This is a genomic window from Sphingobacterium sp. DR205, assembly GCF_011064245.1.
Classification (GTDB): domain Bacteria; phylum Bacteroidota; class Bacteroidia; order Sphingobacteriales; family Sphingobacteriaceae; genus Sphingobacterium; species Sphingobacterium athyrii.
This window is the reverse complement of sequence record NZ_CP049333.1, coordinates 2,998,914-3,056,584: the sequence shown is the minus strand read 5'-3', so window position 1 is coordinate 3,056,584 and position 57,671 is coordinate 2,998,914. Positions and strand designations below refer to the sequence as shown.

Here is a 57,671-nt window from a genome sequence, read left to right as displayed (position 1 = left end):
ATATTTCATCTGTTTCACCGGTACAATTTGCGTACAGCTTAAAATTGAAAAAATATTTGCTATATCACAGGCGATATCGTATCAATAAAAGATCAATTTGTATCTTTTTTCGGTTTTTACTTTTAGCCGATGTACTATTATACGCAGTATTTCTGTCGTAATTGCCAGTTATCCCAACATAAATCTATTGTTCGATAAAAGAACCACCGAGCATGGAAAATTAATTTAATATTCCATGCTCGAAGGCAAACTTGACCAAATGTGCGGTATTTTTCACGCCAGCTTTATCTATTAGATTTTGGCGGTGCCCCTCCACGGTACGTTTACTCAAAAAAATCTTATCTGCAATTTCAATATTGGTATAACCTTCTGCAATAAGTCCTAAGACTTCGAGCTCCCTTTCGGAAATCTCGAAATCAGTTCGTATTCCCATCGGATGCTGCGCATAGCGTTGACCGGAGCGTATCTGTTCAAGCAGTAACATTGAAATCTCCTCACTCATATATCTACCGCCAGCAGCAATGTGATTAAGTGCAAAAAGTAACTCGTTATAACCGACATTTTTTAGCAAATACCCTCTAAGACCATATTCAAATGCTTCAATGACATAATTAATTTGGTTCAGCATCGAGAGAATAACCACTTTTATATCTTTATGGTGTTGGTGCAACACTTGTAAAAGTGCAATCCCGTCCATTTCCTCCATGCTAATATCTGTCAATACAATATCGGGCAGACGATCTAGGTTCGAATCCAGATAATCCAGCGCTTCTTTACCATTGGACGCCTCGCCAACAACCTCAAAACTATCTTGGGACTCCAGAAGCAATTTTATACCATTACGTACCACCATATGGTCTTCTACCAATAGGATTTTTGTCATATCGTCTTTTTAAATCGTTAATTTAAGTGTCATACCTTTTTCAATGGTATCGTTAATAATTTTAGCACTGTATAACTCCATTACTTTCTTTAGTCGCATTGGGCTATCTGCACTTCTGGTTTTTTGTAGTATATTATCCGCTTTAAAATAAGGCAATACTTTTATAAATACAGCGAAATCAATGAGCTGTACAGATATTGAAATCGTCTGAATAGGCATCTCGTCTTTCAGATATTCAAATAGTGCGGTAAGCAATTTAAAAAGATGCACCTGAATATGATGATGAAGTTCCTTTAAATCTGGATCGAGGATAATATCTATATTAAAACCTAACTTTTGTTTATACGAGGCCACGACCTCATCAATTGCATGAAAAATTCCCAAATCATTCAAAATTGGATTGTAAAGCACAATGGCTTTGTTTCGCAATTCAATCACCAACGAAGTTAGAGAATCACGCAAACAACGTAGTTCTTCAAAGTCACCATGCCGATTTGTAAAATTCTGTAATGATATACGCATTCCATATAATTCCTGCGCGAGTTCATCTCTAAAATAACGCCCTATACGTCCTAAGTCTTCCTGTTGGTTCCGGATTATGGATTTGTAAAAATCTTCCTGACTTCCTCCCCAGATCTGATTTAGATCCTGCCCCCCATCATTTTCCTGTGATTGATCTATATATAAATTTTTGTCATCGTTCCCCATAGTATATTGCTTTTCGTAATATGACTAATAACCATTATCAAGCTTGAACAGTTTTTAAAATCTGATAACTCCGTTAAAGATTCCTGTATAGTTTATAGTACTGCGTATAAATACGTAGTACTACGGGATAAAGGATGGAACTTCACAAGGAAAACACTTGTTGTCAAAGTAAAAAACACCTTAATTTATCCTTAACTCCGAGAGCAGCCTTCAGCAACAGAACGAAAATAAAACACTGTAAAACAATAGATTAAATCAGAAACAAAATTACATATCTCGAATTTAAATTTAAAAAAAACAATTTTTACCTATTTTTTCTAGCACCCTAATTGCAGTAGTCTAGGCACTAATAAACACTTAAAATTGATAATATGGAAAATACAACAATTGATCAACTGTTTAAGGAAAAGAGACCTACATTAAAATATTTGGCAGCGCAATTTACAAGCGATCCAGATGAAAGAGAAGATTTAGTGCAGGAAACTATGGTTAGATCACTATCTTCCATAGAAAAGTTTTTAAAACACCCAAAGCTTATGTCCTGGTTATATATTATTATGAAGAATACGTATATTAATCAGTATACACGCAATAAACGGTTGGAAAATTACCGCAACGAATACATAAGTACAGGTTATATAAATGAGATCACAACAAATCGTGGTGAAAATAACTTTGTGGCATCAGACATACAGCATGCGCTCAATAAATTACCAAAAGATTATTACAATGCTTTTGCATTATTTTTAGAAGGCTTTAAATATTATGAAATTGCGGAGCACTTGCAAATCCCGGAAGGAACGGTAAAAACACGTATCCATATGGCTCGAAAGTCTTTACAGAAGCAACTAAAAACTTATGCTAAAAGTATTTATTAAAAACAGCAACTTTTAAAGAAAGCAGACGCAATTATCGTGTCTGCTTTTTTTATATATTTTTTTGTTTTATACTGCTCAGTCCCGCAGGTTCTGTCACCAATATTTAGTATATTAGAATAGTTACTTATAAAATCCAGCTTAATAGTCGTTACAATATGAGACATAAAATAAAGTTATTATCGCTAGTCGTCAGTAGTGGTTTATTATTGATGATATCCTGCCAATCTGCTTCCAGTGACAATAGAGACCGGATAAGGGTCAGCGGTGAGGGAAAGATTAGAATAATGCCTGATCAAGTTACACTTACCATCAATACAGCATTTACAAAACCGCGGATGGTAGATGCCGTACGGGAAACACAAAATACTGTTGACAGTGTCATCGCCATACTTGGAAAATATGGGAATAAAAAGGAGGACATCAAAACAAGTAGTGTTTCGGCAAACAAGGACTATCAATTTATCGGAAATACAAATAAATTTGTCGGTTATCAAGCGCAACAGACCATCGATTTTGTTTTACACGATCTATCCAAATTCACGGAATTAACGGGTAGATTACTCGAAACAAAAATCAGTGGAATTGGTTCCATTTCATTTGACCATTCAAAAGCCGATAGTATTCTTCGGGAAGCCGATCTCATCGCGTATGACGATGCACTAAAATCAGCCCAAAAGTTGGCTTCACGAGCAGATGTAAAGATTGGAAAATTGCTTTTTTTATCAAATGATGGTAGTGCGTCGAATGAGTCGACAGGGTATAGAACAGGAATGGCCTTGGAAACATTTAATAAAGCTTATGGTGGCGAGGGTTTTAAGATAGCTCCAGAGGTCCTTGAATTTAAAAGGACAATATATACCGAATTTGAAATAAAATAGCTTACCCACCGCAAAATACGATTGAACACGGGCATGTCTTTTGAAATCAGTGACCAATGATAGCGTAAAAAGATCTGCTTTCGAATAAGTCGGAAGCAGATCTTTTAGTTCAACTGCAATTAAGGAATAATGGTCAATACGGTATTTACACTACGCGCATGAATAGCGGGATCGTACATACATCCTATCGTAGTGATTCCCGAATTAAATATGCCCGGATTGTTGGCTTTAACCTCATACTCATAGGTGGATTTCCCCTTTGGCAGGCGATCCATAAAGTAATTTGTCGAAGCATCTTTCAAACTAAAGTAATACCCCTTACGCCATTGGTATCCAGAAGGGCTATACACAGGCTCTACACCAGCTGGGCGGCTATCTTTTAGATGAACATATTGAATGGGCTCATCATTGATCACTGTAATCCTAACTTTGATCCGTTCGCCCAATTTGGCCTCCTTGGATTCTACCCATTCCCCTTTTCGCTCCACCAGATATACTTTCTGAACCGAAAGCGCATTTGTACTGGATTTTACCTGATCAAGATCAGCAAAATACTGATGGACAATACTTCCAGAAATAACTCTGTCATTGTGGTTTTGTATTTGAATAGCCTTATCAGTTTGCAGTTCCGCTTGATCAAATTGCTTACTGACTTCTCCCAGAACATTGTTACTTAGGTCAGTCTCTTCCCTATTGATCAAAACACGCACGGTGTTGCCAGTAACAAAATCCTTCGGATTGTCCGCTAATAATAGCGCATATACGGCATCAACTGTCATCCAGGTGCTATACCAATGATTGACCTGTTTGTTATAATAGATCCATTGAGTAACTTGCTTAAGCTTCGCCGGGTTATTTAGTTTGTAAGCTTCGACGAGATAAGATTGTAAACTGATCTTATTGTATTGATTCAAATTACTTTTCCAGTACATCCCCTTTTGTGCATCGACAATAGCTTCTTGATCAAGTCTGTTTTTGATTTCCATACTTTGTTTACCTTGTCCAAAAAGCTGGTTAACAATCCATGCTTTAGCCGCCAGTCCCGCATTTCGACCGGCACTGCTTAAGGAAGAATTAAGCAATTTGCGCTGCACGGATCGGAGTGAATCTTGCGGGAAAGGATGGAATTCAGTCCAATATCGTCGCGCAAATAAATAGTCTATCCCGGCATCAACACTGGCTTTCGACGAAAATATGGCCGGATCGCGATCAAGGTATTGTGTAAGCTTTACTGCAAGGTCACGCATATCACTGTTGATTAAGGTTCTGTCCAAATAGAGTACCTTCCCGATAATTTCCAGCATACGGATGCTAATTTCGGTATTGGCTTGCCCCCCGTCAAACCAGGCAAACGAACCATCTTTAGATTGATTATTTTTTATCTTCTGTTCAACGGTACTGATTTCCGATTGTATATCAGCATTAAAAAACGCTGCAATTGCTTTCAACCGTTCCTTATCTCCCTGCATATCCCGTAGCCAGGGCATTTCTTCCATTTTGAATTCATCTAAACTGCTATTCTCTTCTAATCGTCCTTTTTTTGATCCGGCATCCAATTTTTTGAAATAGTCTGTCACTGCAGGATAATGTAGCTGTATGTATTGCGCCATCTTGAGACCAAACCACTTGCTGCTCAATTGTTCATTACATTCGTAGGGATAGTTTTTCAAATAGTCAAGTGCCGCAAGTATTTCCAGTATAGGATTGCTTTGCACTTGCACTCTTCCCATGAGGTTATCCTTAGTATTTCCTTTTAACGTATATGTTTTGGATTCTCCTGCTTTTAGGATAATTTTCTCGGAATCAGCAATCAGAATTTTATTTGGTAATACGGGAATTTCAATAATTTCACCGTCAGAAAACTCATTGCCAGCCGCAAGGATGCGAATCTGTATTGTTGGATATTCAGCGGGGATTTGCAAAGTCCATTCCACGGTTGTGTTATTGGATGCTGCCACACTAAAGTTTTTTAGCACGGAATCAACGCGAAAAGCTGCCGAAACGACCTGATTATTTCGTGGATCAATAAGTTCTATTTTCGTATTTCCCTGGATGCGCTCCTTAGTCAGGTTTTGAATTTGTGCCTTGATCGTTATCTGGTCATTGGTTCTAAAATAGCGTGGAATATTCGGGCGCACCATCAGCTGTTTTTGTGTTTGCGTAAAATAGGTACCTCCAGCTGATGCCAGTTCCTGTGTATGTGCAAAAAGTAACAATTTCCATTTTGTCAATGCTTCGGGACTGTCAAATTCGAAACTGATATTCCCCGCTTCATCGGTATATAAATTGGGATAGAAGAAAGCGGTTTCCTGAAGATTGGTTCGGGCTTTAATCTGCTTGAACTGATTATCTGCAGCGGCATCCATTTCAATAGCACCCATTCCAAATTCGGCAAGTTCCTCATTTACTGTAATCCCCATAACTGGCGGTTCATTCAACAACGCGGAAGCGGGTAAAGGCCGAGACTGCTTTGTTGCACGGGCAGCACCGCGGATGCGTATTGTGCCAACTTCAGCCCGCAGCGCGGGGTCCCGCAACTCGTCGTACATACTCCCGGTTGACATGTACGCTTGGTTATCTATTACTTCATACAAGGAGTCGTCCCGCTCCAGAACGCTTCCCCTATAGCCCCCGCGGTTCGATAACAAACCATAGTCATAAATCTGATCCCGTTGATTATCGGCATTGGGACCGTAGTAATAAGAGATAAACATGTCTCTCGAACTGATCTGTTGTCTAAAAGCATTGTTGATGTAGTAATAATTGGTCCTTGGATAATAAGGATAACGCAACTGAAAAGAACCGAAAGCATTACGGGCAAATGCGTCCAAGGAGGCGTCATACATCGTTGCCAACACTTCTGTCGCTATTGTTTTATCCTCCTGTTTTACCATAAAGCTCCATTTTTCTTTTTGACCGGGCATTATTTTATCCCGAAATGTCTTGGTTTGAATCGTTAATTCCTTATTCTGTTGAAAAATAGGAATCATAATTGGTGATAGTGTCAATTGATTATTGACAACAAAAAGTGCATTCAGCTGCAATTGGCCGGTGGCATCTTTTTCATCCAATACAAATTGATAGTCAATACGACCATTTTTCCAATTCAAGACTTTTGTATCTAATTTTTGCGAATTTCTTTCCCGCATTAACAACAGTTTTCTTGCATTTTTCACATCAGTCTGCAACATGATGGTGACCCGATCACCGATCTTATATTTGTCTTTGTCCAACCGGTAAGTGAAAAACTCCTGCTCATTTATTTTGCGATCTTTCGACCGGTATAAATTCGTATAGCCGACCGCGCGTACGGTATCACCTTCCTGTATGCTGATGGCTTCGATCTCGTATCTTCCCCAATTGAATTTTAATGAGTCCAAAATGATCTTACTCGTATCCGCGTTATCAAAATCATAACTGGCTATCTTGGTCTTTTTCTCTTCTTTTTGGAGCGAGACCGAATCAAAATAAAGTGGAAAATACTTACTATATAGCTCTTTTGAAAGCAGGTGATATTCTGCGCTTCCAAAACGTTCCCGGTATTCCGCTGTCAAAGGAATGCTGGCATCTTCCAACTTATAAATCGTGACCTTTCCGCCGAATTTCATTGGAAAACCATTTTGATTTTGTTTTAAGATCGTAATATCGCGCCATTTCTTTTCTTCCATAAGAGCAGGAACCTGGATCTGCAGCTGCCATGGACGGGACGAATAAACATAACTAGCGGAAACCGATTGCATCTCCCCTGTCTGATTAACCACCTCAGCCTGATATGTCAATACATAGTCTTTCAGTCCGGCAAACTGGCTATCCATCAAGGGTACCCGAATGGAAAAATTTCCTTTTTCATCAACTGTTGTTGTCGAATCGCTATAAACAATATTCTTTTCTTCCTTCGCATGATAAAATGATACTTTATACTTGACTGTGGCACCGACTAGCGATACGCCAGCCAAACTCTCTGCTTTGCCAACAAATACCGCAGTATCTTTTGCTGTATAAGTCAATTTATTTGGCTCAAAAATTACTTCAAATGTCGGTCGCTTATATTCTTCGACCCGGAAATAGTGTTGATCAAGCTGTTTTGAGTCATAAAATACCAAAAGGCTATAACTTCCATTCAGTGCCTTTGACGGCAACTGGAAACTTGCGTTGGCAGATCCAAACAGATTCGTTGTCAAGTTGATCGAGTCGATTTTCTGGCGATTGGCATCCTGCAGATAGATCTTAACACTTTGCTTTTCTAAAACCTTGCCCTGCTGTACATGATCATCGTAAAGAATTGTTTTAAAATAAATGATTTGCCCCGGTCGATAGATTGCCCTATCCAACAAGCTGAGTGCACGCATATTCCGCTTGTTATTGCTTTCGGCGGATTGGCGTAAGTTGTTTTGGTAATAGACTTGATTTTCATTATCCAAAGGAATTAATGTTTTTTCCCCAGATAGCAACAATGCATGATTGCTTAGGTAACCTTCATTTTTGGGCGAGTAGCTCGACTTAAAACTGAATTCGCCAACAGCATTGGTCTTCAATTGTGCGATCAATTTAGGAAGAGCATTGTCTACAAGCTGGTATAACGATGCGCTTTGATTGGCATAGGGTGCTCCGGTTTTTCTGTTCAATAACAAACCCGAATAGATAAACTCATCGGTAGATTTTACAGCTATATTTCCCGGCATAAAGACATCTGAAATGATAAGCTGAGATACAGCGACATCCTGCTCCTGCCCATTATCCTGAAACAACTTATTATTCCCGACCAAAATGGTATAAGTACCTGCTTTAAGGGGGTTAATTTTATAAATTGTATTGTGCGTCGTATAATCACCAAACTCTTTCAATGGCACTTGTTCCTCATAGACCAGCGCCGCATCTAGAGTCGTCCGATAACTGAGAGAATCATATTTTACCGTATAGTTCTTTGAACGCTTAGGCATCAGGCTTGTATTATACACCCTGATATAAAGGCTATCTACATTTGTGTGGTAGATTTGGACCGGTACGTATTCGTCAGTCGGTGCCGTTTTCTTGTAATTTAGGGTAATGGAAACCTTTTTTATTTCCTTCATTAAATTAACCGCATTCGAAATCCATGGCGATTTTGGGTACTCTTTTAAGGCTTTTTCAAGATAGGTAACTGCCGTAGGCTTCTTTCCGATATCATTGAAAGCCGTCGCTATCTGATACAATAAAAAAGCGTTATAGTCACTTTTATTACTTGCTATATTTTTCAGGTACTCGTCAACTCTTTCTTCGATATGATTCCATTTCCAATCTTTGGACATGATATAGCTACGCGCATCCAGATAATTATTTTCGGTACTGATCGTTAGCAATCTCTCTTTAAGTTTATCCTTATTAGCCCTGTCGACATCCTTTAATGTATTCAAAAAATTCAGGTACTGGTAGCTTAGAAAATGGTACAATGTAGGATTCAAACTGAGGTTCCGGGTTTCGACAAACAGACCTTTCCAGCGTGTTATGGGTTGGGTACTTAATCCGTTTGCATCCGAAATTGACAGGCGAAAAATAGAATCAATCATCTGTATTTTACCTTTTGCGTCTTTTGCCACAAATTTGTTCTGGCTTTTACTTGCATATTGGTTGATATTGGAAAATAGATAGCTTGCATAAAAATTTTGAAGGACCGCTTTTTCTACCTTTTCAGCTGTCCGGATATTGTCGTCAAAATGATTCTGAATACGCAGAAAAGAAGAATCCTCGGATTGGTTTACCTCCAATACTTTGCTCTCCGCCAAAAATGCCCGCATCCATTCAGCATGATCTTTGGAGCGTCTGGCTTCGGCTTTGATATCGGCTAATAAGGGTAAGGTCTGCGTATAGTTTTTTATGGAAATAAGCCTTTCGACTTCGTTCCACTTTGCCAACTGCTTGTGTGAACCAAGCTCCTGTGAAAATCCCAAGACCGGGATACATATCAACAATAACCAAATGTATTTTTTCATAAAATATGACGCTAAATATTTATTAAATATCCTTTTTTTTTTCGAAAGGATGCCATAAATTAGCATATTCCATAACTGTTTAAAAAAATACTTTCTCCCCGAGGGCACACATGCTGAGGAAAGGCTGGTACTGTACAGTTTGATTGTTAGGTACCACTAGATGATTAATCAATATTTTTTTATATATTTAATAAATAATTCATATCCAGTTAATATCAGTTTCGTTCCTTTATAATAGGATAATTAATGGAGTCAACACTTTAATGTATCAGTTATGAAAACGATCAACTATTTTTTCCAAAGGATTATATTTCGAATCTTTTTAGGTCGGTTCAGTTCATTCTATTCACCACTAAGATTCCATAAAAATTAATTCATATTCAGGTCGGTCGATATTACTGGCAACTATATTTCAATAAATGCGTTTAACCAAAGATGCCTTTGGCAAAGATTTTATATGGGGCGTGTCTACCGCTGCCTATCAAATCGAAGGGGCACATGATCATCAGGGCAAAGGTCCCTCCATCTGGGATATCTTTGTAAAAAAGAGAAACCGTATATTTCAGAATCAACATGGCGATCAGGCCTGTGATTTCTACAATCGCTACATACAGGACCTTGCTTTAATGCAGGAAATGCATATTCCAAATTATCGATTTTCCCTATCCTGGAGCCGCATCTTACCGGATGGAATCGGGCGATCCAATCCATTAGGCATGGATTTCTATGATCGGCTGATCGATCTTTCATTGGAATTGGGAATCAAGCCTTGGGTTACTTTATATCACTGGGATCTCCCACATGCCCTTGAAAAAAAAGGTGGTTGGGTAAACCGTGATGTCAAGGAATGGTTCGGCGAATTTGTTGGCACCTGTGTGGCACGTTATGGAGATCGCGTCAAAAACTGGATGGTACTCAATGAGCCCACCGTATTTACAGCTGCCGGTTACTTCTTTGGTGTGCACGCTCCGGAAAGAAAAGGTTTGGGCAACTTTCTTTCTGCCGCCCATCATGCCGCATTAGCACAGGCTCATGGTGCCAGAATTATAAAATCCTTACAACCAGACAGCCTGGTAGGAACCACTTTTTCCTGTTCCCACGTGGAGCCATTCACTTCAAGAGAAAAAGACGTTATTGCGGCAAAAAAAGCTGATGTATTGCTCAACAGATTGTTTATTGAACCGCTACTGGGTATGGGCTATCCAACGCAGGAAATCAAAATTCTCAATCGAATTGAAAAATACATGAAACCGGGCGACGAGAAAGAATTAAAATTTGACATGGACTTCATTGGTATTCAAAACTATACCCGTGAGATGATTCGTCATGCCATTTTTGTTCCTTACCTCCGGGCCAAAATCGTAACAGCCAAGGAACGTAAAGTCGAAATGACCGAAATGAACTGGGAAGTATATCCTAGCTCCATTTATCATATGTTAAAGAAATTCAGCAGCTACCCCAATATGCCGCCCCTCATTGTCACTGAAAATGGTGCAGCTTTTCAAGATCGAATGGAAAACGGACAGGTGCATGACCCCAAAAGAGTGGATTATCTACAGGAAGCAATACAAAATGTCCATAAGGCAAAAGAAGAAGGGATAAATGTGAAGGGCTATTTTGTCTGGACCTTTTTAGACAACTTTGAATGGGCCGAAGGATATCGCCCAAGATTCGGTTTGGTTTATGTCGATTTTCAAAACCAGCAACGCATCATAAAATCATCAGGACATTGGTATGCTAATTTCTTAAAATAAACATTACTTATTTAGTGAGCCCCGTTTCCATATATTGACAAATTTCAATAGCAAAGGTACCAATAAGATGGCCAGCAAAATGCTGATTGCGCTGACGGCTATATTTCGTCCATTATCGCCCAAGAAGTAAATTGAAAGGCCACCTAATGCACATGGAATACCAAAAACCAAAATCTTAACCCATGCCAGCTCCCCTTCTTCACGGTAAATATGTTGTGCAGGAATAGCCGCTATTAATTCAACGTGATTGGCATTGAAATAGGCTAAAATTTGTGCTACTTCAGATGCCGATAATTCCCGTGGCCGCAAAACCTCCCCTTTTACAACAATGAGCAATCCATTTCTGTCCTGCTGAATGGAATCAATATCTTTCGTCATAAAGTATTTTTTATACCCCATGGGGTTAAGTGCATAGCCTTTGTAATCATTGCTCCCGGGACAGAGACACGAAAAGTTGTCCGCATTCAATGAAAAAATAACATCGCGACGATCCCCCCCCGAGCTTCTTTACCGAGCTTATCACACCCAGGATACAAGTTAATGCCAGAAACTGTAAGATGAACATCCACAAGGACAACTGTATCCCCCAAGACAAGAGTAGCCCCACAAGAATCAAACCAACGAAAAACCATTTCAAATGTTCCAAGATTATTATCTTACGGTTCAGAAAATAGGTTATAATCACACAAACCACAGGTGCTAAACTCGATTTCCAATCCCAGAAAATTGAAAAGATCCCCAACAGAGAAATAACGCCGAACATAATCGCCGTGGCATAATCCCCTTTTTTGCCTAAATTCTTTCGCTCAATCTGAATACTATTTTTCAAGTGTGGGTACGTTAACAAGAAAGCGTACTTTCTCATGCATGTCTATATCATTAATTGGATAAATATAAATATCTTTATCCAATTAATGAATATTGAATAGGAACATAACATATCTAAATTCGCCTTATGAAGACTTTTCAGTTTAAATCACACAACGTTAAGAAAGGCTTAATCTTTGGATTTGCCTATCTGTTTATTGTTTTTATCATTTTCAGTATCATCTATGGCGGAATCAATGGAATGGCCGACGCTGTCAATAATTTCGGATCAGCCAAAGGACTTGGCTTTTTGGTTGCTATCATTGTAATAGGTCCATTTGTTATGCTATTGCAGATCATCAATCCAAAAATAGAAGTACTTATCGATCGCCAGCATATGATCATCAAACAACATAAAAAAACAGCTCTAGATATCCACTTAAATGATATTTATGAAATGAAAATAAACCATTCACTGGTAAATCAGCTTCAGATTTTTGGACAGCAGGCACAGTTGCTTGCAAAGATCCACCCGCAACACGACACACAGGTCATTTACAAGATCGCCGCTGAAATCGCACAATATGAAATCTTTTTACAGCAAAAGGGTCAGAAGAAGGTTTTTGGCAATCCAGTTGAAACGATATCCTACACAAGAAAATAGATGGCGCTAGCACATTGTTGAGTTACCCCGGATATAATCGAGATATGAAGGTATACTATCCCAATAATCAATGGACTTTTTATATGATAAGCCCCTTAATCATCTGCGGCGGGCTTTGTTATCTCCTATTTTTCGCTGATTATTTTTCTTGGCCTTTAATTGGATTCGCGTTATTTTGTTTCCTCTTTTTTTGCTATTGCCTTTACGAAAGATTCGCCACCAAATTAACGATTTATACAGATCGCCTGGAACTCCGTCAAAACTTTCAACAACCTCAATCATTTCATTATGCTGATCACGAATTTGTCATAGGCCCGACCTACGATACCTTCACTCAACGGATGTTTTCAAAAAAATACGCTGGTAGGGCGCGATTGTTCTTCATCTATCCATTGGATGAACACGGGAATCGAATAAAGATGCTTTCTACTGCGCTTGAACTGGATATTACAAAAGGCCATTATAAAAAAATCCAAAGAGATCTAGCAGAAGGCTTGAAAAAGCTCGATCTATCGGCCCATTTGTGTTACAATCATAATGATACCATTATAATTAGGAACAGGTGATTCAAATCGAGCAATATCAGCTCGCTAACTTACTTCAGTTCGAGCAGCTCCTTACCAAACTTTTTCTCAATAAACGGATTCAACTGTGGGATGCCAAATTTAGGGTTGTCCAGCCAAAATTTATTGGCATACCTACTTTTCAAATCCAGCCAAATACCTGACGTCAGCTCTTTCTTTACGGACTTGAATTCCTCTTTGGTAATGAATTTACGTTCCTGTGTATAAAATTCACTCAAAAAGTCAAAAGGGACAAATTCTGATTTACGTCCTCTTTTAATAGCCCCTACGTTCATCATCACCTTACTGACCAATTTACTTGGCTCGGGCTTATCAAGATTGGTCTCTGTATAATTTTCCATCGTCACGCCTGTGTATTGTTGGCCTTTAAGCTTGAAGAAACTGACTTCCTTTTGGCTATTGGGTGGAATGATATCAAAATAGACCTGCACGTCACCACGCGTTGTCTTTTGTATATATCCTGTATTCAGATTACCCGTTCTGATTAATTTCTTTTCCTTGTCCTGAACCAGCACAAATTTGGACGGGAGATCATTGACCACAGACTGTGCTTTCATCCGCATCACATGTGGATTCCAGCTCCAAAAATTGCCCATTACTTCCTTAAAATTCCTAGTTGTGAGGGAGTCCTCATAAATCCGATAATCCAAAACCCGATGGTAGACCTTTCCTTTTTTATCTTTCAATGGAATATAATACGCAATAATACCATCGTAAAAATAACGTGCTCGCTTGTTAAAAAAAGTTGTATTTCTAAAATAACCCTTTAAAATCAGATAATCATATTTGCTCTTATCCGCAATAGCGATCTCATCTATTTTAATACTTCGGGGGATCAATTTAACCAGCTTCTCTTTACGTAACGAACCAATTGTTTCCTGATAATTATTATAGGAAATATGCTGTAATATAAGTACCGAATTTGCATTTTTCCGGAGCGAATCCAGTGCGATCTCCCCTTTCGTATCTGCCACGCCCAATAATGTACCGTCTTCAGTGTAAATGTTCACTGAGGGCACAGGTTCACCACTCAGACTATCAATGATGCGGATTTGAGCAAATAGCATGTTGCAACTAAAAAAAAAGCTTAACAGAAATAATATTTTTGGCATAATTCAAATGATTACCCTAAAATATAAAATACTCATTACAATAAAATGCCAAAAATCGTTAAAATATAGTCTAGAACGATAATCCATTATAGCAAATATAGTCTACTAGCTACTTTTTATAAGTGTTTTTTTGCCCTATATCATCATTCTCTATAAACTTCTCTTTATATTTAGCCATAAATCTAGTGGTCTATTATGGATAAACGCATTTCAATAGAGGAGCTTGAAGGAAACGTATTCTTTTGGTATTATTATTTATGTTGGTTCCGTGGTTACGATGCTGAAAACGAATTAAATATTGATGAAGCACTGGAGGTTATGCAAATTGATACGGAAGATTTTGCAAATTGGGAACAATTTTTCTTCCCTCCTAAAACAGATGATGAAGTACTTCGATATATCACTGAAGACCTGACAGAAGAATTGTCCATTCATATCCAATTCCGTTCAAATGCAATTGTTTTCTTTCTCAATGATAACTACATCGGTAATCTAGGCGGTCATTTTGAGGCCTGGTTTTTTACCTTGGATGAACTAAAATCTTTTGCACGCTATCCGCTTCTCTTCTTGTTATTTATGCCTATGCTGGGTATTACAGCCGAGCAGAAACAGGAGACCCTTACCTTAGTAGCCAAACATTTGACCGCTATTCCAGTTTTTGCGGATCATGCTCTATACATTGCGAGCTGTATAACGAATGGATTAGTTATGACAAACGGATTTATACAGCATGATGCACTAGGTTTCATCAATGATCAAAATCATAGTGTTAGAAATATAAATCAATATCCAGCTGGAAAAGAAGATTTCACCGTATTGAATAGGATATTAAAACAGTTTGTCCAGGAGAATTAGTCGCGAAAAATAGCTATACAAAAAAAGAAATTACTTAGTCCCACAATAATGAACTTCACCAGAGGCCACTATTTGGCGTTAATAATCATTACAATAGTTATGGGATTACTTTCCCGCAAAATAACGGTTATCCCTCTCTATGTTGGGGATAGTTTATATGCCGTGATGACCTACTGGTTATGCAGGTTTATTTTTTTCCATCGATCGTTCAACTTTTGTTTTGTAAGTACCCTTGTATTTTGTTTCACAATCGAGTTTTTACGACTGGTACAACATCCGTTATTGATCAGTGTCCGCAGCCATCCGCTTCTGCGGCTACTATTTGGCCAAGGTTTTCTCTGGTCTGATCTGCTCGCTTATATCGCCGGTGCTTTTTTTGCTCTTCTATTGGACCGATCTATTCATTCAGCCCCTAAAAAGTGAAAAATACCTCGCTCTGGTGCGATGAAAATTACACTTTATGATAATAGCATCCCACTTAATTTTAAATAGCATTCAGGTAGTCGTTTAATGACAGCTCTGTTTCAACCTGTAACTTTTTGCGCAATCTATACCGATGGATTTCTACTCCCCTAACGGTAATATTCTGCAATTGTGCGATTTGTTTTGATGTGAAATGTAGCTTCAGATAAGCACATACTTTCAAGTCATTACGGGACAATCCGGGATGTTTTTCCTTTAATTTATTCAAAAAACCATCATTAAGCTCATCAAAATGACTAGCAAATTGATTCCAATTGGCACTATTTTTTTCAATGTCTTTCAATAGGTTGTTGATACGCCTTAGGTTTGAATCCTCATCCTCCCCCGTATCGAGCTTAGATAGTTCATCCCGTACTTTAATTAATGCCCCCGAATTTTCAAGCAACTGCATACTTGTACTTGCCAGTTCTTTAGTCTTTGCCATCACTTCGTGCGCTAACTTCTCATTATTCAGCTTCACAATTTCCTTTTCATTTTTCTCGATTTCCAGCTGATGGATATAGCGCAGTTGCGCCAATTGTTGTTCGTATTTCCGTTGTTGTTTGCGCTGTTCGATTTTCCGAAAACGAATCAGCCCCAATACGCCAAGCATACAGAGCAAAAAATAGAACGCTTTTGCCCATACCGTTTTATACCAAGGCGGCAGCACCACAAAGCTATATTCCTCCACATTGGATTCCTGGTTGAGGTTATTCCGTACCTTCACTAAGAACGTATATTGACCATTCTGCAAATTGGTGTATGACTTTTCTGACTGCTGGGTCCAAGAAGACCAATTCTCGTCATATCCCGACAGTTTATAACTAAACTCAAGATGTTGATGTATGCCATAACTTGGTGAGGAGAAGCTAAATCGGAAAGAATTGAAAACAGCGGGCAACTGTAGGACACTATCCTTTGCAGACGCTTGTCCCCGTTTTGAAGCATTTGAAAAAAAACCGCCAAAAATAAGGCTATCACCCTTCCCTGTTGCCACGATTCGCGATAGTATAACGACAGGTTTTACACTTTGTTTCAGGTATTTATCATAATTGATATGAAGCGCTCCTTTTTCTGCTCCTACATAGATATTATTTCGATCAAAACTATAGATATGTTCAAAGCCGGAGGTATTCATGCCTTCTATTTCTGGAAAATTAATCAGATGATAAGTTTCCTTTTTTGAATCAAATTGCCCCAGACCGACCGTTTTTTTTGTGCAAAACCAGACATTCCCATCTTGGTCATCCCTTAGATAGCGTATGGTCAGATCTTTAAAGGCAGCAAATTGCTTGCTTGGCACAAATCGCTTCCTAGCATAGTCATAATTGTAAAGCCCTTTTTCGGTCGCAAAGACCACCTGATTTTTTATTTTAAACACATAATTCTGATAATCCGCGGGGAGTCCCTGTTTTTGCGTGTAGAGTTGAGCCTGATATGACTTTCTATCCTGTGAAAGTGTTATGCGATAGATCCCTCTGTAGGGATGAGAAGCCCATATTGTTCCATGTTCATCCTGTTCAAGAAACCGAAAAGAATCCGAGGGCCCATTGAGCGGGCCTCTGGAAGAGAAAACGCCATTATGAAAATGCAATAGCTCCAATCCCTGATAGGTTCCGACCAAGGTCTCTTCAATCGGATAAACCATATTTAGCGGAAGCAATTTCCACGTTCCAATCCCCCGGCTTAATGGTCTGATGGAATGTCCCAGGATCTGAAATAACCCTTTATTGTGTCCAAGCAGCAATTGGCCATTAAGCTGTTCAAGGCGCCATGCCTCTCCGCCGTCGCTCCCCTGAAGAAGGGAGAATACTGACGGTGAGCGGCTTTGATCAAGCAGACCGTTTTTTATACCCGCATAATATACACCATTCGAGGAAGAGAGATAGAGTGTATGATTAAAGATCAGGGCAGAATATCCGGTCACATCATTCTCCATATTGGGTCTGAGATACCGAATGGCACTTCCATAACTTATCACAGAAATCACATTATCCGTACCGATCCATATATTCTTTTGTCGGTCCACGAAGACGGCGGTGACATTCTTATTTTGCAGACCTTCGCGGACACCGATCCGTTGTATGGTATTTCCAGCTAAGTTGCGTATGTGGCAACCTTCTTTTGCATTGCCGACAACAAAGGTTGAATCATCGATTTTCGCTAAGGACGGTGTGTAACTACCATCGCCATCTTGTGCATTCAATCGTGTCAATTTCATGTTTAATAACGCATATGTTTCGTTATTTAAGGTTGACAACAGCATACGATTTTTGCCAAAAGGCATCAATGAAGCGATTTTCACATTCTTAAAAGGCAAATCTTTTAGATAGGGAGTCCATTTATTATCACGAAACTCCAGCAAGCCATTCTTCTTATCCTGAGCATAGAGCATCCCCCCTGATTGCCCCATATAATACCATTCTACAGCCGCCGGGTGTACTTGAATCTTTTGTCCCTTTAATTCAAATATCACATTGGTCCCCCTAAAAAAGACCGATTGTCCTACACCAACCGTATTCCAGATGTCTGCAAAGTTCCAGTATTTTTCGGGAACTAAATCCTGCAATGACCGATAGACTAAACCCGATTGCGGTGAGCGTTCAAAATACCCAAAGTCACCTTGTCCACCAACATAAATTCGATCGTCGGCATCAATCCAGATCGAACGGATATTGGTGTGATTGGGCAGGGAAAATGTTTTCCAGTATCGTCCGTCAAAGGTCAGCAGCCCTTCGCTGTTACCAAAGTACATGATGCCATGACTATCCTGTTTGATATCCCAGGTACGGCTCCCTCCTTGGTATATGGATTTACTATAATTGTAGACCAAAGGCAAGCCAAGCAAATCCTGAGCAAGTAATGCATTTGAAAAAGCAGAAAATAGGATAAAAAAAAGGATGGCAAAACACTTCATAATAATTCCCTTCAATTGGCTGACGTAAACTTGACGTACCCCAAATATATTGAATTATAGCTGAAAAACCCAACATGAAGTAGTGTTGTAGTACCTTTAAAATTCATTTATCATATCTGTAAGGCTAATTTTGACTCTTGATAATTATAAACAATTCCTAAATTTCAATTCATTACACATGAAAAATAATATCAGTATTATTGCCGGTACTGTGCTGTTCTCCTGCCTAACGAATATGGTAAGTGCACAGAGCAGAACAATCAGTGGGCGGATTACAAACGAGCAGGGTAATCCTGTTGTCGCCAGTATCGTTGTACGGGGGAACTCCAAAATAGGTACAAGTAGCAATGAAAACGGGGAATTTACACTCGCCATTCCCGCCAACTTTAATGATGTCATCATCTCATCACTGGGATATGAAACGAAAATAGTACCAGTAAACGGAACTACGTTAACTATTCAACTCAAACAAAAAGGAGATTTCAATCTCGATGAAGTGGTTGTCGTGGGTTACGGTACGCAACGCAAGGGCGACCTAACTGCCCCTATTGGCACAGTAAATATGGAAGAAATGGTCAAACGTACCGTCTCCAATCCAATGGATGCGCTACAAGGTACAGTTGCGGGTGTGCAAATCGTAAGTTCGGGAGCACCGGGCTCATCACCCTCCGTTCGTGTCCGTGGGGTGGGTTCCTTTAACAATGAAACTCCGCTGTATGTTGTGGATGGAATGTTCATGGACAACATTGACTTTCTGAATCCAAATGATATCGCTGACATCTCTGTTTTAAAGGACGCTTCTGGTGCTGCAATTTATGGGGTACGTGCCGCAAATGGTGTCATTCTGGTAACCACAAAAAAAGGAAACCTAAATATGAAATCAAAAATTACATATAATGGTTTCGCTGGTTTCCAAACACCTACAAATGTCCTCAAAATGGCCAATGCACAGCAATATGCAGCCTATGCGACAGCCATTGGTAATGAAGCCTTCGTAAAAAGTTCGGTGCAAAAGTTTGGCGGGACCGAGACTAATCCTGCGATGGACACCGATTGGTTCAACGAACTCCTGCGCTCCAAAGCCCTGATCACCAACCATAACCTCGACATCATGGGCGGATCCGATAAAATCACCTATTCCATGGGACTTAATTACGTCAAACAGGATGGAATTATGGATGCCAGCAATATGAACCAAAAATACAATATCCGCATGCAGGCGGATGCCAAAGTAACAGACTGGTTAAAGGCGGGTTTTAGCGCGCATTTCAATAACTTCAAAACCTACTCACCGAATAATGCTGCTTTTAGACAAGCTTATTTCGCCTCTCCGCTCTATCCTGTCTATGATCCTTCCCTGGAACTCGCCAAACCAGAGAAATTCGGCTCGAGTACTGCAATCGGCATGCAATCTGGCTTTTGGTACAACAATCCCATCGCAACAGCCTTTTACAATACAAACCAAACAAAGGGTTTCCAGATCCTGCCTACCATCTATCTGGAAGCAACATTGTGGAAGGATAAGATCACTTTTCGTTCGCAGCTCAGCCAAAGGTATCAGTCCACACACAATATAAATTATAATCCGGTCTATTATATTGACAATGATCAGCGCAATGACCGCTCCTTTTTACGGTCAGCACAGGCTCGTAATACCAATTATATTTTGGATAACCTCCTAACGTATAAAGATCAGGCAGGTAAGCATCACTGGTCCCTGCTATTAGGCCAGTCTTCACGTGAGGAACGCTGGCGCGAAACCTGGGTCCAAGCCAATGATGTACCTGCATCCGAGGAGTTTTGGTATGTCGGCGTAGATGCCCAAGGTACTAGTTCAGCCACTGGTTATGGCGAAAAAGGATCTCGAAATGCAGGAATATCGTACTTTACCAGAGGTACTTATGACTATGACAACAAGTATTTGCTGACTGCAACATTCCGCGCGGACGGAAGTTCAAAATACCAAACGAAATGGGGTTATTTTCCATCAGTTGGTCTGGGCTGGGTATTGACACGCGAAAAGTTTATGGAAAACCAAAAGCTCTTCAATCAGTTAAAGCTCCGTGGAAGTTGGGGTAAATTGGGGAACGATGGTATCCAGCCCAATGCAGGTTATGCAACGATCTATTCCGGCAACAACTACTCGGGTATATTTGGCAGCGAAGGAGCAACAAATGGCATCCGAGTTCCCGGATACCGCGTCGGCCGCTTTTTTACCCAAGTCCGCTGGGAAGTTGTTGAAGAATGGGATGGCGGTCTGGATTTTGCTATGTTGAACAACCGTTTGACAGGGTCAGTAGATTATTACCACCGCACGACAAATGATCTTGCCTTTAGCCGGCCCATCCCCTTTTCTTGGGATCGTGTCTATGGCAACTGGGGCAGTGTGACAAACAGTGGCTGGGAGATTGGTTTGCAATGGAAAGACAAGGTCGGTGACTTCGGGTATGCAATAGGCGGAAACCTGACCACACTCAAAAATCGGGTAAAGAATCTTGGCGGACTGGAAAATATCATGAATGGTTATCCGGAATGGTCAGCGGAATTCCCGGCACGTATAGAGCTTAATCAGCCCATCAACTTCTATTATGGCTATGAAGTCGCAGGGGTCTACCAAAACCAGGCTCAGATTGATACGGATCCTATCGCAAAAAAATACAACCAACAAAATCCAAATACACCGATTTTACCCGGATATCTTCAGTACAAGGATCAGAACAACAATGGTGAACTTGATGAAAAAGACCGCGTCAACCTGGGCAATTACCTTCCGACCATTACTTATGGATTTAACTTAGCATTTGATTATAAAAAATTTGATTTAAGTGTTGCTTTTCAGGGTGTAGCCGGCAACAAGATCCATAATCTTAATCGCGCGATGCGCCGAAAATATAATCAGATGAACGCAGATGCCGCATTCATCGAAAACCTATGGACCGGAGAAGGAAGTAGTAATACACATCCCTCCGCAAAAGGTTCCGTTGCATCCTGGAATCTTCAAGCCAGTTCCTTTTTTGTTGAAAGTGGAGCCTATCTACGGATACAGAACATACAATTGGGCTATAACTTTGATCTGAACAAAATACCGGTACGTGTATTTGCAACAGCCGACCGGCCTTTTATTTTCACCAAATACAATGGATTTACGCCAGAAATATCCGGAATGGGATTCGATGCCAATGTGTATCCGATCGCCTCTACGTATAGTCTAGGTGTCAAAGTATCGTTCTAACTATTAACCCTTTAATTTAAACTGCATGAAAACTTTTAAATATATCCTGATTGCAAGCTGTTTAGGCATTTCTTTCGGCCTATCGAGCTGTAGTAAATTTTTGGACAAGCCCTTAGAAAACCAGCAGCGTTCTGAGGAGATTGATTACAGCAATACGGCTTTAATGTATGGTCCTGTTTCCGGTGTATATCGTTCGGCTTCAGATGATAATCTGGTGCACTGGATTGACCTTTCCATTCGTTGTATGCGCGATGACGATTACCAACAGGCTGCACCGAATCCGAATGACAACCCCGAATTAATGGGTATCAAAAATTTCCAAAATGACGTCACAATTCAATCGTATTGGGGATTAAATCAATCTTGGATCAGTTATTACAGCCTTGTTATTGCAGCAAACAATGCATTGATCGAACTGGATAACTTCGCCGCAAAAATCCCCGCATCTAATTCAGCTGACATCAAACTCAATAAACAATACAAGGCCGAAGTCAGATTTCTAAGGGCATACGCCCATCTCATGGCATCACGTCTGTTTGGAAATGTACCTATTTTAATTGACAGCGATAATATCGGTCGCCTGGCCACAATCAATAAAAGTACAGCCGCAGAGGTTCGCCAATTTATCCTTGATGAAATGAATGCCTGTTCGGAGGATCTTGAAGATGCGCGTCCTAATCAGTCCAAGCACGTTGGTGCGGTAACACGATATTCCGCGCTTCTTTTAAAAGCGAAAGCCGCAGCAGATTTGGCGGGAAATGATAACGGAAGTACCTATTGGAACGAGGTCCTCGATGCCACAAACAAAATTATCGCAAGTGGCAAATTTTCCTTATACCCCAACTACTATGAGCTTTTTAAAATTCCGGGAAAACTGTCCAATGAATCTATCTTTGAACTGCAATACTCCGATTTTGGATTAGGAACCGGGGATATTGTTCGTCCCGGTGTTGATTGGGGAACGTTTTTCAAGTGGCAAGGTCCTTCAGGTGATCAAAAAGGAAGTCCTATTTCTGGTGCCGGCTGGGTCCCACCTTCACAGAATATCGTTGATTTCTTAACCAATAGAGGCGAAACCGAACGGCTAAAAACGACAATCTTATACTGCGGTATCAACGGCAACCCGGCAACTACGGCAACAACACCAAGCGGCGATATTGTCTATGGGAATCCATTCGGTGTCAAATATTTCAACGGCAAGGCCTATCTTCCAAAATCACAGATGACAGCAGGTCGAATGGAATATGGGGCGAACAATAATGTGCGTATACTACGTTACGCGGATGTACTTTTATTAAATGCAGAGGCCAAAGTCAGAAAGGGACAAAATGGTGATGAACCTTTTCGTCTGATCCGTGAACGTGCCAAACTAACAGCAATTACAAATGTCACTTTAAACCAGATTTTGGACGAACGCCGCGCCGAATTTGCCTGTGAATGGTGGGGCGAGCGTTTCAATGACCTGGTCCGTACAGGACGGGCAAAAGAAGTATTCGGTGCAAAATTCACTCCCGGTGTAAGCGAGTTCCTCCCTATACCACAAACTCAAATAGATGCAAATCCTAACTTTCGATAAATGATGACAGCAGGAAGACTACTCGCTTTTCTATTGCTCAACCTTCTCTTCCTTCCCATCGGATGGGGGCAGCAAGGGAAACCCGTTAAAACAACAATTACTAAGGTCGACGGTGGCTTTACAATCATGCGCAACGGGCAGCCCTACTTTATCAGAGGGGCGGGCGGAACAAGCAATATGGAACAATTAAAAGCGTATGGAGGCAACTCCATACGCACATGGAGCCCTTACCAAGCAGATGAAATCCTAAATAAAGCACAACAGCTGGGACTTACGGTAACCCTGGGTCTCGACGTGAAAACAGAACGGCATGGCTTCGATTACAATGACCCGGTGGCGGTTGCAGAACAAAAAGAATACCTGCGTACAGTGATTCTGAAATACAAAGATCATCCGGCCCTATTGGCGTGGGGAATCGGCAATGAACTCAACTTGCATTACAGTAATCCCAAGGTCTGGGATGCTGTCAATGGCATTGCCAAAATGATCCATGAATTAGATCCCAATCACTTGGTTACCACCATGCTCGCCGGTATAAATCAAAAGGAAATTGATTATATTAAAAGCAAATGTCCGGCATTGGACCTTCTTGCCGTGCAGGTGTATGGCGGACTTGCCTCAGTACCTGAACAATTGCAAAAAACAGGCTGGAACAAACCCTATATCGTGACAGAATGGGGCCCTACGGGCCATTGGGAAGGCCTACAAACACCTTGGGGTGCATCGGTTGAAGAAACCAGCCACGAGAAAGCAGCCGTTTACAAAAGCCGATACGAAGCCTCCATCGGTCAGGACAAAAACTGTCTGGGCTCTTATGTCTTTCTGTGGGGACAGAAGCAGGAACGTACACCGACCTGGTATGGACTGTTCACCGAAGCTGGCGAAGAAAATGAGGTTGTCGATGTGATGCATTACCTCTGGTCGGGCAAATGGCCAGACAATCGGGCGCCACAGCTGGATTCCTTTTTGTTGGACAACAGGCAGGCAAAAGATTTCATCTATCTTGAATCTGGTAAAACCTATCCCGTAAAAGTCTTTGTACAGGATCCCGACGGGGATAAATTAAGGATACGCTGGGAACTTCTCCAAGAGAGCACTGACCTTAAAGAAGGTGGTGACCGTGAAGAACGGCCACAGGCGCTAGCCGGATTTATCAAAAATAGTGCGGATGACAAGGGTACATTAACTGCTCCTTCCAAAGAAGGTGCCTACCGGTTGTTTGTATATGCAAGCGATGGAAATAACAATGTTGCGACGGCAAATATCCCCTTTTATGTGAGATCAACTTTAAATAAGACCAGCGGCAGAGCCTATCACTTTTCGCCAGTGCCGATATGGTCTGATGAATTTAATTACTCGGGCTTACCGGATAAAAGTAAATGGTCCTACGATATCGGTTCCCTCTATGACGGCTGGGGAAACAATGAATTACAATATTATATGGAAGCTTCACGATCAAATTCCCTGGTGCAGGATGGCGTCCTGAAGATTACGGCGAAAAAGGAAAATAAAGGCGGTAAATCCTATACTTCCGCACGTCTGACAAGTAAGAATAAGGGGGATTTCACTTACGGCAGATTTGAGGCCCGGGCAAAACTACCACGAGGCCGTGGCACCTGGCCCGCTATCTGGCTGCTTCCCACCAATTGGAAATATGGTGACTGGCCCAATTCAGGGGAAATAGATATACTTGAACATGTTGGATACGATCAGGATGTGGTTCATATTTCTACACACACCCAAGCATACAATCATGGCATCAACACACAGAAAACAAGTAAAAAAAAGGTATCCGGCGTTTCCGACAGGTTTCATAAATATCGTATCGACTGGACTCCAGCCTACATCAAAGGATTTGTTGATGAACAGGAGATTTTCCACGTTGACAATGAAAACAAGAGTTTTAAAGAATGGCCCTTTGACCAGAATTTCCATTGGTTAATCAATTTGGCTGTCGGAGGCAACTGGGGTGGTAAAGAAGGTATCGACGACACAATATTTCCGGCAATATTTGAAATTGATTATGTCCGTGTCTATAATTTATTAGAATAAAGTTTCATTTGGTCGCTCCCTTTTAAAACCCGAAACCGCTTGTCAGATCACCTCGGCAGGCGGTTTCGGCTTTAACAATGATTTCTTTCATGATATTTTTTGTTCAAAAGCAGAAAAAAGTAAGAAGTATTTATACTTTTGAATGCACAAACGGCGATCAGCTTTTCTGGCATCCATTTTTTGAGACGAGAGATCAGAAAAAGAACCATAGCTGTTGTAAATATTAAAAGGATCCCTGAGCTAAAACACTTACTATGTACAATTTTAAAAACGACTATTCGGAAGGAGCCCATCCCCGCATTTTGGATAAACTCATTGCAACCAATCTGGTACAACAACTTGGATATGGAGAGGACGAGTATGCACAAGAGGCAAAAGCAGTTTTAAGAGAGAAATTGAATAATCCAGCCGCAACAATCCATTTCGTATCAGGAGGCACCCAAACGAACTTGTTGGTTATCTCATTTCTCCTCCGTGTCCATGAGGCCGTAATAAGTGCAAAAACAGGACATATTGCGGCAAATGAAACAGGTGCCATCGAGGCCACGGGGCACAAAGTGATTACGACTGAAACAGTAGATGGAAAATTAAGGCCCCAGGATATCGCTGAAGTATTAGCATCATATGCACTTGCTCCCCATGTGGTCAAGCCACGCATCGTCTATATTTCTAATTCAACAGAAATTGGCACAATTTACGGCAATGATGAAATCAAAGCTCTGTATCAATTCTGTCAGTCCCACCAGCTGTTACTTTATATGGACGGGGCACGGCTGGGGCATGCACTTACCGCGGAAAATAACGACTTAACACTTGCAACAATCAGCCGGTATACCGATGTCTTTTATATTGGCGGTACTAAAAATGGTGCGCTTTTAGGTGAAGCCATTATCTTTAATAGACCCGAATTGGCGATCGATTTTGATTATGCGATCAAGCAAAAAGGCGCCATGTTGGCCAAAGGACGTATTCTTTCCATTCAGTTTTTAGAACTCTTTAAAGATGATCTGTATTTCGATCTGGCACGGAAAGCAAATACACTGGCGATGCGTATTGCCACGGCGGTCCGCGAAAAAGGCTATACTTTCCTAACACAGTCCACCACAAATCAGCTGTTCCCAATTCTACCCAAAAAAGTTATTGACCGCTTAAGCGCAGATTATCAATTCTATATTTGGAAAAATATCGATGCGGATTATGCCGCCATCCGACTCATCACTTCCTGGGCAACCGATGAGGAAAAAGTCATGGCCTTTATCAAGGATTTACAGGAGGTATAAAAACATAGGACTAAAATTCATATTGGGATACGAATTTAGTACTCATAAAAAAACGCGCAAGACCTGTGTCCCTGCGCGTTTTTTTTGCTTTTATGACGATTAATCTTTGGGCTCCAAGGCTCTCCACACGCCTGCAGCAACCGCAGCACCCACTAATGGTGCAACAATAAATAACCACAATTGCGATAATGCATTGCCGCCGGCAAGAATTGCCGGACCGAATGAACGGGCAGGATTAACCGAAGTACCTGTAACCGGTATGGCTACCAAATGGATTAACAGCAATGTAAATCCAATGGCTAAGCCCGCCATCGTACCGTTTCCTACCTTTGATGTTGTTGCCAGTATGACAAAAAGAAAGAGAAAAGTTAAAACGGCTTCAATCAAAAACGCCGAAATGCTACCATATTCATTTTGGTAACCTTTCCCCCATCCATTAGATCCATACGCCCATTCGCCAGCTGTAAAACCTCCTAATTGACCGCTTAAAATCTGTTGCAGCACAAATGCCCCCAAAAGTGCACCGATAAATTGTGCAATGATGTAAACGATTGCATCCTTGGCAGACATTCTCCCAGCCAATAGTACACCTACCGTCACCGCCGGATTAATGTGACAGCCAGAAATTCCGCCAATGGCATAGGCAAAGACCACAACCGATAGACCAAATGCCACTGAAATACCCAAGAGGCCTAGCCCTGAAAGCCCTCCCATGGTATTGGCTCCAGCAATAGCGGCTGCGCCACAACCAAAGAGTACCAAACCAAATGTTCCAATTAGTTCGGCTACAAATTTTGAAGATGTTTTAATTTCCATATGAACCTGTTTATAACTTAGTTAACTCTAATGTAATCATTTTCTATATAAAAAAAGAATAAGGAATAAATTATTGTAGAACAATATCTACATCCCTAGAAAACTGCGGCAGCTTTGTATTTTTAGTTACATAGCATATTGGCTTATATTATTAACAACCTGTCGCCTCTTCAACTTCCCGAATTAGCTCCTGAAGGATATCTCCGGTTGAACCTTCCCGATAGGGATGAATGGATTGTCCAACCCAAATACCGACGAAATCTGTATTTTCTTTTGCCTTTGCCGCCCTTCTTAAGGCATTGGTTAATTTATTTTGATAGGGATACGGTAAAATATAATCCGTTCCATCCACAGTTTTTATGAAAGTGTTTGTAATTGCTCTGGTAAACCTTCCAGAAAAACTCCGGGTCAATACAATATCTGATTCTTTCACCTGACTTAAATGTTGTTTCTCAAAATCAAGTAACGCACTTTCCCTGGATTTAAGCAATAAACTGCCCACCTGAAAACCTGCCGCCCCCAATTGCTTTGCGGCAAGCAACGTTCGGGCATTATATATCCCGCCAGCATAAATCAGTGGTTTGTCAACATGATCATGTACTTGCGACAACAAAGAAAGTCCGCCAATCCGCGGAATGGCGGTCGCATGGAAACTTCCACGATGTCCCCCAGCTTCCAGTCCCTGCACGCAAATAATATCGATACCTGATGCCTCCAGGATCTGCGCTTCAGCAACTGAGGTGCAAGTACCGATAAGAAGTGTATTATTTTCCTTTAATAAAGCTATGCTCGGCTCATCCAGATTGCCGAAAGTAAAGCTAACGATTTTGCACTCGCTTGCGATAATGGCCGCGATCTGTTCCCGATAATCCGTCAGATGAATGTCCTCAAACTTTGGCAGCTCCACCTCCAATCCATGCTGATGAGCCAGTGTCGCTATAAATGAACGAACTTTACTGTAGTGAGATCTTAGATTTTCGGATACCTCGGGTATGCTATTAACAAAGATATTAACGGCAAATGGCAGTGCGGTCAGCCTTTTTGTTGCTGCAATGGCAGTGATACATTTTTCGTAAGGTAAGTCTCCCAGTGCCAATGTCCCTAGTGCGCCGGTTGCTGAAGCTGCTGCAACCATCTCAGGCGTCGTCACCCCAAACATCGGTGCCTGTACAATCGGATATGCTGTGCCTAATAGCGTTGTAATTTGAGTAGACCAGTTCATGATGAAGTGATTTTTATGTCCAAAAGTTAAATCGGATAACTTTATGGTGATTTCAAAACTAATTTAGTGCTTTTATTGGGCATTTTACAAGAATTAACCCCATTTATTCGATAGAATTTAAACCGGATAAAAAATTAATACCGTATATTTACATAGGAAATACAATTTTATGAAAATAGCTTTCTTCTCAACCAAACCTTACGATAAAGTCTTTTTTGAACGGGAAAATGAGACCTACGGTTTTCAATTCAGCTTTTATGAAACCCATCTTGGTCCTCATATTGTCAATGCAATTAAAAACGAAGAGGTTGTCTGTGTTTTCGTCAATGATAAGTTGAATCGACAGGTCATCGAAATCCTTGCGCAGAAAGGCATAAAGTTGATTGCCCTGCGATGTGCAGGTTTCAATAATGTCGATCTGGCGGCCGCGAAAGAATTCGGTATCCAGGTCTGTCGTGTCCCAGCCTATTCTCCAGAAGCCGTTGCTGAACATACGATGGCCATGTTATTGACACTCAACCGAAAAACCCACAAAGCTTATAACCGTGTCCGTGAGCAAAACTTTTCCTTAAATGGCTTGTTGGGCTTCAATATCCATCAGAAGAAGATTGGAGTTATCGGAACAGGTAAAATTGGGAAAGCATTTATTCGGATTGCCCAGGGCTTCGGTGCAGAGGTCATCGCCTTTGATCTGTATCCTGATCAGGACCTGATCAAAGCCGGTGTTCAATATACAAGTCTGGATCAGCTATTTAAGGATTCCGATATCATCTCATTGCATTGTCCGCTTACACCAGATAACCATTACCTCATCAATAAAGAATCACTGGCAAAAATGAAGGACGGGGTTACCATCATCAATACAAGCCGGGGCAATCTTATTCATACAAATGATGCCATTACTGCATTGAAAGAGCATAAAATAGGATTATTGGGAATTGATGTGTATGAACAGGAAGAGAAACTATTTTTCAAAGATCTCTCCGCAACCATTATAGAAGATGACACCATCCAGTTATTGATGAGTTTTCCAAATGTTTTAGTAACGGCACATCAGGCTTTTTTCACAACGGAAGCACTCACCCAAATTTCTCAACGGACATTAAAGAGTATCGCTGACATCCTGGCCACCGGAACGACAGACAATGAAGTAATATTATAGCACGGTATCCGAGAAGATCATTAACGTTTAAGATGAACAATACAGATAGCAATAAAGTTTTGAAAGGCTTTTTATTGGCTGTTAGTGCAGCCATACTTTGGGGTGTTTCCGGAACTTTTGGTCAATTCCTTTTTCAGCAACGAGGCGTCAATGTTGAATGGCTTATTACCATAAGAATGTTGATAACCGGTGCCTTTCTTTTAATTCTTGCAGGAATAAACAACCGCAGCGACCTATGGTCTATCTGGCGCAAGCGCAAAGATGCTATTGATCTGCTCTTATTTAGTATTGTCGGCGTGCTCGCCGTTCAATATTCATATTTTGCGGCGATCAACTATTCCAATGCTGCTACAGCAACGGTCATGCAATATACCGGCCCAGTCATGATCGCCATTTATATTGCATTAAAAGAGCGAAAATTTCCAAACGGCAAAACATGCCTGGCAATTATACTGGCGGTATTAGGTACCTTTCTATTGGTTACCCATGGTAAAATGGGCACGCTTTCGATCTCTGGAATCGCCCTATTCTTTGGATTGGTGTCTGCAGTAACACTTGCCTTCTATACCTTACAACCTGTTGATCTCCTAAGTAGGTACAAGTCAACCATTGTCATCGGCTGGGGCATGCTTATTGGCGGAGTTGCATTTTGTTTTGTCAGAGCTCCCTGGGACGTAGCTGGTGTCTGGGATATGCAGACCTATGCTTATACGTCGTTTATCGTTATTTTTGGAACGCTAATCCCCTTTTATGCCTATCTCACAGCCGTGAAATTAATCGGTGGACAAAAGACCAGTCTCCTTGCTTCCGCTGAACCCCTATCTGCGGCATTGCTGGCGGTATTATGGCTTAACACCCCATTTGCCTTTACAGACTGGATGGGTACCGCATGTATCATACTGACAATTATTTTACTCGGAACCGCAAAAGATAAAAAGCAATCCCTGCAGGTCACATAAATCATCTCTTTTTATAGTGTAACCACCATTCATCCAGCTGCTCAATAATCGGCAGCAAAGTCTTGCCCATTTCGCTCAGCTTATATTCTACACGCGGTGGTGATTCTGCATAAATCTGTCGGCAAAGGATACCATCGCGCTCCAGTTCACGCAATTGGACGGTTAATGTGGTCTGTGCCATATCATCCATCTCCCTTCGCAATTCTCCGAACCGTTTAGGGCATTCTTTTGCAATGGCTTTGATTAGTAAAACCTTCCATTTTCCGCCAATGATCTTGAAAATACCATTGACATCACAACAACTTCCAAAAAATTCACTTTTTTTTTCATCCATAATCACCTCATACTGACCATTAGTTCATAAAACCATACTAAGTACATCATTTATAACTACTTGACTATAAAAAATATCCAAACTACTTTTGACTATAAAATTATCAAAAACTTTGGCTATATGCGCTTCCGAATTAAAGATTTGCTTCACATTTGTATCCTATCCATTGGCATCTTTTTGTTTGTCATCGATCTATTCATTATCAATGTTTCCCTACCGACCATACAACAGTCTCTGGACCTGAGCAATAGTGCAACCCAGTGGATCATTATCTTATATATTATTGGCTACGCCAGCCTGCTGATCAATGCGGGCAATGCCGGAGACTATTTTGGCAAAAAGAAATTATACGTCATGGGTATGGCCGGTTTTACGTTTGCTTCGGTTTTATGTGGGCTGTCAAGCAATATCTACCTTCTGCTATTGGGCAGGTTACTGCAAGGGATTAGTTCAGGCATGATGGTACCACAGGGTATCGCTCTGATCACGCTGCTTTTTGAAGACGCCTCTAAGCGAGCTATGGCCCTGGGGATATATGGTAGCATCGCAGGTATTGCCTCCGTAATCGGACAACTGCTCGGGGGACTACTTCCCGATCAGTCATGGATCCATGAAAGCTGGCGCCTTATTTTCCTGATTAATATCCCAATAGGTATCCTCGCCTGTATCGCCGCTTACTGTTGTGTTCCCCGGGACCAGCCAAACCCTACATCCACGATTTCGTTTATACCGATGCTGAGTTTATTTATACTCTTGATGGGCCTAATATCTCCGTTGGTCATGGGTCCTGAGTTGCATTGGCCGATCTGGTCGATACTATTGCTGGCAGCTGCGCTTATCTTTACACTGTTATTCCTAAAAAAGCAGAAGAAACTGTACAAAACGGGACAAAAGTCACTTTTTAACTTCGCCCTTTTCCACAACAGGATTTTCAATCTGGGACTGATTGCAGCATTAGCCTATTATATGGTCCAGGATGCTTATTTCATTATTAACTCCAATTATCTACAGCATGAGAAAAGTTATACAGCAACAATGACAGGCATCGCTTTCGTCTATCAGGGTATAGGTTACGTAGTTGCCAGCCTGATGGTCAGCAGGTTTATTCAACACCATGGCAAAGCCGTTGTACTCACCGGGTTGGGAATAATGGTTATGGGACTATTTCTTCATTTACTTGTCCTCAATGAAGTAAGTGTCGCAAGCGATCAGCTTCATCTGCTCTTTTTCTTTTATGGGCTTGGCTGCGGCAGCGTACTACCATCCCTGATGACCTTAGCTTTAAAAGATGTCAGCAAAGAATTGATCGGCGTAGGATCCGCGATCTACCTTACCGTACAACAACTGTCCATTTGTCTCGGTATTGCCTTTGTTGTTGGCCTGTTCCTACATGAAAATGGGAATCCATTTTTCAGGCTGAACAATATCAAGACAGCATACGGCGCTGCTACTACGGTATCCATCTTATTATTGCTATTGGTGGCCTGTTGTATTGTCTGCTTACCGGCAATTGGGAAAAAGAAGGGTAACTGTATTACCGCTCAACAAAAGCAGGACTGTGAAGTATAATAATGCCAATGAAATATTGGCGTAAAAATGAGAAGACTACAATTAGTCTTTTGGTTCGTATTTTTTAAACAGCGCGTAGTCATAAGGGATATGCATGCTTAAAGACTTGGCTTCCCATGTATCGCCTCCCTCGGGAAGATAAAAATCATAGGCATTGTCCAGGAAATTCTCCCCATCAGGAGCCTCCTGCCAATGTTTCTTCTCGCGGTTATAGAGTAATATCATGCAGCTTACACAGTGTTTGTTGCCTTCTTTTTTGGGGTTTTCATAGCATTGGCCAATTTTGATGTTCAACTTTTGCTGAATGATCACATCTGTCAATCGCTTATTTGTAAGGTAAATTAAAGCCAATTGTGCATCTTCATCTGTGGGAGACTTCTTTGCGGGAATCAGTTTATCAAATTGAGCTTTTTTAATCCTCGCCATCTCTGCCGATTTGAATTCGGGAGCAAGAAGATTAGTATCGATAGGTCGAAAGTCCTCCACATCAGCGACCCTGGTGACACCGGGTTCCAAAGAGGCTTTGCGGTCTGCGGTATCAGCATCCAATGCCGTTGTCCGTCCGGTATTTTTGTCAAACACCTGCCCCAGTTCCGACAAATGATGCCCGATATGGTTAAAACCAACAACATAGCGTAAAAAAACAAAACCTAAGGCTAGTACAGCTAAACCTATTATTAAGCCTTTCTTACTCCCCGCCCCCTTGCTTTTGTCCCGTTCTACTTCCAAAAAAGAAGACGGTTCAGGCTCTCCCCTGTCTGAAGCTTCGCTATTGGGCACTTCGTCGTAATCAACTAAAAACAGGTCTTTACCATCGAAAATATCTATATCGCCTTCGTCAAATAGTTGAACAATATCACGAGCCGTTTTAAATTTTACATTTGCACGATTGGCGATCAGATCAATGGCTCCGTCGCGATTATCCTGTTTGATCAAATCGATGATGATTTCTTTTTCGATTTCAATTTTATTAACGAGAATATTTTTGTTCATCTAATTTTATGTTCTTTTCAGTTGATTCCAGCTGTCGTACTTGCTTTACGCAGTTCAAAAATGAGATTAATAAATGAAAGATCAATGAAAATTTCGTCCTTTATAAAAAACATGTGTTACGCGCTCATCCTCTTCTGCCAGATTTGCCAATAAACCGGACATATCAAAGCAACGTTCAGCAATAATATGGATCACTTCACCTTCAACCTGCACTTTCCCAGCAACCATAAATAATTTCGCCCGGAGAATCTCTTTTCGGTATTTTTCAAATACCTTACTCCAGATGACCACATTTGCAAAGCCGGTATCATCTTCGATGGTAACAAATAACACGCCTTTGGAAGTCCCCGGACGCTGCCGTACGGTAATCAATCCACAGACTTTAACAGGCATATTATTTTTAATCAGCCCTAGTTTTTCAGTTGGAACCACATGGAGCAGATCTAATTTGTCACGTAGGAAACTCACCGGATGCGCTTTGATAGACAGCCCGGTCCTTGCATAATCCGCTACGACATGTTGGCTGGGGCGCAACAAAGGTAGTTCAATCTGCCCTTCAGCAATTGATGCTGAAGGTTTCCCTTCGAATATGCCAATGGGCCGATCACCCAAAGCTGTGATTTCCCACAGTGCCCGTCTACGGTCGATGCCAAGCGAACGAAAGGCGTCTGCCTCGGCTAAGCGCTCCAGTCCCGACAGGGATACTCCGGCTTCCATCATTGCCGTGATCGTTGAATACCCCTGTTTACGCCCTTTGGTCAACACCCGGGCCTCTTCTTCCGAAAAGCCTTTAATCTGACGAAGTCCTAAGCGCAGGGCATGCTGTTTGCCCATATCACCTTCCAGGGTGTTATCCCAAAGGGAATGGTTGATATCTATGGGGAGAACTTTCACACCATGCCGCCCGGCATCAATTACGATCTGTGCCGGCTGATAGAATCCCATGGGCTGGCTATTGAGCAGAGAAGCCGAAAAAATATCAGGATAATGGTATTTTACCCATGAAGAGACATAGACCAGCAGTGCAAAAGAGGCCGCATGGCTTTCCGGAAATCCATAGCTTCCGAATCCTTCCAGCTGCCGAAAGACGCGCACGGCAAACTCTTCCGTATAACCTTTCTTCACCATACCGTCAATCATCTTTTGCCTGAAAAACGACACCTGCCCTTTTGCCTTAAAGGTCGCCATGCTACGGCGCAGTTCATCTGCTTCAGCGGGGGTGAATCCGGCCGCAACAATTGCAATCTCCATGGCCTGTTCCTGAAAAAGCGGAACTCCCAAGGTTTTTTCCAGAATCGCCTTAATTTCATCTTTGGGATAGTCCACACCCTCTTCCTTGTTACGCCGGCGCAAATAAGGATGTACCATATCCCCCTGTATCGGTCCCGGACGTACGATGGCCACCTCGATAACCAGGTCATAAAACTTCCGTGGCTTTAACCGCGGTAGCATGGACATCTGCGCCCGGCTCTCAATCTGAAATACCCCCAGCGTATCGGCATGACAGATCATATCATACACCTTCGGGTCATGGTCAGCGCCAATGCCTGCCAAAGTCAGGTCCAGTCCATAATGTCTTTTGGCAAGATCAAAAGCCTTCCGGATACAAGTCAGCATCCCCAAAGCCAATACATCCACTTTCAGGAAGCCCAGCGCCTCCAGATCATCTTTGTTCCACTCCAGGTTGGTCCGGTTATCCATGCGGGCATTTACCAGCGGACAGAGTTCATGAAGATTGCCCTGTGTGATGACAAATCCGCCTGTATGCTGGCCCAGTTGCCTTGGAAACCCAATATACTGATGGGTCAGTTCAAGCACTTTACGTAAATGCGGATCTTCGGGATTAAATCCCTGTTCCACTAAACGTTCAAGATCAATGCTCTCATCCCAATGACTGCTTACCACACCCGCCAGACGGCCAACGGTGTCCATGGATAGCCCCATCGCTTTTCCAACATCGCGAACAGCCCCTTTAGCCCGTACCTGCGTCACTGTGGCCACAATAGCCGCACGGTTGCGCCCATATTTCTCATAGATATACTGGATCACCTCTTCACGGCGTTCATGTTCAAAATCAACATCTATATCCGGTGGTTCATCCCGGGCATCAGACATAAACCGCGCAAAGAGCAACCTAAACTCAGCGGGGTTGACCGAGGTAATACCCAGACAATAACAAATGGTCGAATTGGCGGCCGAACCGCGTCCTTGGCACAAAATACCTCTTTCCTTGGCAAAACGTACATAATCATAGACGGTCAGAAAATAAGAAGCATAATTTTTCCGTTCGATAAAATCAAGTTCCATCTGGATGGTATCACGGATGGTAGCGGGGATCTGGTCACCAAATCTGCTCTTCGCCCCCTTCCAGGTCAAATAGGCCAGTTCTTCCTGCGCAGTACGTCCATTGGATGACAATTCATCCGGATACACATATTTTAAATCGTCCAGCGAGAAACAGCATGCCGTTGCTATTTCCATTGTTCTGACGATAGCATCGGGATATGGCCTAAACAGGCGCTCCATCTCCGCCATAGGTTTCAGATAACGCTCGGCATTGGGATATAATTTAAATCCGGCGGTCCGGATGGTACATTTCTCCCGGATACAGGTCAAAACATCCTGTAACTCCCGCCGTTCGGGAATATGATAATGTACATCACCCAAGGCAACAAGAGGGATAGCAAGATTTTCGCCCAGTTGCTGCATGCGGAATAAAAGCTTTGCATCGTCACCACGATAGAGCCGTTTGACACCTAAATACAAAGCCGTCCCCAATTGCTGCCTGTATTCCGTCGCAAATGCGATAAATTCCGCTTCAAGCTCAAATCTGGCGGTTAATCTGTCAGGGGGACAAATAATAAATTTGATACCTTCTTGATACTGATAAACATCGGATCTATAGAGCGCGCATTTACCTTTTTCGGCGCGCAGATTACCTACGGTCAATAAGGACGACAGCCGTCCATAAGCTTCCTTATCCGTTGGATAAGCCAATAAGCTTGGACCATCCTGCAGGTCCAGACGACAGGCCGGGATAAGAGTGATCCCATGTTTTTTAGCGGCGGTATGGGCACGAACAATCCCTGCAAAACTATTCCGGTCAGTCACCGCAATTTTCCGATACCCCAATTGTGCAGCACGTTCCATCAGCTCCTCCGGATGGGAAGCTCCTTCCAGAAAGCTAAAATTGCTGGTCACCTGTAATTCACAATATCCCCTCATTATGCAAAAAAACCATGTAAAAACCATTGATTGGGCGAACGGTCATCGTAGTGCCCCGAGCGATAGAGCCAAAATCGTCGTCCTTTCTCATCCTCAACAGCATAGTAATCACGATGCTCCCCCTTATCTATCCACCATTCCCGCTCTATACGCTCGGGCCCATCCGCCTTTTTTACGGTATGGACTTCCCCCTTGTACCGAAAAAACAGGGGCGGATAATCCGGAATAGGCGCTGTGACCATAATCGGTTCGGGGGTACTCAATAAACGGGTGGGACGAGGTCTGTCAATTTGCCAGTCAACAGTGGGTACCTCCTGTGCTGAACGGGCTATTTTCATGGACCGTTCAGGCCAATAATGTGCCGCAGGCAAATAGCGTGAAATTTCACAGGCGGGATCTCTGCTTTTTAGACGGTCCAATAATTCGGTTACCACAGGATTGTCCAGTCCGATACGATGGCTCCATAAATTCTCCTGCACAGGGTCTGCCTCTTCCACTTTGGGAATTTCCAATATAAACAGTTCAATGCCCAATGCAGGTTCTATCTGTGGGATTTTCAGGGCAAATAACTGAAATAAATGCTGTTGGTGTGCTGTCGCCCGATTGGTTCCGATGCTGATCTGTTCTATTTTCCCGTCCACCCGATGGCATTGTAACACCGCTTCCCGAACACCCTTACCTTCCCCGGTTAAACGTTTACAGATGTTGTTTAAAAGCTGCTGCAGGGCAAGTTCAATGCCATTGGCTGTACGAATGGGCTCCAGGCAGGGCAAACGTTCTTCGTAAGGAAAAATAGGTTTTATAGAAACAATAAATTCATCCTCATCCCCGATGGCCTGATCCAGGCGGAGTACTAAATCTTTTCCAAAACGTCTGCGCAGAGCTGTGCGCGGCATGCGCGCGAAACTTCCGATTGTTTTTAATCCAAGACTTTGTAAGCGTTGCAGTACAGTTGCCTCCAGCCGTAGTGCCTGTGGAGGCAAATCCAATATAGCATCAAACTGTTTATCCCCCTCCACAATGGCATTTCCATTTCCGAAACGGGCGATTGCCCAGGCCGTGCCGATCGTATCCGCAATACCTACACATACGTCATAACCATGCCGTTTAAACCGGGAGACGATATGCTGTAAATAAGATTCTTCTCCCCCCCAAAGATGAGCACAACCACTGATATCCAAAATAATCCCCTCGGGCAGATCTATCGCCACAAGCGGTGTATACCGGATACACCAATGGGCAATGTTGTGGAGCAACTTTTCGGTTAATCCCGAACGTTCATTGACCACTTTTAAGGAAGGTAAAAAAGCCTTAGCATCCGCAATGGCCAGACCTGGATACACACCTTCCTGCTCAGCCAGGGCGTTACAGGCATTGGCGATCAGCTTGCCATGCGTAGAAATTGCCAATACAAAGGGGATTTCTTTGAGCTGAGGTTGTCCAACAGTCATCCAATCTGTTTTTAGATGGCGAAACCATAAGGAGGCAAATCGCTTTTTCATGCCAGTCCCAGATGAGCATAAGATTGTTCCCATTCTTCCGGAAGCGATCTTGTTTTAGCAACAGGTTCAAAACCGCCCGCAGTCCATGTCATCTGCCATCGCCCCGGATTTCCATTCCGCACTTTAAGTAACTCGATATCCCAGCTTGGATGGCCAATTCCCGGTAGTCCATCTTCCAGTTGGCTAGGTCGCGAACTAATTTTCCAGCGTGCGGCACAGGCTGTTGCTCCCAATAGCTTCGGATTGTGCTGCAGTATAAACCCTGTCACACCACTTTTCTCCACAGCCAGTTGCAAACGCCGCGACTGTACAAAGTCCAATTGATGTATCTCCGCCAGTACCGCTGTGATTCCCTCACATTTCAGCGCCTCTTCCATTGCCCATAACAGGTCCTTTTCCCTGCCCATACGGACAAAAATGACCTTTTCTGGATCGACACCAAAAGATTTAATAGCCGTGGGAAATAACGTATGAAAGCCACTTATCCAAATGCAAATCCCATCGCTTCGCATCAGTTTTCCCAACAAGCCGGCTATAAAACCACAAGAAACGGCACCTCCTACCCGATCAAAACTAACAAATTCATGAATCACTCCCTTGGGGAAAATCCCGTTGGGGAAAGCCTCCTCCAATGGGCCAAGACCCATTGGAAGCACATCAGCTGATTTTTGCTTTATTCCCTGCCATACCAGCAAGTCTTTTTTCAATTGGCCGATTAAAGCTTGTTTTTCTTTTGTTTGCATAGCCACCTCCGTCTTAAGTTTAAGCAAATTTAATACTAAAATATTTAGTATTAAAACGAAGTCGCTATATTTTTTAGTTTTTAAACATTACAAAGTAGAATAAGTCCACTTTTCATTCCAAAAGAAACCTATATTTTCATCAGAAATCACTCAGAAACTGCTGGATAACATCCTTCTTTCTGGTCGCTACCGGAATCATTTTGCCATCTGCCATTTCCAATTGACCATCCTTAAAATATTTTTTGATATAGTTTGCATTGATCAGGTAGGATTGATGGCAGCGGATAAATTCGGTGTCGGGCAACATGGTTTCGAAGTGTTTAAGTACTTTAGAAACCATCATCGGTTTGTTGTCTTTGATGTAAAATGTGGTATAGCCTTTGTCGCCATGACAGTATAAAATATCGTCGATATTCACGATCTGTGTATATTCAAAGGTACGCAGTGCAATCCTTTTGGGTTTATTTGGTGCCTTCAAATAATTCTCGGCCATATTTAACTGCATGCTATTAAACCTGTATTCCGTATTCTTCTTATAGCATTTTTCAATTGCTTCTATAAATTGCTCAGGCACCAAAGGTTTCAATAAGTAGGCGATGGCACCAATATTCAGTGCTTCAATGGCATATTGATTAAACGCTGTAATAAAAATCGTATTAATATCCAACTTAAGCTCGGACAGAAAAGACAGGCTCGAGCCATCTTTTAATTGAATATCCGCCAAAATCAAATCGGGATTAGTGGCCAGTAATTCCCGCTCGGCCTGAGCAATGGAAGGGCTATAGCCAACGATCTGAACATAAGGAATGCTATCCAGGAGTGACTTTATATATAAGTATATATTATACTCATCTTCAAGAATATAAACTTTCATAACATTGATTTTTTAGTTAAAATATAAAACAAGTGGAATATAAATTTCGACTTTATAACCACGCTGATCATCGGTATAATTTGGCGTTATTTCAATCCGCGCTTTCGGATCTGCATCCGCAAACAACAGCTCCAGCCGCTCTTTTGTAATGATTTGCGATAAAGACGTCTTGTGCGAAACCTGTTCTTTATGGACCTGCATTCCCCAGCCATTGTCACAGATGCTGACATGCAATTGATTTTCATCTGCATGAAAATCAATGGTCAGTTGCCCCATATAAGGCAAGTTCTTAAACGCATGTTCAATTGCGTTTTCCACAAATGGCTGTATGATCATTGGTGGAATCATGACATCATCCGGATCCAGATCGCCTGTCTTAATCTGATAGTCAAATACATCCTGATAACGCATCTGCTGTAAAAGTATGTAATTATTTAATGATTTAATTTCCTGATCCAACGAAATGTATTCTTCCCTATTTAATTCAAGGATATCGCGAATCTGACGGGACAATAAGAGTAGGTATTGATTGGCCTTAGCTTTCTGCTCGCTGCTAATCAAGCCCTGTAGATTGGCAATGGCATTGTATATAAAATGTGGATTAAGTTGGTTCTGTCTGGTTTTTTGTTCCAGAATAAGCTGTCTATTCTCCGCAAGAATACGTTGGTTGATATTTTGTAATAATCTCTGTTTGTTTCTGAAATAGATAAAAAATGCAATACTGAATACCAGGGCCAATAGAATCACAAATATCCAGCGTTGCTGCATCAGGATCTTATGGTTGAAGGCATTCGTGGTTCGTAGCAACGTAATCGCCTGATCTTTTTTCTCCGTCTGGTATTTTGTATTGATCTCGTTGATTTTTTCCGCTTCAATCCGCTGCGTACTCTGTTTATAATCTTGAAATGTTGAATCCAGTGCAAAATATGCCCGTTCATAGTCACCTTTTAATGCATAAGCTACTTGCAGGTTTTTATAATAAAACATCTTATTATGCTTCATCTTATGCTTTTTGATAAATCGGAGACCGGCATTAAAATAAAATATGGCCGAATCCACCTGATTATTGTTCAGAAAGTTCTTGCCCAGATTCGCATATACATAAGGATTAAGTGTATTGGAGGCTTGTAGATAGTTGAAATATGTTCGGGATGCTTCTACCGCTTTCGGATTGTTATTGATACTAAAATAATACTGTGCCTGTAAATCGTACATGCGCATGATAATGGTCGAGTCCTTTGTTGCATTGGCATAATGCCGGCAACTGTCCAAAGTACCTTTTAGTTTCTCAAAATCATGCAAGGCCATATATTGCATAAATTTCATCTCCTGATAGGCCTCAGAGACATGCGGGTCCGTCTTATTGGGATGATAATGATACCAGGATTCGACATCTTTCAATGCCTGCCGGTAGTCTGCCTGTCGATATTCAGCATTGGCCAATAGATTATAGAACAGAAAAGTAAATACACTTTCATGTGCCAGGGCATACTCCTTTGCATCAATAATCTGTGCCACCATCGTTCCGCTCGTCACATCATGAAAACTGAAATTGGCACGAATCCCCAGATAGTCCTTTAAAACTGCTAAATCCGGAGACAACTTTTGTCCTTCCAGATTTTTTAAGGCAATTTCAACAGAATCTATATTGTCATCCAATAAATATTCGTAGGCCAACAGAATAGAATGGTAAGGAGAATGCTCAAAGTAACCATCTTTAAGCAGTTCATTTCTCTTCTTCTTTACAACAGCGGCACTTTTGAAATCCTGTGTCGAAAGATAGGCCAATAGCACATTTTCATAACTCAGCTCAAGTGAATCGTTGGGTATTACGGTATTCTTATTCGGATCTCGGCTTTTATTTTGATGACAAGAAAAGAGCTGGACGAGCAGTAAAAGTGCCATAAGACAGTAAAACGCTCCGGTTCCGTAATTCTTCATCAACATCTTTATTAATTTACTTTTGTTCTTTTCGAAAGGCTCGCATTGCTCCGCCAACAAGTAACCGAATATCGGAATATTCCGAACAAAACAATATATCTGGATTCAAAAATATTTAACTTTCCTGATATTTAAGTATAGCTCCTATTTACAAACAAACATACTGGATCGAAAGATAGTAAATCAGACGAATTAATAAGCGTATCCTCCGCATCAATATTCGTCATGAATAGCCTGTTTTCTGAATAAATAGCCTCGTTGCGGGATTTATTTCAATAATTTTCTGTAACAAAAAGACGCCAGCGCATACTCATCATATAAACGCAAAACATGTAGCCCTGATGACAAGCAGTATCGTATTAAATTTCATCACATGGGATGTCAGCAGTGATATCTTCACCATACCGATCATCAACCACCCTGTACGTTGGTACGGATTATTCTGGCTACTGGGAATAGTTTTATCTTACAGGGTACTATGGAACCTATTTAAAAAAGAAGGCCGGCCGGTTGAGTTTCTGGATCAGTTGAGTATATATATTGTCCTGGGAACAGTAATAGGGGCACGCCTGGGCCATGTCTTATTTTATGACCCCTCGTATTATTTCAGCAACCCCTTAAAGATCTTTGCAATATGGGAAGGTGGTCTGGCCAGTCATGGCGGTGGAATTGGTATTTTGGCCGCTATTTTCTTTTTCGCCAGGAAGAAGAAACTTTCTTTCCTATGGGTAGCCGACCGAATTGCACTGGTTGTTCCTATTGCTGGCGCCTGTATTCGACTGGGGAATCTGATGAATTCGGAAATCATCGGCACCCCGACAAAGCTCCCCTGGGCTTTTGTCTTCACGGCTATTGACCCAATCCCACGGCATCCCGCACAGCTCTACGAAGCCTTATTTTGTCTATTGTTATTCCTTTTGTTGAATTACCTCCGGACAAAACCTATCCTAAAAAACAACATCGGAAACTGCTTTGCACTCTTGCTGATCCTATTATTTTCTTTTCGATTTATGGATGAATTCCTAAAAATCAATCAGGAAGATTTTGAGAGTTCATTGTTCATAAATATGGGACAGCTCCTCAGTATACCATTTGTCCTGATCGGATCGGCCCTACTTGTCATCAACAGTAAGCGAAAATCAACACAGCTGTCGCAAAACAAAAGTTAACCCGGAGACAAGCAGGCATGAACGGTGTTATTTTAAGATGCCGGACTGGAATGCGACTTTAACCAGTTCCGCAGTATTTTTTACGTTCATTTTTTCAATCAAACTCTGCCGGTGTCCTTCTATTGTGCGTTTGCTCAAAAAGATTTTGTCGGCAATCTCAACATTTGTGAAACCGTCAGCAATTAATTTCAGCACCTCCAGTTCACGCTCACTGATATCAAAGTCCGATAACGAACGATTCGGTAAATCCGTATAATTCTCACCGGAAGTTACCTGATCCAGCAGTGCCATACTGATTTCTTCACTGACATATCTCCCCCCATTGGCCACATGATTCAGGCCAAAAAGAAGCTCGTTATAATCCACATTTTTAAGCAGATATCCCGAAAGACCGAGTCCAAAACCTTCGATAACATAATGAATCTGGTTTAACATCGAGAGAATGACAACCTTAATGGACGGATATGTTGACTTGATGATCCGCAGCAGTTCCATACCGTCCATATGATCCATGCTGATATCCGTTAAGATAATATCCGGCAACAACTCCGTAGTAAGAAGTTGCAGCGCTTCATCACCATTCGATGCCTCACCCACGACAACAAATCCCTCCTGAGACTCCAATAACAATTTAATACCATTACGTACGACCATGTGATCTTCAACCAACAGTATCTTAACCTTACTCATCATTTACAGTATTTAATAAAAATATATCTTTTGTTTTTTATCCGAACAGTATGCCACCATGGAGTTCAGCTGCATTTTTTACCTTGGAAAGATCAGGAAACAACTTGTACCCCAGCTCCCCCTCCTGTGTTCTTTCCAAACCGGTACAAACGGAATAAAGATACAAAATTCTATCCATTCAAAGGACTTCATATCCATATTCTATCGGAGTCCTGATCCAAAAAAGATACTACATTTGACTTAAAATTCAAAGAAAGTATAGAAAGAATACGGAAAGGGAACAATATTTGTTTTAAACTAAACGGTATTTAATTTTTTTGACACTTTATGATCCGTTCCGACAAAGATATTTTATCTGTACTCCATTCTTCCTTGGGAGCCTGTGCAATCTACGATAGCCCGGATCTTCATATATCCTATGCAAGTGCGAAAATGTTACAACTGTGGAATTGCGATGAAAGTGCCATTGGACAACGCCTGGAAGACTCCCTTCAGCAGCAGGAGTTACTTGAATGTGTCTCCAGGTTAAAACAGGTATGGTCTAACCCCAAAGGTCCGGTTGAAGAACACCTGACCATCAAACTTAACCCCGCAGGAGAGCCCGGCACATCCAATTATAGGATGGACTATCAGCCATTAATCTCTGCCGACGGAGAAATCTATGGACTATATCACACAATAATGCTCCTACCCGATCCTATTCCGGCGGCGCAACAGGTAACGGAGAAAAATAATATTGAACAGCAGCTCCTGGAAGACTTATTGACACCAAAATATAGCCTTGGCGGCAATGTCCAAGCCATAACAAGTTTAAGCAAATATCCATTACCGGACAGGGAGGCCAAAAATTTAAATCTAAAGCTGAGAGACGCCCTGAAAAAGATCATCGAAAGCGAAGAACATTATCATTTCGCCTTGCAATCTGCTGAAATGGGCACCTGGAACTTAAATTGCAAGAGTTATGTCGTGCATTGGGATGAGCGTACACGTGAACTTTTTGGTTTTGTCCATGGTGAAACCGCCCCTTACACGGAGGTATTACGCTATATACATCCCGATGACAGGACCAAGATAGATCAAGAAGTCAAAAAATCATTAATTGACCAGAATAAAGGGGTATACGATGTGCAGTTCCGCACCATTGGGGCTAAAGATCAAAAATTGCGCTGGCTCCACTGCAAAGGAAAAATGTATTTTGATTCCAACCAGCAACCGGAATGGTTTGCCGGAACTACCCTGGATATCACACAGCAGCATGCAGAGCGCGAAAAATTGGAAGCCATTAATACCTTAATTACACAAAAAGACCAGGAGTTTAGAATGATCGTCGAAGCAGCTGGGATTGGCATCTTCTCCATCGATGTAGAATCGCGGAAAATGGAACTTAATGATCAATGTCGTGAACTCTTTGGATTTGACGGTCAGCAGGAAATACAGGAAGTCGATTTTTTTGCGCAGATCTTACCACAGTATCGGGACAAAGTAAGCCATATCTTTCAGGAGGTCGTCTCCAAACAATTGCCTTTTGACTGTCAATGTGAAATAGAAGATAAAAAAACAGGGAAAGTAAAATGGCTCCGCTCTGTTGGCGGTGGACAATTAGCAGCAGATTCGAACCGGCAGATTGTCTATGGTGCTATATTCGATACAACAAACGACAAAGAAGAGGAACGAAAAAAGCTGGATTTCATCAGTATCGCAAGCCATGAACTCAAAACACCGCTGACTTCTTTGATTGCCTATATCCAATTACTGCTTGCAAAGGAGCAGACGCTTAGTTCAGAAAAACGGCTACAATATCTTCACCGGTCAAACGAGCAAGCCATACGTATGCGGGGGCTCATTGATGGTTTTCTGAATGTATCTCAGCTTAATGAGGGCAAGTTATTGCTTCACAAAAATACATTTCAGATCTGTACGTTGATAAATTACATTCAAAATATCTATTCGCTAAAACCTGTCAAGCATTTTATTCATTATACCGGAGCGACCGATTCAAGCGTGGAAATCGTGGCTGACCGGGATAAGATCGAGCAGGTTATCATTAATTTTATGGACAATGCCATTAAATACTCTCCGACCAATTCTACGATTATAATGGATGTTGCTGTGGATCATGCGTATTTCAGTGTTAAGGTCAGCGATCAGGGTCGGGGTATCGGTGACAAGCATCAAAAACAAATTTTCAATAAGTTTTATCGGGTAAATGATTCAACCGATAGTTACGCTTCCGGATTCGGGATCGGACTCTTTATCTGTCGGGAAATTATCCAAAAACATCAAGGCAAAATTGGTGTGGACAGCAAACTGGCTGAGGGATCAACTTTCTGGTTTAAGATTCCTATCCATTCCCAGACAGCGCCTGTAACCGGCATACAAACCGCGACTAAGAAGGATTGATGAAAGCTTGTTGCCCGGAGTGAAAACAGTACGCTGCGGCTAAAATGGTTCTTTCGGTCAGCATATGGAGAATGTGGATCGTAAAGGAAATTACGACAATAACACATTATCAAAAACAAAGACAACAGCTGTATATCCATTTTACAGCTGTTGCCATTTATGCATTGTCAATTTTCCCGAAAGATTATTTCATTTTCAGGTCCTTTCCTGCAATATCCTCCCAACGGTAATAATGAAAAGTTTTATCATCGCTCATGGCCACAAATAAACCATGTTGAAAGGTATCATTCAGACGGGAAGACACGACCTCCGAACCATCACTTTGCGTGGCCATAACAGGCACTGTCTTCAAATGGCTATGTTCAAATGGGTTCGCCTTTGTTCCCTCACGGCTAAAAATCTGAAAGCGGTTGGCCCCTTGATCAGAGACCAATATATAGCCGGTGCTATCCGTCAGCTTATAAATAGAAATACCTTCATGATCTTCTTTAAAACCTTCAGCCGCAAAAAGGGCCAACTGCTGATTTCCCTTCGCCGGATCCGCATAATATTGCTTCACCCCCACCTGCTCGTCTGAATAATAGATATAGCCCAGTTCATTGTCCACAGCGATGGCTTCAATTTCTTTCTTCCCACTAAATGAGCCAAACTTACGGACTAAGGTCGCTTTCACGGCGCCAGCACCGTTATCTTCCAATAAATACTGACCTAAATACCCTTCTTTAGGACCGTTTTTGCGGCCCACAATCGCATAGATTTCACCTTTCGGTGATGTGTAAAGTGCAATCCCCATCAGATCCCTGAATTCCGGTTCGGTCTCGCCTACAAACATATCCAATCCTCCCCCGTCGATTGGTTTCATGTCCGGCAACGAGAATACTCGTAACTTATGGGTCATACGTTCGGTCGTAACAGCGATATCAACAGGTTTGCCGCCCAAAAGCAATCCATAAGCGATATCCACATTATTGGGGCGTTTCAGATTAGAAACGACTTTATCCTTGACAATTTTACCCTGTAAATCGTACACAAATAAAGCACCATCTGCATCTTTGTCCGTAGCAATGACTAGGCTTTTGCCGGGATCGGTCTTATTAATCCAGACCGCAGGATCATCGGAATCATAGCGTACTGCTTCTGTAACTATGGCCGGTTTGATCGTATCCGTTGCGGAAGTACCGGGCTGAGGGTTATTACAGGCGACCTGCACGAGTGTTGAGGCTGCCAAACAAAAAAATAGTGTTGTTTTTAAAGTTGTCATGCTATTGTGTTAATTAAAATTTAGTACCAAAAGCACCGACATAAGTCGCGGGCTTTGGCGAGGAATACGATAAACCATTGGATAGCACCAAGCCATCGCTAAAATGAGGCTTAAAAGCAGCTGTACCTGCTTTTAATGCCGGTGAATTGCCTTGCAGATGGAAATCCCAGGCTGCATCAAATACATAATTATTGACCGAAGTCTCTAAGGGGTAGGCTGTAAATTTAGGATTGTTCTCACCAGCGGTTTTACCTCTGACATCATTGGTGCCGCCTACGATATCATTCTTTCCGACCTGAAATTGGTCCACCGTCAATTGATCATAGCCATAATACCAATTGTTGCTCGAAACCGAACGGCTATCTTCCGGATTTTTGGCATCACGTTTAACGCCAAACCGCGTATTGGCAAAAATATTGTTATGGATCTCTGCTTTTACCGAAGCTTCCAGCCAGATGGATCCTCCTTTGGCTGTTGGCCTACGCCAACCGGTATTAAGCATGCTGTTGTTATAAACGAAAATATGCGCTTGCGGCGTGCGGTCGCCAGAATTGGACAGCTTCAATGCATTGGTATTGACACTGTATATCAAGTTGAAAGCTACGTCTGCCAGAGAGCCCGATTTAAAATTCATCGCTTCACCCCCGGTTACCCCATTCGAAAAGAACCGGTTATTGGCGAAGATAATCTTGCCCCCTTCAATATAAGTACAGTCTTCATAAAAATGACTGATCGTACTATTTTGTACAATCAATTTACCTTCCACATTGGAAAACCACAAAGCGGGCAGCGCTTCCCCCGCTTTCTGTTTGTACAGCCTCATCTTCACCGAAGTCGATGCATCCGAGGTAACCGCACCACCATATTCTAAATACGTATTATCCAAAACCAGTTCCTTACAGCTTGGTGCCGCTAAAATACCGCCCCAAAGTTTTCCAAATTCATTTTCTTTGGTTTTGTAAGAATCCTCCACCGTAAATTTCACGGGGCTCTCGGCTGTCCCCAGCACATACAGGTTGCCCAGTACAACTATCTCAGGCTTATTGGCCGGATCCATCAGTACCGTTACACCTTCCTCAATGGTCAGCGACTTTCCTTCGGGAATAATGATATCCCCCGTGATACGCTGCACGGTACCTTTGCTCCATATGCCTGCTACCTCACCGATCGCACTACCATTGGCATCGGAGGTGTCTACATCGCTATTTGCTTTCTCACAAGCCGTCAACCCTACCATCGCAAGGGAAATGAGCAGTATAATAAAGTTATTTTTCATCTGTAAATATTTTTTCTGCCATCGCTCAGATGGCATGTTCTTTGTTTAAAATCAATGGGATTATTTCTCGTAAACAGTCCGCGCAGACGCTTATTTCTTAAAAGAATAACGTAAACCAAGAATATAGTTCTGACCGTATAAATCCTTCCGGATAAGCGTGTTGCCGCCTTCCACTATTTTTTCGGCGATCTTATCATTTTCTGGATTTGTCCCCTTTACGTAAAGTTCCATGGGCGTGTTCAACAGGTTATTCGCTTTGGCAAAAACCGCCCAGCCGGCTTTGAATTTCTTCTCGATGGAAGCATCCAGCTGGATAAACCCTTTCTGCCATAAATCGGCGTTTAAAAATTCCGATACCGAATTGATCCGTGAGCCCGTATAAGATCCAGCCAACTGTCCTTCCCAACCCCTGTTTGCATCCTTATAAAGCAAAGACAGATTGGCAATATGTGCTGCCTGCCCATGAAGAGGCCGTGTCTGATCCACCAGGATTGGATCCAGATCCTGTGTGACCTCATTGATTACCCGTGATTTCTTCGGTGTGGTGATCCGTGAATGGGTATACGTATAATTGGCTTTAACACCGAATTTTTGGATATATTTAATATAATCCAGCTCTACACCAAAATTGTTTGCCGTTCCAAAATTACCCGGCATATAGTACACATCCTGTCCGCGAATTTCATCGGGCTGAAAGGTATATTCGATCGGGTTTTTAATCCTCTTATAGAATAGTCCGGCAAGAAATTGCGATGAAGGCTCCGGAAATAGCTCATAACGTAAGTCAAAATTATCCGCTAGTGCATGTTTCAAATCCGCATTTCCGCGTTCCCAGAATTCTTCATTTAATACCCGCGATGGCACCACCTCATAGAAACCCGGGCGGTTTAATGCACGATAATATGCCCCATGAAGCTGCTGCTTACTATCCAGGTGATATTTCATGGTCAAACTAGGCAACCATTCGGTATAGGTCCGGGAGCCCTCCGGTCTTTCTTCACCATCCGGAAACAACAATTTATACCCCTGATTAGTGTGCTCCATCCGTATACCACCGATCATTTGAATTTTGTCATTCTCGTAGTTGAACATCCCGTAGGCAGCGGTGGTTTTCTCGCTGGCATCATAGGTCAGCGGGTTCCGCACAGCACCCGTCGGATTGCTTACCGTGAGATTCAAACCCGTATAGTCCTGAAAATCCACCCCATATTGGTTCTTCGCTTCACTGGCGATTGGAGACAGATTGTAATTGTTATAGAAACTGCTCCGTTGTTTGTCGCGATACAAGCCACCGGTCGACAGTTCCAGTTTGTTTGCCGCCAACGGCACCTTATACGCAAGATCCCAATATCCGGCACGGTCATCGTCCGAATTCCGCTCCCAGCGATAAGTCACCGGAGACCTATTGACCAACGAAGTCCGTCTGCGTTGAAAATTCTCTTCGATACCATCCAAACTAATTGTCGTATTCTGCGGCACTTCATTACGGGCAGATGACAGCACCCCGGACCAGCGGAAGTTCAGGCGGTTATCCAAAAAATGATGATCTCCCTGTAGATTGCCATTGTAAATCTGCTGTTCCGTCTTTCTGGTCCGGGTCACATAAGTCAGTTCAGACTTGCCGATACTTGGATCATACTGTCCATTATAAATTGTATTGACCGCATCGCGCAATTGCAGATTATTCAGGTTCACGTACATCTGATAAAAACTCAGCCGATGATTGGCATTGAATCGGTAGTCTATCTTGTTGTGCACACCCAGGCGCTGTTGCTGCTCATCGTATTGCCGGTCACTCTTTTCGGTGATGATCGCATTCGGATTGGTATTATTGACCGAAGATTTGTAAAAAATGGAATGACTGCCACGGTAAAGATTTTGGTAGCTCAGCCCCAATATTACCCCCAACTTATCATTTAGGTAACGGTTCCCAACCGTCAAATTACCAACAAGATCCGGTATCGGTTTCTTATACGTATAGTCCAATGTGCCCTTATCAAAATCAGCGGCGGTGGCATTGTAATTTTTTCCATGCAGTTCATAGGGCGACTTTGATGAAACAGCTCCGCTGGAGAAGCTGCCAAAATCGCGATTAAAATACCGCTGGCTGTAACCTGTGGCCAGATTGGCCTGAAAGAATAGTTTACGCGGTGCGGATTTCATCACCATATTTACGACACCACCGATGGCATCTGCCTCCATATTTGGTGTCAGCGATTTGTAGACTTCCAATCGTTCCAACATATCGGAAGGGAATAGATCCAAAGGTACGTAGCGGTATTTATTGTCCGGACTGGGTACTTTCACGCCATTGACCAAAGTCGTATTATAGCGTTTGTCCATTCCCCTTAAAATTGCATACTGTCCCTCGCCATTTGAATTACGTTCGATTGAGACGCCCGAAACACGTTGCACAACATTTGCCACCGTAATATCCGGCGAGATCTCTATTGCCCTGGCCGATACCACATTCATGATCTGTGAAGCATTCTTTTCCAGTCGGCGGGCGCTTGGATCATCATCACCACCGTTGCGCTGTCCTTTGATCGTTACCTCCATTAAGGTCTGCTCGCTCGAGGTAAGCTGAAACGTAAAATGAGGGGTATTTTCCTTTTTTACCTCAATTTCCTGGACCAGTTCGGCATAAGCCATATGTCTGATATGTACTTTATCCCTACCTGCTGATAGTCCTTTGAATTCAAATGAACCATCCAGTTGTGTCCTGGTTGACAGACCACTTTGTTCGAGGAACACGGTAGCACCGACAATGGCTTCCCCTGTTTGTCCATCCAGGACTTTCCCCTTGATCTTGGTCGCATAAGCGGCGCTGATCGAAATGCTGGAGGCAAGCAATACCGTTAAAACATTTTTCATTTTTAATAGATTATTATGAATCTTTGATTGTTGCCACAAATATGAAAGCCTGAAACAGATTCACAAAATCTTTGGTGTTACAAGAAAGAAACAAGCCAAAACCTAGACTAGACGAGAGGGAAACAACAGATACTAAAAATCTGAAATAAAGATATTTACATCAAAAATAAACGCCATTAAAATTCAGTTACCCTTATGTTAAGAAATTATGAAATACGGAGCAGGTACCCCGCAAGATCCTCGCTCTGTTCCAATTTTAGTTTTTTCCTTAAGCGGTGTCTGGCCACCCGAAGGCTATCTTGGGAGATCCCCAGAAGGATTGCGATATCGGTATTATTGAGATTGATTTTCAGCAATGCGATCAGGCGCATATCGGCGGCGGTCAGATCGGGAAACAGCTTGATCAATTTTTCAAAGAAACTATGATGCACACGTTCAAATGTACCCATGAATTCTTTCCAATGAATGCCCTGTGTAATGTGCTCATTGATTTGTTGTACCATGCGCTGCATAGGTTTCTTCTGATCCCTTCGATCATCTTTGACCAGGGCTTTTAGCTCGTCCCGTAGCTCCTCCAGAAATTGATTGCTACGGATAAGATTAAGCGTATGTGAGGTCAGTTCTTTTTCCTTCAGGGTCAGCTCCTGTTTGAGTTGTTTATCTTCCAATAGTTGGTTTTTGAGCGCTATTTCAGCCAATTCGCGCTCGGCTTCCTGCTTCCGTGATTCGGCAATCTGGGTTTTGATCTTAATTTTTTGCCGGCTATAGAGTACGTAGGAAAGTATACTTAATAAAATCAATACGAGTATCGTACCCAATAATAAGATGGAATTCATCCGTTTGTTGGTCTGCAATTTCTCTATTTCCTCCGCCTTTTGGTTCATATCATACAGTGCCTGAAAAAAAGCCGTATGGCGGGCCCCATCCACACTGTATAGTTCCAGTACCAGTTTTCGGCTCCGTTCTGCGTAGAAATAAGCACTATCCACCTGTCCGCTTAAAGCGTATGTTTTACTGAGGTCTTTTGTCGTTGATGCCATCTGATAGACATCGCCCAGGTTTTCAGCTAAGCGAAAAGCAAGTTGAGTCAATTGAATACTTTCAGGATATTTATTTGTTTTTCGAAAGATATCCCCCATGTTATTGATGACCACAATCTTTCCATAATTGTCCTGCGTTTGCTCATACAAATTTCTCGCCTTTTCAAAATGCGCATAGGCACTGTCATATTTGCCCAGATCCTCGTAGATGCTGCCCAGGTTTTCATGAATCTTGGCTTCACCGTTGCTGTTCGTCTGTTCACGATAGATCGCCAAAGCCTGCTTTTGATAGACAAAGGCCGAATCGTAATGCCCCTCTTTTTCAAAAAGATGCCCGATATTCCCCAAGACTGAAGCTTCACCATTTCGGTCATTTTCACCTTTGAATGCATGCAAGGCTTTGTTAAAATATTCTTTCGCAACATGATGCTGTTTATTGAAAATATTGAGTTCGCCAATATCTGTCCAGTTAGATGCCAGCGATTGCTTTGCATTGATCTGCGTGTAGATACGGTCCGCCTGGAAATAATAATCCTGTGCCTGAGCGTAATGCCCCTGATTGACACACAACCAGCCGATCGCCTGTAAACAATTTCCCTGAAGCATTAAATCACGGTCATTAACGGCTTTTGCATATTTTTTTTTCACTAAGGTAATTGCTGAATCTGGATAATTTTGACTCAATATCCGGATTTCCTTAAATGAATCAACTTGAGCCGTAGTCAACTGTGACAAAAGCAGTTGCCCCAGAAAGACAACCGAAAATATAATGTTATTAGAAATCCTCATTTTTGCAGTAAATAATCGCCCTGCAAATTTAAGCGGAAACATGTTAAGAGAATATTAAATCCGATTAAACTTAATATGGCACAAAGAACAGACTACATCCCAACCTCAGGATAAGACAGAGCACACTTTTCATGTTGAACATACCTTGTCAGCAACGAAGCCCCTACCACAAACGAAAAAGGGACATCGCCCCCCTTCGCAACAAAGTCGTGCTACGGATCAATACCCGGATTTAAGCTCAATCAAAGGTGTTATCCGTTCTAAAATATCAAAAGCGACCTCGGCCATCTTATTTCCTTTATTGTCCAGCAAGGGATTTACTTCGACAATCTCCAAACAGGTAACTTTTCCCGAACGGATGATTTCTTCCAATATCAGAACGATTTCCTTCGGCATAAAGCCTTTGGGAACCGGTGTCCCTGTACCGTCTGAAATCAGTTCACTATCCATACTATCCACATCGAAGGAAATATAAATCATATCGCAGTCCCTCAAATTGGTCAATGCCTCAGCGACACAATCATCAATGCCCCGCTGACGAATTTCTTCGACGCGGTAATTTTTTATACCTAAACGCTCAATCAGCAGATCCTCGGGCTCCTCCGTATCCCGAACGCCAAAATAGATTAAATTCGCGGGCTGTATCTTCTCGGCCGGACCAGCAATACGTTTCAGCTTATTCCAGAATTCCTGCGTTGATTGATCAATTTCATTGATTTTACAAGACAAATTATCTTCATTCAACATGGCCGCCAAAGGCATCCCATGCATATTGCCGGAAGGCGTTGTATAGGGTGAATGAATATCCGCATGGGCATCAACCCAGATCACCCCCAATTTTTTATCTGGGTAGGCCGATTTGATCCCACTGATTGTGCCCATTGCCGAAGAATGGTCACCCGAAAATACCAGCGGGAAATTACCCGCTGAAAGACTATCCTCAACGGTTGAGGCCACTTGTTTACATTGCTCGTAAATCTGCTGAATATGTTTACCAAAAGGGTGATTATCATTTTGATAAATGGAGCTGTTCCGTGTAGGCACATCCACAAAAGGATAATTGATAAAGTACTGACTCCCTTTGTTGATTGCCGCAATCTCAATGGCATCAATTCCTAAATCAGAACCTCTGGTACCCGCACCGATATCTGACCTGTTTTTGATCAATTCAATCATTTTCTTCATCTTGTGGTCACATTAGTCAACGATCGCTCGATTATCTCCAGACAGCTGTTGATCTGGCTTTCGGTTATAACCAAAGGCGGAGCCAAACGAATTTTGTTGCCGTGGGTAGGTTTTGCCAGCAGACCATTCTCCTTAAATTCCAGGCAAATATTCCAGGCCAGGTCACTTTCTTCACTGGCATTGATCACAATGGCGGTCAAGAGTCCTTTACCCCTAACCTCGGTAATGATATCCAATTTAGCGGCAATCTTGTGTAATCCTTCCAGAAATAGATCGCCCATCTGACGTGCATTCCTGATCAGATCTTCATCCAGCACGACCTGCAATGCCTCCATAGCCACTGCACAAGCCAAAGGATTACCACCATAGGTAGAGCCATGCTCACCGGGTTTGATACATAACATAATCGCATCGTCTGCCAACACCGCAGACACGGGCAATACACCTCCGGATAGGGCCTTACCCAAGATCAATACATCCGGCTTACTTGCGCTGTCTACATCGTCAATGGCATAAGATGCCAACATGCTTCCGGTTCGTGCGATACCTGTCTGAATTTCGTCCGCAATAAAAAGCACATTATAGCTCGTACACAACTGGCGCACACGTTTTAGATAATCCGCATCCGGAACCACAATACCTGCTTCGCCCTGAATGGGCTCCACAATAAATCCGGCAATATTTTTATCCTGTTTGAACAATATTTCCAATGCTTCGATATCATTGTAAGGTACCAATGCAATCCCTTCCACAAAAGGGCCAAAATCACCGGTCGCGGTCGTATCGTTTGAAGCAGATATCACCGAAATGGTACGTCCATGAAAATTATCTTTGGCAAAAACTATTTTAGCTTGGTTCTGTGCAACACCCTTCACTTGATACGCCCACTTACGACAGAGCTTCATCGCCGTTTCAACAGCCTCTACACCAGAATTCATGACCAAAGCTTTATCGAATCCGAACAACTTGCAGATCATTTCTTCAAAATCGCCTAATTTATTGTTGTAGAAAGCACGTGAGGTCAAGGTTAACTTTTGGGCTTGATCCGTCAATGCAGCAATAATCCGTGGATGGCAATGTCCTTGATTGACCGCTGAATAGGCGGATAGAAAATCAAAATAAGATTTACCGTCAACATCCCAAACCATAACACCAGCTGCTCGTTCCAGTACGACCGGTAAAGGATGATAGTTATGTGCTCCATATTTTTCTTCCTTGGCCACGAATGCCGCGCTATTTCCTTGTTTAGATACCATACTCATAATTTGGATTTTATTTTCAAATAATAACAAATATACAATTTTTACTATTTTTAACACAAAACAATGTAATTTAACACTAAATTAGCGTTAAAATATTAAAATTAACTTTTAAACCTACATAACAATGAACGGCATAGATGAATTTGACCTTCAGATTTTAAAATACCTGGATGCAGATGGCCGAATGGCCTATTCCGCAATTGCTACTGCATTGGGTGTATCCAATACCATGATCCATCAACGGATTAATCGCTTAATGGAACAAGGTATATTGACCGGCATAAAACCTGTATTGGATGAAAAAAGATTAGGTTATGACTGGGGGGCTTTTACGGGCTTGAGCCTAGAAAAAGATCATGATTCAGGCCGTATTATTGCGGAATTGAAAAAAATCCCCGAAGTAACGGAATGTTATTACATCACGGGAAATTATACCTTATACGTTAAAATTATAGCCAAAAACCATGAACATATGCGCCAATTGCTATATGAAAAAATTGACAACATTCCCGGCATAGCAAAAACAGATTCGCTCATCGAATTGGGTTGCGCTTTTAAACGTAATATTATTCTTTAAAAATTAAACAGATTACGCAACTGGTCTTGAATCTATGGCAACAGCAATGGGTTCAGGACCTTACTGTTACTTGCCGATATTTGCCAGCTCTTCTTCTGTCCAATAAATCAATTCCCGCAATACATACACGTTTTCATAACTTCCCAGTCCATCTATATAATCCCACAAATTGCCCTCAACTTTAACCGGTCTACCATGATGCAGTATATCGTATCCTTCATCTAACCAATTTTGTATCTGCTCTTTATCCATCTTTATATAATCTTATTGTTCACAATTAAACTAAACGGTCACTTCAAATATAAGGCATTTTTATGAGGGAAATAAAGCTGCTCCACAAGAAAATTCAAATTCGGCCATTATTAAAATATCGACTCCTTTGCTAAGTTTTTCGGTCTAAAATGACTGATTTAAGATTAAATAAGGTATATTCGTATGAAACCAAATTGCATAATTATGGCAGATTTTTTCTACGTTGGCTATGAAGGTGAAGACGAATTGCTCGAACTCGTAGCGGTATCAACCATCCAATCTCTCCTCTATTTTCAAGACGCCGATCAAGAAGATTTTACTACAATAAAAACATCCATTGATCAAAACTTTATTGTTGAGGAAGATCTGATCACTGTGGCCGACACCCTGCGACTGGATCAATCCATCGTACGCTTCACTCCCGGAAAACCAAACTATAAAGATTAAGCTTCCGGTATAAACCCCGGACTTAGTAACAGTAACAATATCACGATGATGAACAGGATCACCTGTGCATCATTTGGTGTGGAACAAAAAAAACGAACACTATGAGAGCAGTCTTAATTGGCGGATCTGGCGCAACCGGAAAAATACTTGTGCAAGATTTGTTGAAGTCAGCGGAATTCACCGAAGTTATCGTCCTCCTACGTCGCAAGACATTTGACGAACAGCCCAAATTACAGCAGATTATCGTGGATTTCAACAAGCTACAGGAATTTGAACAGCATATTCGGGGTGATGTCGCGATCTCCTGCCTTGGCACCACAGCCAAAGATGCGGGCAGCAAAGACGCCCAGTGGCGCGTGGATCATGACCTCAACCTGCAATTTGCGGCGCTGGCCAAGAAAAATGAAATCCCTTGTTTTGTATTGCTGTCGGCAGTCAATGCTGACGCTGGATCTAAAATTTTCTATAATCGAATGAAAGGGAGCTTAGAACAACATG

General features: G+C 41.9%; 42 protein-coding genes (2 of these 42 cut by a window edge). 17 read left to right on the top strand and 25 right to left on the bottom strand.

The genetic code is table 11. The annotated features are described in order from the left end of the window. The 3 genes from G6053_RS30755 to G6053_RS12850 all read right to left on the bottom strand — a co-directional run. Window positions 1–9, bottom strand: partial view of a glycoside hydrolase family 43 protein gene (locus G6053_RS30755; protein WP_241254991.1) — the 5' portion only. 2,010 nt of this gene lie to the left of the window's left edge; the window shows 9 of its 2,019 coding nt (coding positions 1–9); its start codon is at window positions 7–9; the stop codon falls past the left edge of the window. A gap of 211 nt (window positions 10–220) precedes the next feature. Next, the gene (locus tag G6053_RS12855) at window positions 221–883 is read right to left on the bottom strand and encodes a response regulator transcription factor (RefSeq protein ID WP_108631842.1); all 663 of its coding nucleotides are present in this window, start codon (window positions 881–883) and stop codon (window positions 221–223) included. A gap of 9 nt (window positions 884–892) precedes the next feature. Further along, window positions 893–1,591: a hypothetical protein gene (locus tag G6053_RS12850; RefSeq protein ID WP_108631843.1), complete on the bottom strand. Its 699-nt coding sequence runs from the start codon at window positions 1,589–1,591 to the stop codon at window positions 893–895. A 371-nt stretch (window positions 1,592–1,962) separates the two neighbouring features. Between G6053_RS12850 and G6053_RS12845 the strand changes: the two genes are divergently transcribed. Then, on the top strand, window positions 1,963–2,469 hold the full coding sequence (locus G6053_RS12845; protein ID WP_108631844.1) for an RNA polymerase sigma factor: 507 nt from the start codon (window positions 1,963–1,965) through the stop codon (window positions 2,467–2,469). Between the two features lie 155 nt (window positions 2,470–2,624). After that, window positions 2,625–3,347 (top strand): SIMPL domain-containing protein, encoded by a 723-nt coding sequence (locus G6053_RS12840; RefSeq protein ID WP_108631845.1) that lies wholly within the window; start codon window positions 2,625–2,627, stop codon window positions 3,345–3,347. Between the two features lie 119 nt (window positions 3,348–3,466). Here G6053_RS12840 and G6053_RS12835 read toward each other — a convergent pair whose 3' ends face one another. After that, the gene (locus G6053_RS12835) at window positions 3,467–9,316 is read right to left on the bottom strand and encodes an MG2 domain-containing protein (RefSeq protein WP_165306681.1); all 5,850 of its coding nucleotides are present in this window, start codon (window positions 9,314–9,316) and stop codon (window positions 3,467–3,469) included. 419 nt (window positions 9,317–9,735) lie between these two features. Between G6053_RS12835 and G6053_RS12830 the strand changes: the two genes are divergently transcribed. Beyond that, window positions 9,736–11,070, top strand: a complete 1,335-nt coding sequence (locus tag G6053_RS12830) for a GH1 family beta-glucosidase (RefSeq protein ID WP_108631847.1) — start codon at window positions 9,736–9,738, stop codon at window positions 11,068–11,070. A 3-nt stretch (window positions 11,071–11,073) separates the two neighbouring features. On the opposite strand, the gene G6053_RS12825 is transcribed toward G6053_RS12830, so the two are convergent. Beyond that, entirely contained in the window at window positions 11,074–11,448 is a 375-nt protein-coding gene (locus G6053_RS12825; protein WP_165306680.1) for a hypothetical protein, read from the bottom strand. Window positions 11,449–12,025: 577 nt separating this feature from the next. On the opposite strand from G6053_RS12825, the gene G6053_RS12820 reads away from it, so the two are divergent. Next, window positions 12,026–12,541 (top strand): hypothetical protein, encoded by a 516-nt coding sequence (locus G6053_RS12820; RefSeq protein WP_108631849.1) that lies wholly within the window; start codon window positions 12,026–12,028, stop codon window positions 12,539–12,541. 595 nt (window positions 12,542–13,136) lie between these two features. On the opposite strand, the gene G6053_RS12815 is transcribed toward G6053_RS12820, so the two are convergent. Beyond that, entirely contained in the window at window positions 13,137–14,192 is a 1,056-nt protein-coding gene (locus G6053_RS12815) for a carboxypeptidase-like regulatory domain-containing protein (protein WP_165306679.1), read from the bottom strand. Between the two features lie 240 nt (window positions 14,193–14,432). Between G6053_RS12815 and G6053_RS12810 the strand changes: the two genes are divergently transcribed. Beyond that, window positions 14,433–15,092 (top strand): Imm19 family immunity protein, encoded by a 660-nt coding sequence (locus G6053_RS12810; RefSeq protein WP_108631852.1) that lies wholly within the window; start codon window positions 14,433–14,435, stop codon window positions 15,090–15,092. 484 nt (window positions 15,093–15,576) lie between these two features. Here G6053_RS12810 and G6053_RS12800 read toward each other — a convergent pair whose 3' ends face one another. Beyond that, on the bottom strand, window positions 15,577–18,471 hold the full coding sequence (locus G6053_RS12800) for a two-component regulator propeller domain-containing protein (protein WP_165306677.1): 2,895 nt from the start codon (window positions 18,469–18,471) through the stop codon (window positions 15,577–15,579). Between the two features lie 178 nt (window positions 18,472–18,649). On the opposite strand from G6053_RS12800, the gene G6053_RS12795 reads away from it, so the two are divergent. The 4 genes from G6053_RS12795 to G6053_RS12780 all read left to right on the top strand — a co-directional run bounded on the left by G6053_RS12795 (window position 18,650) and on the right by G6053_RS12780 (window position 26,611). Continuing rightward, window positions 18,650–21,703, top strand: coding sequence for a TonB-dependent receptor (locus G6053_RS12795; RefSeq protein ID WP_165306676.1), 3,054 nt, complete (start codon window positions 18,650–18,652; stop codon window positions 21,701–21,703). A gap of 25 nt (window positions 21,704–21,728) precedes the next feature. Continuing rightward, entirely contained in the window at window positions 21,729–23,279 is a 1,551-nt protein-coding gene (locus G6053_RS12790) for a RagB/SusD family nutrient uptake outer membrane protein (protein ID WP_165306675.1), read from the top strand. Next, window positions 23,280–25,331 carry a glycoside hydrolase family 16 protein gene (locus tag G6053_RS12785; protein WP_165306674.1) on the top strand — a complete coding sequence of 684 codons (2,052 nt, stop codon included), beginning with the start codon at window positions 23,280–23,282 and terminating at the stop codon, window positions 25,329–25,331. It abuts the gene before it with no gap. Window positions 25,332–25,585: 254 nt separating this feature from the next. Next, entirely contained in the window at window positions 25,586–26,611 is a 1,026-nt protein-coding gene (locus G6053_RS12780; protein WP_165306673.1) for an aminotransferase class I/II-fold pyridoxal phosphate-dependent enzyme, read from the top strand. Between the two features lie 99 nt (window positions 26,612–26,710). On the opposite strand, the gene G6053_RS12775 is transcribed toward G6053_RS12780, so the two are convergent. Together G6053_RS12775 and G6053_RS12770 are read right to left on the bottom strand one after the other, a co-directional pair. After that, the gene (locus tag G6053_RS12775) at window positions 26,711–27,427 is read right to left on the bottom strand and encodes an MIP family channel protein (protein WP_165306672.1); all 717 of its coding nucleotides are present in this window, start codon (window positions 27,425–27,427) and stop codon (window positions 26,711–26,713) included. Window positions 27,428–27,578: 151 nt separating this feature from the next. Next, window positions 27,579–28,649 (bottom strand): nitronate monooxygenase, encoded by a 1,071-nt coding sequence (locus G6053_RS12770; protein ID WP_165306671.1) that lies wholly within the window; start codon window positions 28,647–28,649, stop codon window positions 27,579–27,581. A gap of 169 nt (window positions 28,650–28,818) precedes the next feature. Between G6053_RS12770 and G6053_RS12765 the strand changes: the two genes are divergently transcribed. After that, window positions 28,819–29,811: a 2-hydroxyacid dehydrogenase gene (locus G6053_RS12765; RefSeq protein WP_165306670.1), complete on the top strand. Its 993-nt coding sequence runs from the start codon at window positions 28,819–28,821 to the stop codon at window positions 29,809–29,811. Between the two features lie 32 nt (window positions 29,812–29,843). Next, window positions 29,844–30,770 carry a DMT family transporter gene (locus G6053_RS12760; protein ID WP_165306669.1) on the top strand — a complete coding sequence of 309 codons (927 nt, stop codon included), beginning with the start codon at window positions 29,844–29,846 and terminating at the stop codon, window positions 30,768–30,770. A 1-nt stretch (window position 30,771) separates the two neighbouring features. Here the strand turns inward: G6053_RS12760 and G6053_RS12755 are convergent, their stop codons facing one another. After that, window positions 30,772–31,104: a helix-turn-helix domain-containing protein gene (locus G6053_RS12755; RefSeq protein WP_108631862.1), complete on the bottom strand. Its 333-nt coding sequence runs from the start codon at window positions 31,102–31,104 to the stop codon at window positions 30,772–30,774. A 120-nt stretch (window positions 31,105–31,224) separates the two neighbouring features. Here G6053_RS12755 and G6053_RS12750 point away from each other — a divergent pair, with 120 nt between their 5' ends. After that, on the top strand, window positions 31,225–32,673 hold the full coding sequence (locus G6053_RS12750) for an MFS transporter (RefSeq protein ID WP_165306668.1): 1,449 nt from the start codon (window positions 31,225–31,227) through the stop codon (window positions 32,671–32,673). 42 nt (window positions 32,674–32,715) lie between these two features. Here G6053_RS12750 and G6053_RS12745 read toward each other — a convergent pair whose 3' ends face one another. The 6 genes from G6053_RS12745 to G6053_RS12720 all read right to left on the bottom strand — a co-directional run bounded on the left by G6053_RS12745 (window position 32,716) and on the right by G6053_RS12720 (window position 41,951). Then, window positions 32,716–33,666 carry a hypothetical protein gene (locus G6053_RS12745; RefSeq protein ID WP_165306667.1) on the bottom strand — a complete coding sequence of 317 codons (951 nt, stop codon included), beginning with the start codon at window positions 33,664–33,666 and terminating at the stop codon, window positions 32,716–32,718. Window positions 33,667–33,747: 81 nt separating this feature from the next. Beyond that, entirely contained in the window at window positions 33,748–36,891 is a 3,144-nt protein-coding gene (locus G6053_RS12740) for an error-prone DNA polymerase (protein WP_165306666.1), read from the bottom strand. Then, window positions 36,891–38,393, bottom strand: a complete 1,503-nt coding sequence (locus G6053_RS12735; protein WP_165306665.1) for a DNA polymerase Y family protein — start codon at window positions 38,391–38,393, stop codon at window positions 36,891–36,893. Before G6053_RS12735 ends, G6053_RS12740 begins: the two co-directional genes overlap by 1 nt. Beyond that, on the bottom strand, window positions 38,390–39,136 hold the full coding sequence (locus tag G6053_RS12730) for an Error-prone repair protein ImuA (protein ID WP_165306664.1): 747 nt from the start codon (window positions 39,134–39,136) through the stop codon (window positions 38,390–38,392). Before G6053_RS12730 ends, G6053_RS12735 begins: the two co-directional genes overlap by 4 nt. A 139-nt stretch (window positions 39,137–39,275) precedes the next feature. After that, complete coding sequence (locus G6053_RS12725) at window positions 39,276–40,010, bottom strand: LytTR family DNA-binding domain-containing protein (RefSeq protein WP_108631868.1); 735 nt, start codon at window positions 40,008–40,010, stop codon at window positions 39,276–39,278. 12 nt (window positions 40,011–40,022) lie between these two features. After that, a complete protein-coding gene (locus G6053_RS12720) occupies window positions 40,023–41,951 on the bottom strand; it encodes a histidine kinase (RefSeq protein ID WP_165306663.1) in 1,929 nt (642 codons plus the stop codon). Window positions 41,952–42,292: 341 nt separating this feature from the next. Between G6053_RS12720 and lgt the strand changes: the two genes are divergently transcribed. After that, window positions 42,293–43,120 (top strand): prolipoprotein diacylglyceryl transferase, encoded by an 828-nt coding sequence (lgt, locus tag G6053_RS12715; protein ID WP_108631870.1) that lies wholly within the window; start codon window positions 42,293–42,295, stop codon window positions 43,118–43,120. A gap of 27 nt (window positions 43,121–43,147) precedes the next feature. Here the strand turns inward: lgt and G6053_RS12710 are convergent, their stop codons facing one another. Continuing rightward, on the bottom strand, window positions 43,148–43,813 hold the full coding sequence (locus G6053_RS12710) for a response regulator transcription factor (RefSeq protein WP_241254990.1): 666 nt from the start codon (window positions 43,811–43,813) through the stop codon (window positions 43,148–43,150). A gap of 34 nt (window positions 43,814–43,847) precedes the next feature. Continuing rightward, window positions 43,848–43,988, bottom strand: coding sequence for a hypothetical protein (locus tag G6053_RS12705; RefSeq protein ID WP_165306662.1), 141 nt, complete (start codon window positions 43,986–43,988; stop codon window positions 43,848–43,850). Between the two features lie 149 nt (window positions 43,989–44,137). On the opposite strand from G6053_RS12705, the gene G6053_RS12700 reads away from it, so the two are divergent. Further along, window positions 44,138–46,210, top strand: a complete 2,073-nt coding sequence (locus G6053_RS12700; RefSeq protein WP_165306661.1) for an ATP-binding protein — start codon at window positions 44,138–44,140, stop codon at window positions 46,208–46,210. Window positions 46,211–46,394: 184 nt separating this feature from the next. Here G6053_RS12700 and G6053_RS12695 read toward each other — a convergent pair whose 3' ends face one another. From G6053_RS12695 to rocD, 6 genes are all read right to left on the bottom strand, one after another. Further along, a complete protein-coding gene (locus G6053_RS12695; RefSeq protein WP_165306660.1) occupies window positions 46,395–47,471 on the bottom strand; it encodes a phytase in 1,077 nt (358 codons plus the stop codon). Between the two features lie 13 nt (window positions 47,472–47,484). Beyond that, window positions 47,485–48,747: a right-handed parallel beta-helix repeat-containing protein gene (locus G6053_RS12690; RefSeq protein WP_165306659.1), complete on the bottom strand. Its 1,263-nt coding sequence runs from the start codon at window positions 48,745–48,747 to the stop codon at window positions 47,485–47,487. Window positions 48,748–48,837: 90 nt separating this feature from the next. Then, window positions 48,838–51,621, bottom strand: coding sequence for a TonB-dependent receptor (locus G6053_RS12685; RefSeq protein ID WP_165306658.1), 2,784 nt, complete (start codon window positions 51,619–51,621; stop codon window positions 48,838–48,840). A gap of 206 nt (window positions 51,622–51,827) precedes the next feature. Beyond that, window positions 51,828–53,450 (bottom strand): tetratricopeptide repeat protein, encoded by a 1,623-nt coding sequence (locus tag G6053_RS12680; RefSeq protein WP_165306657.1) that lies wholly within the window; start codon window positions 53,448–53,450, stop codon window positions 51,828–51,830. A gap of 219 nt (window positions 53,451–53,669) precedes the next feature. Beyond that, a complete protein-coding gene (gene rocF / locus G6053_RS12675; RefSeq protein ID WP_165306656.1) occupies window positions 53,670–54,635 on the bottom strand; it encodes an arginase in 966 nt (321 codons plus the stop codon). Continuing rightward, window positions 54,632–55,897 carry an ornithine--oxo-acid transaminase gene (gene rocD / locus G6053_RS12670; RefSeq protein WP_165306655.1) on the bottom strand — a complete coding sequence of 422 codons (1,266 nt, stop codon included), beginning with the start codon at window positions 55,895–55,897 and terminating at the stop codon, window positions 54,632–54,634. The genes rocF and rocD overlap by 4 nt, the downstream gene beginning before the upstream one ends. A 124-nt stretch (window positions 55,898–56,021) precedes the next feature. Here rocD and G6053_RS12665 point away from each other — a divergent pair, with 124 nt between their 5' ends. Beyond that, window positions 56,022–56,474: an Lrp/AsnC ligand binding domain-containing protein gene (locus tag G6053_RS12665; RefSeq protein ID WP_165306654.1), complete on the top strand. Its 453-nt coding sequence runs from the start codon at window positions 56,022–56,024 to the stop codon at window positions 56,472–56,474. Between the two features lie 66 nt (window positions 56,475–56,540). Here G6053_RS12665 and G6053_RS12660 read toward each other — a convergent pair whose 3' ends face one another. Then, window positions 56,541–56,726, bottom strand: coding sequence for a hypothetical protein (locus G6053_RS12660; protein ID WP_108631879.1), 186 nt, complete (start codon window positions 56,724–56,726; stop codon window positions 56,541–56,543). A 204-nt stretch (window positions 56,727–56,930) separates the two neighbouring features. On the opposite strand from G6053_RS12660, the gene G6053_RS12655 reads away from it, so the two are divergent. Together G6053_RS12655 and G6053_RS12650 are read left to right on the top strand one after the other, a co-directional pair. Further along, a complete protein-coding gene (locus G6053_RS12655) occupies window positions 56,931–57,173 on the top strand; it encodes a hypothetical protein (RefSeq protein WP_104382080.1) in 243 nt (80 codons plus the stop codon). A 101-nt stretch (window positions 57,174–57,274) separates the two neighbouring features. Next, window positions 57,275–57,671, top strand: partial view of an NAD(P)H-binding protein gene (locus G6053_RS12650; RefSeq protein WP_165306653.1) — the 5' portion only. Its footprint extends 263 nt past the window's final position; 397 of the gene's 660 nt are visible here — the first part of the coding sequence; it begins with the start codon at window positions 57,275–57,277; the stop codon falls past the right edge of the window.

Bases quoted from the DNA above. Each gene is read 5' to 3' on its own strand.
- G6053_RS12855 (WP_108631842.1), bottom strand. From the start codon at position 883: ATGACAAAAATCCTATTGGTAGAAGACCATATGGTGGTACGTAATGGT.
- G6053_RS12850 (WP_108631843.1), bottom strand. From the start codon at position 1,591: ATGGGGAACGATGACAAAAATTTATATATAGATCAATCACAGGAAAAT.
- G6053_RS12845 (WP_108631844.1), top strand. From the start codon at position 1,963: ATGGAAAATACAACAATTGATCAACTGTTTAAGGAAAAGAGACCTACA.
- G6053_RS12840 (WP_108631845.1), top strand. From the start codon at position 2,625: ATGAGACATAAAATAAAGTTATTATCGCTAGTCGTCAGTAGTGGTTTA.
- G6053_RS12835 (WP_165306681.1), bottom strand. From the start codon at position 9,316: ATGAAAAAATACATTTGGTTATTGTTGATATGTATCCCGGTCTTGGGA.
- G6053_RS12830 (WP_108631847.1), top strand. From the start codon at position 9,736: ATGCGTTTAACCAAAGATGCCTTTGGCAAAGATTTTATATGGGGCGTG.
- G6053_RS12825 (WP_165306680.1), bottom strand. From the start codon at position 11,448: ATGACGAAAGATATTGATTCCATTCAGCAGGACAGAAATGGATTGCTC.
- G6053_RS12820 (WP_108631849.1), top strand. From the start codon at position 12,026: ATGAAGACTTTTCAGTTTAAATCACACAACGTTAAGAAAGGCTTAATC.
- G6053_RS12815 (WP_165306679.1), bottom strand. From the start codon at position 14,192: ATGCTATTTGCTCAAATCCGCATCATTGATAGTCTGAGTGGTGAACCT.
- G6053_RS12810 (WP_108631852.1), top strand. From the start codon at position 14,433: ATGGATAAACGCATTTCAATAGAGGAGCTTGAAGGAAACGTATTCTTT.
- G6053_RS12800 (WP_165306677.1), bottom strand. From the start codon at position 18,471: ATGAAGTGTTTTGCCATCCTTTTTTTTATCCTATTTTCTGCTTTTTCA.
- G6053_RS12795 (WP_165306676.1), top strand. From the start codon at position 18,650: ATGAAAAATAATATCAGTATTATTGCCGGTACTGTGCTGTTCTCCTGC.
- G6053_RS12790 (WP_165306675.1), top strand. From the start codon at position 21,729: ATGAAAACTTTTAAATATATCCTGATTGCAAGCTGTTTAGGCATTTCT.
- G6053_RS12785 (WP_165306674.1), top strand. From the start codon at position 23,280: ATGATGACAGCAGGAAGACTACTCGCTTTTCTATTGCTCAACCTTCTC.
- G6053_RS12780 (WP_165306673.1), top strand. From the start codon at position 25,586: ATGTACAATTTTAAAAACGACTATTCGGAAGGAGCCCATCCCCGCATT.
- G6053_RS12775 (WP_165306672.1), bottom strand. From the start codon at position 27,427: ATGGAAATTAAAACATCTTCAAAATTTGTAGCCGAACTAATTGGAACA.
- G6053_RS12770 (WP_165306671.1), bottom strand. From the start codon at position 28,649: ATGAACTGGTCTACTCAAATTACAACGCTATTAGGCACAGCATATCCG.
- G6053_RS12765 (WP_165306670.1), top strand. From the start codon at position 28,819: ATGAAAATAGCTTTCTTCTCAACCAAACCTTACGATAAAGTCTTTTTT.
- G6053_RS12760 (WP_165306669.1), top strand. From the start codon at position 29,844: ATGAACAATACAGATAGCAATAAAGTTTTGAAAGGCTTTTTATTGGCT.
- G6053_RS12755 (WP_108631862.1), bottom strand. From the start codon at position 31,104: ATGGATGAAAAAAAAAGTGAATTTTTTGGAAGTTGTTGTGATGTCAAT.
- G6053_RS12750 (WP_165306668.1), top strand. From the start codon at position 31,225: ATGCGCTTCCGAATTAAAGATTTGCTTCACATTTGTATCCTATCCATT.
- G6053_RS12745 (WP_165306667.1), bottom strand. From the start codon at position 33,666: ATGAACAAAAATATTCTCGTTAATAAAATTGAAATCGAAAAAGAAATC.
- G6053_RS12740 (WP_165306666.1), bottom strand. From the start codon at position 36,891: ATGAGGGGATATTGTGAATTACAGGTGACCAGCAATTTTAGCTTTCTG.
- G6053_RS12735 (WP_165306665.1), bottom strand. From the start codon at position 38,393: ATGAAAAAGCGATTTGCCTCCTTATGGTTTCGCCATCTAAAAACAGAT.
- G6053_RS12730 (WP_165306664.1), bottom strand. From the start codon at position 39,136: ATGCAAACAAAAGAAAAACAAGCTTTAATCGGCCAATTGAAAAAAGAC.
- G6053_RS12725 (WP_108631868.1), bottom strand. From the start codon at position 40,010: ATGAAAGTTTATATTCTTGAAGATGAGTATAATATATACTTATATATA.
- G6053_RS12720 (WP_165306663.1), bottom strand. From the start codon at position 41,951: ATGAAGAATTACGGAACCGGAGCGTTTTACTGTCTTATGGCACTTTTA.
- lgt (WP_108631870.1), top strand. From the start codon at position 42,293: ATGACAAGCAGTATCGTATTAAATTTCATCACATGGGATGTCAGCAGT.
- G6053_RS12710 (WP_241254990.1), bottom strand. From the start codon at position 43,813: ATGATGAGTAAGGTTAAGATACTGTTGGTTGAAGATCACATGGTCGTA.
- G6053_RS12705 (WP_165306662.1), bottom strand. From the start codon at position 43,988: ATGGATAGAATTTTGTATCTTTATTCCGTTTGTACCGGTTTGGAAAGA.
- G6053_RS12700 (WP_165306661.1), top strand. From the start codon at position 44,138: ATGATCCGTTCCGACAAAGATATTTTATCTGTACTCCATTCTTCCTTG.
- G6053_RS12695 (WP_165306660.1), bottom strand. From the start codon at position 47,471: ATGACAACTTTAAAAACAACACTATTTTTTTGTTTGGCAGCCTCAACA.
- G6053_RS12690 (WP_165306659.1), bottom strand. From the start codon at position 48,747: ATGAAAAATAACTTTATTATACTGCTCATTTCCCTTGCGATGGTAGGG.
- G6053_RS12685 (WP_165306658.1), bottom strand. From the start codon at position 51,621: ATGAAAAATGTTTTAACGGTATTGCTTGCCTCCAGCATTTCGATCAGC.
- G6053_RS12680 (WP_165306657.1), bottom strand. From the start codon at position 53,450: ATGAGGATTTCTAATAACATTATATTTTCGGTTGTCTTTCTGGGGCAA.
- rocF (WP_165306656.1), bottom strand. From the start codon at position 54,635: ATGAAGAAAATGATTGAATTGATCAAAAACAGGTCAGATATCGGTGCG.
- rocD (WP_165306655.1), bottom strand. From the start codon at position 55,897: ATGAGTATGGTATCTAAACAAGGAAATAGCGCGGCATTCGTGGCCAAG.
- G6053_RS12665 (WP_165306654.1), top strand. From the start codon at position 56,022: ATGAACGGCATAGATGAATTTGACCTTCAGATTTTAAAATACCTGGAT.
- G6053_RS12660 (WP_108631879.1), bottom strand. From the start codon at position 56,726: ATGGATAAAGAGCAGATACAAAATTGGTTAGATGAAGGATACGATATA.
- G6053_RS12655 (WP_104382080.1), top strand. From the start codon at position 56,931: ATGGCAGATTTTTTCTACGTTGGCTATGAAGGTGAAGACGAATTGCTC.